At 72.4% G+C, this 57,246-nt stretch carries 45 protein-coding genes (1 of these 45 only partly in view); 17 read left to right on the forward strand and 28 right to left on the reverse strand.

What is annotated here, in order from left to right; all coding sequences use genetic code 11:
• Nucleotides 1–131 precede the first annotated feature (131 nt).
• The 5 genes from sucD to ACZ6Y1_RS23490 form a co-directional block, all read right to left on the reverse strand.
• On the reverse strand, nt 132–1,022 hold the full coding sequence (sucD, locus tag ACZ6Y1_RS23470) for a succinate--CoA ligase subunit alpha (RefSeq protein WP_469632990.1): 891 nt from the start codon (nt 1,020–1,022) through the stop codon (nt 132–134).
• 23 nt (nt 1,023–1,045) lie between these two features.
• Complete coding sequence (gene sucC, locus ACZ6Y1_RS23475) at nt 1,046–2,227, reverse strand: ADP-forming succinate--CoA ligase subunit beta (RefSeq protein WP_469632993.1); 1,182 nt, start codon at nt 2,225–2,227, stop codon at nt 1,046–1,048.
• A gap of 279 nt (nt 2,228–2,506) precedes the next feature.
• The gene (locus ACZ6Y1_RS23480) at nt 2,507–3,610 is read right to left on the reverse strand and encodes a VWA domain-containing protein (protein WP_469633140.1); all 1,104 of its coding nucleotides are present in this window, start codon (nt 3,608–3,610) and stop codon (nt 2,507–2,509) included.
• A gap of 282 nt (nt 3,611–3,892) precedes the next feature.
• Nucleotides 3,893–6,160 carry a DUF5682 family protein gene (locus tag ACZ6Y1_RS23485; RefSeq protein ID WP_469632996.1) on the reverse strand — a complete coding sequence of 756 codons (2,268 nt, stop codon included), beginning with the start codon at nt 6,158–6,160 and terminating at the stop codon, nt 3,893–3,895.
• Nucleotides 6,157–7,263 carry an ATP-binding protein gene (locus ACZ6Y1_RS23490; protein ID WP_469633000.1) on the reverse strand — a complete coding sequence of 369 codons (1,107 nt, stop codon included), beginning with the start codon at nt 7,261–7,263 and terminating at the stop codon, nt 6,157–6,159. Before ACZ6Y1_RS23490 ends, ACZ6Y1_RS23485 begins: the two co-directional genes overlap by 4 nt.
• A gap of 134 nt (nt 7,264–7,397) precedes the next feature.
• Between ACZ6Y1_RS23490 and ACZ6Y1_RS23495 the strand changes: the two genes are divergently transcribed.
• Both ACZ6Y1_RS23495 and ACZ6Y1_RS23500 read left to right on the forward strand, forming a co-directional pair.
• A complete protein-coding gene (locus ACZ6Y1_RS23495) occupies nt 7,398–8,741 on the forward strand; it encodes an SWIM zinc finger family protein (RefSeq protein ID WP_469633003.1) in 1,344 nt (447 codons plus the stop codon).
• A 271-nt stretch (nt 8,742–9,012) separates the two neighbouring features.
• Nucleotides 9,013–10,596, forward strand: a complete 1,584-nt coding sequence (locus tag ACZ6Y1_RS23500; RefSeq protein ID WP_469633005.1) for a DUF5691 domain-containing protein — start codon at nt 9,013–9,015, stop codon at nt 10,594–10,596.
• 237 nt (nt 10,597–10,833) lie between these two features.
• Here ACZ6Y1_RS23500 and ACZ6Y1_RS23505 read toward each other — a convergent pair whose 3' ends face one another.
• Nucleotides 10,834–11,235, reverse strand: a complete 402-nt coding sequence (locus tag ACZ6Y1_RS23505) for a cobalamin B12-binding domain-containing protein (protein ID WP_469633008.1) — start codon at nt 11,233–11,235, stop codon at nt 10,834–10,836.
• A 182-nt stretch (nt 11,236–11,417) separates the two neighbouring features.
• Between ACZ6Y1_RS23505 and ACZ6Y1_RS23510 the strand changes: the two genes are divergently transcribed.
• Together ACZ6Y1_RS23510 and ACZ6Y1_RS23515 are read left to right on the forward strand one after the other, a co-directional pair.
• Entirely contained in the window at nt 11,418–12,200 is a 783-nt protein-coding gene (locus ACZ6Y1_RS23510; protein ID WP_469633012.1) for an esterase/lipase family protein, read from the forward strand.
• A 221-nt stretch (nt 12,201–12,421) separates the two neighbouring features.
• The gene (locus ACZ6Y1_RS23515; RefSeq protein WP_469633014.1) at nt 12,422–13,975 is read left to right on the forward strand and encodes a M23 family metallopeptidase; all 1,554 of its coding nucleotides are present in this window, start codon (nt 12,422–12,424) and stop codon (nt 13,973–13,975) included.
• A 67-nt stretch (nt 13,976–14,042) separates the two neighbouring features.
• Here ACZ6Y1_RS23515 and pcrA read toward each other — a convergent pair whose 3' ends face one another.
• Nucleotides 14,043–16,541: a DNA helicase PcrA gene (gene pcrA / locus ACZ6Y1_RS23520; RefSeq protein WP_469633017.1), complete on the reverse strand. Its 2,499-nt coding sequence runs from the start codon at nt 16,539–16,541 to the stop codon at nt 14,043–14,045.
• On the reverse strand, nt 16,525–16,866 hold the full coding sequence (locus ACZ6Y1_RS23525) for an ArsR/SmtB family transcription factor (protein WP_469633020.1): 342 nt from the start codon (nt 16,864–16,866) through the stop codon (nt 16,525–16,527). The genes pcrA and ACZ6Y1_RS23525 overlap by 17 nt, the downstream gene beginning before the upstream one ends.
• Nucleotides 16,867–16,977: 111 nt before the next feature.
• On the opposite strand from ACZ6Y1_RS23525, the gene ACZ6Y1_RS23530 reads away from it, so the two are divergent.
• The 3 genes from ACZ6Y1_RS23530 (at nt 16,978) to ACZ6Y1_RS23540 (ending at nt 19,535) form a co-directional block, all read left to right on the forward strand.
• Nucleotides 16,978–17,931, forward strand: coding sequence for an alpha/beta fold hydrolase (locus ACZ6Y1_RS23530; protein ID WP_469633024.1), 954 nt, complete (start codon nt 16,978–16,980; stop codon nt 17,929–17,931).
• A 78-nt stretch (nt 17,932–18,009) separates the two neighbouring features.
• Nucleotides 18,010–18,363 (forward strand): hypothetical protein, encoded by a 354-nt coding sequence (locus tag ACZ6Y1_RS23535; RefSeq protein WP_469633027.1) that lies wholly within the window; start codon nt 18,010–18,012, stop codon nt 18,361–18,363.
• A 116-nt stretch (nt 18,364–18,479) separates the two neighbouring features.
• Complete coding sequence (locus ACZ6Y1_RS23540; RefSeq protein WP_469633029.1) at nt 18,480–19,535, forward strand: C40 family peptidase; 1,056 nt, start codon at nt 18,480–18,482, stop codon at nt 19,533–19,535.
• A gap of 5 nt (nt 19,536–19,540) precedes the next feature.
• Here ACZ6Y1_RS23540 and ACZ6Y1_RS23545 read toward each other — a convergent pair whose 3' ends face one another.
• The 3 genes from ACZ6Y1_RS23545 to ACZ6Y1_RS23555 form a co-directional block, all read right to left on the reverse strand.
• Nucleotides 19,541–20,653, reverse strand: coding sequence for an alpha/beta hydrolase (locus ACZ6Y1_RS23545; RefSeq protein WP_469633032.1), 1,113 nt, complete (start codon nt 20,651–20,653; stop codon nt 19,541–19,543).
• Between the two features lie 118 nt (nt 20,654–20,771).
• On the reverse strand, nt 20,772–21,461 hold the full coding sequence (locus ACZ6Y1_RS23550) for a LuxR C-terminal-related transcriptional regulator (RefSeq protein WP_469633035.1): 690 nt from the start codon (nt 21,459–21,461) through the stop codon (nt 20,772–20,774).
• Nucleotides 21,458–22,747 carry an ATP-binding protein gene (locus tag ACZ6Y1_RS23555; RefSeq protein WP_469633038.1) on the reverse strand — a complete coding sequence of 430 codons (1,290 nt, stop codon included), beginning with the start codon at nt 22,745–22,747 and terminating at the stop codon, nt 21,458–21,460. The genes ACZ6Y1_RS23550 and ACZ6Y1_RS23555 overlap by 4 nt, the downstream gene beginning before the upstream one ends.
• Before the next feature lie 131 nt (nt 22,748–22,878).
• Here ACZ6Y1_RS23555 and ACZ6Y1_RS23560 point away from each other — a divergent pair, with 131 nt between their 5' ends.
• Both ACZ6Y1_RS23560 and ACZ6Y1_RS23565 read left to right on the forward strand, forming a co-directional pair.
• The gene (locus ACZ6Y1_RS23560; protein WP_469633041.1) at nt 22,879–24,183 is read left to right on the forward strand and encodes a PspC domain-containing protein; all 1,305 of its coding nucleotides are present in this window, start codon (nt 22,879–22,881) and stop codon (nt 24,181–24,183) included.
• Entirely contained in the window at nt 24,170–24,394 is a 225-nt protein-coding gene (locus ACZ6Y1_RS23565; protein ID WP_469633044.1) for a hypothetical protein, read from the forward strand. The genes ACZ6Y1_RS23560 and ACZ6Y1_RS23565 overlap by 14 nt, the downstream gene beginning before the upstream one ends.
• On the opposite strand, the gene ACZ6Y1_RS23570 is transcribed toward ACZ6Y1_RS23565, so the two are convergent.
• The 4 genes from ACZ6Y1_RS23570 to guaA form a co-directional block, all read right to left on the reverse strand.
• A complete protein-coding gene (locus ACZ6Y1_RS23570; RefSeq protein WP_469633047.1) occupies nt 24,340–24,852 on the reverse strand; it encodes a DoxX family protein in 513 nt (170 codons plus the stop codon). The two genes, ACZ6Y1_RS23565 and ACZ6Y1_RS23570, sit on opposite strands and share 55 nt — an antisense overlap.
• An 18-nt stretch (nt 24,853–24,870) precedes the next feature.
• On the reverse strand, nt 24,871–26,124 hold the full coding sequence (locus tag ACZ6Y1_RS23575; protein ID WP_469633050.1) for a hypothetical protein: 1,254 nt from the start codon (nt 26,122–26,124) through the stop codon (nt 24,871–24,873).
• Nucleotides 26,125–26,241: 117 nt separating this feature from the next.
• Nucleotides 26,242–27,003 carry a class II aldolase/adducin family protein gene (locus ACZ6Y1_RS23580; protein ID WP_469633053.1) on the reverse strand — a complete coding sequence of 254 codons (762 nt, stop codon included), beginning with the start codon at nt 27,001–27,003 and terminating at the stop codon, nt 26,242–26,244.
• 157 nt (nt 27,004–27,160) lie between these two features.
• Complete coding sequence (gene guaA / locus ACZ6Y1_RS23585) at nt 27,161–28,747, reverse strand: glutamine-hydrolyzing GMP synthase (RefSeq protein WP_469633057.1); 1,587 nt, start codon at nt 28,745–28,747, stop codon at nt 27,161–27,163.
• A 294-nt stretch (nt 28,748–29,041) separates the two neighbouring features.
• Between guaA and ACZ6Y1_RS23590 the strand changes: the two genes are divergently transcribed.
• Nucleotides 29,042–29,305: a chorismate mutase gene (locus tag ACZ6Y1_RS23590; protein WP_384584659.1), complete on the forward strand. Its 264-nt coding sequence runs from the start codon at nt 29,042–29,044 to the stop codon at nt 29,303–29,305.
• Nucleotides 29,306–29,805: 500 nt separating this feature from the next.
• Nucleotides 29,806–31,365 (forward strand): hypothetical protein, encoded by a 1,560-nt coding sequence (locus ACZ6Y1_RS23595; protein WP_469633060.1) that lies wholly within the window; start codon nt 29,806–29,808, stop codon nt 31,363–31,365.
• Nucleotides 31,366–31,379: 14 nt separating this feature from the next.
• On the opposite strand, the gene ACZ6Y1_RS23600 is transcribed toward ACZ6Y1_RS23595, so the two are convergent.
• The 6 genes from ACZ6Y1_RS23600 to ACZ6Y1_RS23625 form a co-directional block, all read right to left on the reverse strand.
• Nucleotides 31,380–33,164: a GMC oxidoreductase gene (locus ACZ6Y1_RS23600; RefSeq protein ID WP_469633063.1), complete on the reverse strand. Its 1,785-nt coding sequence runs from the start codon at nt 33,162–33,164 to the stop codon at nt 31,380–31,382.
• A 26-nt stretch (nt 33,165–33,190) separates the two neighbouring features.
• A complete protein-coding gene (locus ACZ6Y1_RS23605) occupies nt 33,191–34,822 on the reverse strand; it encodes a succinic semialdehyde dehydrogenase (protein WP_469633066.1) in 1,632 nt (543 codons plus the stop codon).
• Between the two features lie 112 nt (nt 34,823–34,934).
• Nucleotides 34,935–36,581, reverse strand: coding sequence for a serine/threonine-protein kinase (locus ACZ6Y1_RS23610; protein ID WP_469633069.1), 1,647 nt, complete (start codon nt 36,579–36,581; stop codon nt 34,935–34,937).
• A gap of 128 nt (nt 36,582–36,709) precedes the next feature.
• Nucleotides 36,710–40,045, reverse strand: a complete 3,336-nt coding sequence (locus ACZ6Y1_RS23615; protein WP_469633071.1) for a protein kinase — start codon at nt 40,043–40,045, stop codon at nt 36,710–36,712.
• A 78-nt stretch (nt 40,046–40,123) separates the two neighbouring features.
• On the reverse strand, nt 40,124–42,571 hold the full coding sequence (locus tag ACZ6Y1_RS23620; protein WP_469633074.1) for a serine/threonine-protein kinase: 2,448 nt from the start codon (nt 42,569–42,571) through the stop codon (nt 40,124–40,126).
• Between the two features lie 149 nt (nt 42,572–42,720).
• A complete protein-coding gene (locus ACZ6Y1_RS23625) occupies nt 42,721–44,427 on the reverse strand; it encodes a glycerol-3-phosphate dehydrogenase/oxidase (RefSeq protein ID WP_469633077.1) in 1,707 nt (568 codons plus the stop codon).
• Between the two features lie 275 nt (nt 44,428–44,702).
• Here ACZ6Y1_RS23625 and ACZ6Y1_RS23630 point away from each other — a divergent pair, with 275 nt between their 5' ends.
• Nucleotides 44,703–45,932, forward strand: coding sequence for a nucleotide sugar dehydrogenase (locus tag ACZ6Y1_RS23630; RefSeq protein ID WP_469633079.1), 1,230 nt, complete (start codon nt 44,703–44,705; stop codon nt 45,930–45,932).
• Nucleotides 45,933–46,055: 123 nt separating this feature from the next.
• On the forward strand, nt 46,056–46,529 hold the full coding sequence (locus ACZ6Y1_RS23635) for a hypothetical protein (RefSeq protein ID WP_469633081.1): 474 nt from the start codon (nt 46,056–46,058) through the stop codon (nt 46,527–46,529).
• 77 nt (nt 46,530–46,606) lie between these two features.
• On the opposite strand, the gene ACZ6Y1_RS23640 is transcribed toward ACZ6Y1_RS23635, so the two are convergent.
• The 4 genes from ACZ6Y1_RS23640 to ACZ6Y1_RS23655 form a co-directional block, all read right to left on the reverse strand.
• Entirely contained in the window at nt 46,607–47,731 is a 1,125-nt protein-coding gene (locus ACZ6Y1_RS23640; protein WP_469633083.1) for a GuaB3 family IMP dehydrogenase-related protein, read from the reverse strand.
• A gap of 143 nt (nt 47,732–47,874) precedes the next feature.
• The gene (gene guaB, locus ACZ6Y1_RS23645; RefSeq protein WP_469633085.1) at nt 47,875–49,374 is read right to left on the reverse strand and encodes an IMP dehydrogenase; all 1,500 of its coding nucleotides are present in this window, start codon (nt 49,372–49,374) and stop codon (nt 47,875–47,877) included.
• A gap of 123 nt (nt 49,375–49,497) precedes the next feature.
• A complete protein-coding gene (locus ACZ6Y1_RS23650) occupies nt 49,498–50,127 on the reverse strand; it encodes a sigma-70 family RNA polymerase sigma factor (RefSeq protein ID WP_469633088.1) in 630 nt (209 codons plus the stop codon).
• A 273-nt stretch (nt 50,128–50,400) separates the two neighbouring features.
• A complete protein-coding gene (locus tag ACZ6Y1_RS23655) occupies nt 50,401–51,012 on the reverse strand; it encodes a response regulator transcription factor (RefSeq protein ID WP_003948568.1) in 612 nt (203 codons plus the stop codon).
• 389 nt (nt 51,013–51,401) lie between these two features.
• On the opposite strand from ACZ6Y1_RS23655, the gene ACZ6Y1_RS23660 reads away from it, so the two are divergent.
• Nucleotides 51,402–51,728 carry a WhiB family transcriptional regulator gene (locus tag ACZ6Y1_RS23660; RefSeq protein ID WP_376661599.1) on the forward strand — a complete coding sequence of 109 codons (327 nt, stop codon included), beginning with the start codon at nt 51,402–51,404 and terminating at the stop codon, nt 51,726–51,728.
• Between the two features lie 128 nt (nt 51,729–51,856).
• Here the strand turns inward: ACZ6Y1_RS23660 and ACZ6Y1_RS23665 are convergent, their stop codons facing one another.
• On the reverse strand, nt 51,857–52,756 hold the full coding sequence (locus tag ACZ6Y1_RS23665; protein WP_469633092.1) for a LysR family transcriptional regulator: 900 nt from the start codon (nt 52,754–52,756) through the stop codon (nt 51,857–51,859).
• A gap of 89 nt (nt 52,757–52,845) precedes the next feature.
• On the opposite strand from ACZ6Y1_RS23665, the gene ACZ6Y1_RS23670 reads away from it, so the two are divergent.
• The 3 genes from ACZ6Y1_RS23670 (at nt 52,846) to ACZ6Y1_RS23680 (ending at nt 55,099) form a co-directional block, all read left to right on the forward strand.
• The gene (locus tag ACZ6Y1_RS23670; RefSeq protein WP_469633144.1) at nt 52,846–53,532 is read left to right on the forward strand and encodes an MOSC domain-containing protein; all 687 of its coding nucleotides are present in this window, start codon (nt 52,846–52,848) and stop codon (nt 53,530–53,532) included.
• Between the two features lie 31 nt (nt 53,533–53,563).
• The gene (locus ACZ6Y1_RS23675) at nt 53,564–54,337 is read left to right on the forward strand and encodes an SDR family NAD(P)-dependent oxidoreductase (protein ID WP_469633097.1); all 774 of its coding nucleotides are present in this window, start codon (nt 53,564–53,566) and stop codon (nt 54,335–54,337) included.
• Between the two features lie 66 nt (nt 54,338–54,403).
• Nucleotides 54,404–55,099, forward strand: a complete 696-nt coding sequence (locus tag ACZ6Y1_RS23680; RefSeq protein WP_469633100.1) for an ester cyclase — start codon at nt 54,404–54,406, stop codon at nt 55,097–55,099.
• A 112-nt stretch (nt 55,100–55,211) separates the two neighbouring features.
• Here the strand turns inward: ACZ6Y1_RS23680 and groL are convergent, their stop codons facing one another.
• Nucleotides 55,212–56,840 (reverse strand): chaperonin GroEL, encoded by a 1,629-nt coding sequence (gene groL, locus ACZ6Y1_RS23685; protein ID WP_376661595.1) that lies wholly within the window; start codon nt 56,838–56,840, stop codon nt 55,212–55,214.
• A gap of 112 nt (nt 56,841–56,952) precedes the next feature.
• A protein-coding gene (groES, locus tag ACZ6Y1_RS23690) for a co-chaperone GroES (protein ID WP_007265952.1) crosses the window boundary here: on the reverse strand, nt 56,953–57,246 show its 3' portion. 15 nt of this gene lie beyond the right edge of the window; the window shows 294 of its 309 coding nt (coding positions 16–309); its start codon lies off the right edge, out of view; its stop codon occupies nt 56,953–56,955.

A 57,246-nucleotide genomic window follows, 5' to 3' on the forward strand; every position in this document is an offset into this window, starting at 1 on the left:
ACGCCCCCCCCCCCCCCCCCCCCCCCCCCCCCCCCCCCCCCCCCCCCCCCCCCCCCCCCCCCCCCCCCCCCCCCCCCCCCCCCCCCCCTCCCCCCCCCCCCCCCACGCCCGTGCGTCCGTACGGCGACTGCTTACTTGGCGCCGTTCAGGATCTCGCGCGCCAGCTTGGCCGTCTCGGTCGGCGTCTTGCCGACCTTCACGCCCGCGGCCTCCAGGGCCTCCTTCTTGGCCTGTGCGGTGCCAGAAGAACCGGAGACGATGGCGCCGGCGTGACCCATGGTCTTGCCCTCGGGGGCGGTGAAGCCCGCGACGTAGCCGACGACCGGCTTGGTGACGTTCTTCGCGATGAAGTCCGCCGCACGCTCCTCGGCGTCGCCGCCGATCTCGCCGATCATGACGATGAGCTCGGTCTCCGGGTCGGCCTCGAAGGCCTCCAGGGCGTCGATGTGCGTGGTGCCGATGACCGGGTCGCCACCGATGCCGACGGCGGAGGTGAAGCCGATGTCGCGCAGCTCGTACATCATCTGGTAGGTCAGCGTGCCGGACTTGGACACGAGACCGATCTTGCCGGGCTTGGTGATGTCGCCCGGGATGATGCCGGCGTTGGACTGGCCGGGGGTGATCAGGCCCGGGCAGTTCGGGCCGATGATGCGGGTCTTGTTGCCCTTGGCGGTCGCGTACGCCCAGAAGGCGGCGGAGTCGTGCACCGCGATGCCCTCGGTGATGACGACGGCCAGCGGGATTTCGGCGTCGATCGCCTCGACGACGGCGGCCTTCGCGAAGGCCGGCGGCACGAAGAGGACGGAGACGTTGGCGCCCGTCGCCTTCATCGCCTCTTCGACGGTGCCGAAGACCGGGACCTCGGTGCCGTCGAAGTCGACGGTGGTGCCGGCCTTGCGCGGGTTCACGCCGCCGACGATGTTGGTGCCGTCAGCCAGCATCAGCTTGGTGTGCTTCATGCCCGTGGCACCGGTCATGCCCTGGACGATGACCTTGCTGTCCTTATTGAGGAAGATAGCCATGGTGAGTCTGTGACCTCGTCCCTTTACTTCGCAGCCGCAGCGAGCTCGGCGGCCTTGTCGGCCGCGCCGTCCATGGTGTCCACGCGCTGCACCAGCGGGTGGTTGGCGTCCGAGAGGATCTTGCGACCCAGCTCGGCGTTGTTGCCGTCGAGGCGGACGACGAGCGGCTTGGTGACCTCTTCGCCCTTGTCCTTGAGCAGCTGAAGGGCCTGGACGATGCCGTTCGCGACCTCGTCGCACGCGGTGATGCCACCGAAGACGTTGACGAAGACCGACTTGACGTCCGGGTCGCCGAGGATGATCTCGAGACCGTTGGCCATGACGGCGGCGGAGGCGCCACCGCCGATGTCCAGGAAGTTGGCGGGCTTGACGCCGCCGTGGTTCTCACCGGCGTAGGCGACGACGTCGAGGGTGCTCATGACGAGACCCGCGCCGTTGCCGATGATGCCGACCTCACCGTCGAGCTTGACGTAGTTGAGGTTCTTCGCCTTGGCGGCGGCCTCCAGCGGGTTCGCGGCCGCGTGGTCCACGAACTCCTCGTGGCCCGGCTGGCGGAACTCGGCGTTCTCGTCGAGCGAGACCTTGCCGTCGAGGGCGATGACGTCCCCGGAGGCGACCTTCGCGAGCGGGTTGACCTCGACGAGGAGCGCGTCCTCGGCGATGAAGGTCTTCCACAGGGTCACGAGGACCTCGGCGACCTTCTCGGCGACCTCGGCCGGGAACTGCGCCAGGGCGACGATCTCGCGGGCCTTCTCGATGGTCACGCCCTCGTTGGCGTTCACCGGGACCTTGGCGAGCTTCTCCGGGGTCTCCTCGGCGACCTGCTCGATGTCCATGCCGCCCGCGACCGAGGCCATGGCCAGGAAGGTGCGGTTGGTGCGGTCCAGCAGGTACGAGACGTAGTACTCCTCGAGGATCTCGGGAGCGGTCTCGGCGATCATCACCTTGTGGACCGTGTGGCCCTTGATGTCCATGCCCAGGATGTCCGTCGCGCGGGCGACGGCCTCGTCCGGGGTGGCGGCGAGCTTCACGCCACCGGCCTTGCCACGGCCGCCGACCTTCACCTGCGCCTTGACGACCGACTTGCCGCCCAGCCGCTCGGTGGCCTCGCGAGCCGCCTCAGGCGTGTCGATGACTTCACCGGCCAGCACCGGTACACCGTGCTTGGCGAAGAGGTCCCTCGCCTGGTACTCGAACAGGTCCACGCGCGTCCGTCCCTTGTCTTCAAAGATTCGCAGTGATTCGCGGTTTGTCTGCTATCTGCGTGGGCGTGCCGCGGAGGGCAACGTGACGGCGCTGTCACTAGGAAGGCGCACACGGTGACCGTGGACGCGGCATGTCCGTCCCGCAGGTTATCCCCGTGGGACACAGGTCCCTAAATCGCAGATCACACCTGAGCGGTGATTCCTCTCACAGATCGCCTCACGGTTGAACTGGAAGTTCGTGCGATCTACCGATTCACAGGGTGGCGCGGTCCGGGCCCGTCACGGCACGGGGAGGGGCCTCTTCTCCAGCGCCGCGGCCATGACATCGGGGAACAGGTCGGGGGTGCAGGCGAAGGCGGGGGCACCGAGCGCGCCGAGGGCGGCGGCGTGCTCGTGGTCGTAGGCCGGGGCGCCCTCGTCGGAGAGCGCGAGGAGAGTGACGAACTCGACCCCGGCCGCCTTCATCGCGGCGACCCGCTTCAGCATTTCGTTGCGTATGCCGCCTTCGTAGAGATCACTGATCAGGACGACGACGGTGTCGGCGGGCCGGGTGATCTTCGACTGGCAGTAGGCCAGGGCCCGGTTGATGTCGGTGCCGCCGCCGAGCTGGGTCCCGAAGAGGACGTCCACGGGGTCGTCGAGCTGGTCGGTCAGGTCCACCACAGCGGTGTCGAAGACGACCAACCGGGTCGCGATCGACCGCATGGAGGCCAGCACCGCCCCGAAGACGGAGGCGTAGACGACGGACGCCGCCATCGAACCCGACTGGTCGATGCAGAGGATCACCTCCTTCTTCACCGATTGCGCCGCCCGGCCGTAGCCGATGAGCCGTTCGGGGACCACGGTCCGGTACTCGGGCAGGTAGTTCTTCAGATTCGCCCGGATGGTCCGGTTCCAGTCGATGTCGTGGTGACGGGGCCGGCTGATGCGGGCTGACCGGTCGAGGGCCCCGGTGAGCGTGGCCCGCGTGCGCGCCGCGAGCTTCTTCTCCAGCTGTTCGACCACCTTGCGGACCACGGCCCGCGCCGTCTCCTTCGTGGTCTCGGGCATCGCCTTGTTCAGCGAGAGCAGGGTGCCGACCAGGTGGACGTCCGGCTCAACGGCCTCCAGCATCTCCGGCTCCAGCAGCAGGGCGGAGAGGCCGAGCCGTTCGATCGCGTCGCGCTGCATGACCTGGACGACCGAGCTCGGGAAGTACGTACGGATGTCCCCGAGCCAGCGGGCCACGTTCGGCGCGGACCCCCCGAGCCCGGCCGACCGCTCCCCGGCCCCCTTCCGGCCCCCGCCGCCCCCGTACAGCGCACCGAGCGCGGCGTCCATCGCCGCGTCGCGCCCGCCGAGCACGCACCCGGTCCCGTCGCCCTCACCCCCACCGAGCACCATCCGCCACCGCCGCAGCCTCTCGCCCCCGGCGGGACCGGCCCCCTTCACGGCGGCGCCATCGGCCTGCGCGACCGGCGCCCCCACCCGGTTTCCCGTCCTGCTCATCCGTCCGTCCCCCTTGCACTCGTCGTATCGCGGCCGCACGTGACCCGCGGCCCTTCTCCGGGCTTCCCCCACGCCCGCCGCGCTGTCCAGCCCCGCCGGGCAAATCCAGGCCCCGCCGGCGTTTGAGGCGCGGGGGTCCCGGGGGCGGCGCCCCCGGCAACGGCACCGCCCCCGGCCTCACGCCACCGCACCGGCCAGCAGCATCCGCACCACCTCCACCACCGCATCCGCCCGGACGGGGTCCAGCTCGGGCGCGAAGCCCTCGGGAGCCGCGCCCGGCACAGGCGCCGCGGCCCCGCCGGGCCCCCGCCGCACCAGCTCGCCCAGCGTCCTCTTCACCCCCGGCTCGTACGCCCCGAACGTCCGCCGCAGCAGCGGCAGTACGTCGGTGAACGCCCGCTCCGGGACCCCGGCCAGCCAGCTGTCGATCAGGCCCAGCAGTCGTTCGTCGTGGACGAGCAGCGTGCCGCCGCCCGAACTGCCGCCCGCGAAGCCCTCGATCCAGCCCGCCGCGTCGGCCGGGTCGGCCGCCGGCGACAGGGCGAGCCCCATCAGCCGGGCCGTCTCCTGGGCCGGCAGCCGCCCCTCGTCGAGCAGCAGCCGGGCCGCCCGGCCGCGGATCACGCCGGGCACCGCCTCCCGCGCGGCCAGCTTCCGCAGCACCTCGGACCAGCGCTCGCGCAGCCCCTCTTCCGCGTCCGCCAGCAGCCCCACCGCGCCGTGCACCCCGTCCACGTGGCCCCGCAGCTCAGCCGCCGCGTCCGCGTCCAGTCCGGCCGCGCACGCCGACGGGAGGGCCACGCATATCCGTTCCGCGAGGCCGGTCGCCACCGTGGCGAGGGCCGCCGCGTCGGTGCCCCGGACGTCCCCGTACCTCAGTGAGCGGGCCAGCGCCGGCAGGGCCTTGGCGAGCCGGGCCACATCGGTGTCCAGTGCGGCCCGGTCCGCCAGGGCCCGCAGCACCGCGGGCAGCGCCTCGGACAGCCCGGCCAGCAGGCACTGCTCGGCGAGCGCCGTGACCTCCCCGAGCTCCTCCGCCGCGGCCGCCTCCGCCTCGGCCTTGGCCGTAGCCGCGGCCAGGACGGTGGTGCCCCATATGCCGGCCTCCGCGACCCGCACCGACAGCTCCGGCTCCCAGCGCAGCCGCCAGGTCTCGCGGAAGGTCCCGGTGCTGCTCCGGGAGGCGACCGGTCTGCCCCAGGCGATCCCGAGCAGCCGCAGCCGGTGCAGCAGCAGCGACTTCGCGCCGTCGGTCTCCTTGCGGAGGTCCAGTTCCAGCTCGCGTTCGCCCGCCTCGGCCTTGAGCCGCAGCGAGCGCTGCTGCCGGGTCAGGTCGCGCTGCAGCGGTACGACGGGAGCCCCGTCGGGGACCTCACCGAGCACGTCGCCGACGACCAGGCGGTCCTCGACGAGCGCGAGCGGCACGTCGGAGCCGTCGCACATCACCGCCCGGACGGCCTCCAGCGTCTCCGTCAGGCCGGGCAGCGGTCTCCCCCGCAGTGCGGCCAGCGTCTCCGCCAGCCGGACCGCCTCGATCACGTGCGCCGACGAGACCTGCCTGTCCTCCTCCCTCAGCAGACCGGCGACCTTGGTCAGCCACCGCTCCACGGGCCGGTCCCGGGCCGCAAAGAGGTGTGCGTACCAGCCGGGCGAGGTGATGCCCGCTCCGTACCCGCCGGCCCGGGCGAGCCTGCGGTGCGTCCACGGCACCCAGGTGGTCTCCACCTTGGCCTTGGGCAGTCCCGCGAGCAGCGCCCGGTCCGCGGCGACGGTGGTCTTCGCCCGCAGCGCCGGGACGTGCCAGGCCCCGCACACCACGGCGTACTCGTCACCGAACTCGCGGCGGGCGGCCCGCATCCGCTGGCGCATCCAGGCCTCGCGCCGCAGGTCCCCGCCGTGGCCCTCGTCGCCGTAGGCCTCGCGCAGGGCTCCCATGGCCTCGCCGAGCGCCTCGAACGCGCCCAGGGCGTCGGACTCCTCGGCACCCCGGTGTTCGACGACGTCCTCCCACCAGCGCTCGGGGTCGTCGTACCCGGCGGTTTCGGCCAGCACGGCCAAGGGGTCCACCCGCACGGACGGCTCCGGCTCCTCCCCTTCCCCTTCCGCCTCCGGGCGCGCCAGCGAGTGCGCGGCCGGCAGGTCCATGAACCGCACCGGTACACCGGCCTCCTGCGCCCAGCGGATGGCGACCCACTCCGGGGAGAACTCGGCCAGCGGCCAGAACGCGGCCCGGCCGGGGTCGTCCGCGGCGTGCGCGAGCAGTGCCACGGGCGGCCTCATGCCCGGGTCGGCGGCGAGGCCCAGCAGTGCGTCCCCCTCGGGCGGGCCCTCGATCAGGACGGCCGCCGGCCGGGCCGCCTCCAGGGCGGCCCGCACCGCGCGGGCCGATCCCGGCCCGTGGTGCCGCACCCCCAGCAGCAGGGGGCCCTTCGGGCTCGGGCTCATACCGTCACCTCCCGGCAGGCCCGGTAGAAGTCCTTCCAGCCGTCGCGCTCACGGACCACCGCCTCCAGGTACTCCTGCCAGACGACCTTGTCGGCGGCCGGGTCGCGGACGACGGCACCGAGGATCCCCGCGGCCACGTCGGAGGGGCGCAGCACGCCGTCCCCGAAGTGGGCGGCGAGGGCCAGGCCGCCGGTGACGACGGAGATGGCCTCGGCGGTGGACAGGGTGCCGCTGGGGGACTTCACCTTGGTGCGGCCGTCGCCGGTGACGCCGTCGCGCAGCTCGCGGAAGACGGTGACGACGCGGCGGATCTCCTCGAGGCCCTCGGGAGCGGCCGACAGGTCGAGGGCGCGGCCCATCTGGTCGACGCGGCGGGCGACGATGTCGACCTCGGCGTCGGCCGTGGCGGGCAGCGGCAGGACCACGGTGTTGAAGCGGCGGCGCAGCGCGCTGGAGAGCTCGTTGACCCCGCGGTCGCGGTCGTTGGCGGTGGCGATGAGGTTGAACCCGCGCACGGCCTGCACCTCCTCGCCGAGCTCCGGTATCGGGAGGGTCTTCTCGGACAGGACGGTGATGAGGGTGTCCTGGACGTCGGCGGGGATGCGGGTGAGCTCCTCGACGCGGGCGGTCATGCCCTCGGCCATGGCGCGCATGACGGGGCTGGGGACGAGCGCTTCGCGGCTGGGGCCGTGGGCCAGGAGGCGGGCGTAGTTCCAGCCGTACCGGATGGCCTCCTCGGGGGTGCCGGCGGTGCCCTGGACGAGGAGGGTGGAGTCCCCGCTGACGGCGGCGGCGAGGTGCTCCGACACCCAGGTCTTCGCGGTGCCGGGCACGCCGAGCAGGAGCAGGGCGCGGTCGGTCGCGAGGGTGGTGACGGCGACTTCGACGATCCGGCGGGGCCCCACGTACTTGGGCGTGATGACCGTGCCGTCGTCGAGCGTGCCGCCCTGCAGGTAGGTGGCGACGGCCCACGGGGAGAGCTTCCAGCGGGCCGGGCGGGGCCGGTCGTCGACGGCTGCCAGGGCTTTCAGTTCGTGTGCGAAGGCGTCTTCTGCGTGCGGTCGCAGCGCCTCGGCCCCGCGGGTGTCCTCGTGCTCGGTCATGGTCCCCCTCCAATGCTCGGCAGCCGCTCCCGACTGCTGGATCCACGGTGCACCACACCACTGACAACGGGCTTTGCCCGAAGCGTCGTTGCAGGTCAGAGCGATTGTCAGTGGCGGTCTCTACGGTTGTTCCCATGACTGAGCAGGGGGTCCGCTGGACGGCGGAACAGGTACTGGCTCTGGCTCCTGACGATGCCTCACGCAAGGCGGGAAGCAGACTCGGCGGGGCGGGGCCGTGGTCGCAGATCGGAGGTTCCGCTTCCGGTTCTGTGTGGGGGTTGTGCAAGGGCAGCGGGAGCAAGCCGTACCGGACGGTCGTGGACCTGACGGGACCCGCGTACAAGTGCTCGTGTCCCAGCCGGAAGTTCCCGTGCAAGCACGCGCTGGGGCTGCTGCTGCTCTGGTCGGCCGAGGGGGTGGGCGAGCCCGGGGAGGCGCCGGAGTGGGCCGCCCAGTGGCTGGCCGACCGGGCGGCGAAGGCCGCGCGCCCCGCCACCGGGGCGGGTGGTCCGGTGGACGCGGAGGGGGCGCGGAAGCGGGCGGAGCGGCGGGCCGCCCGGATCGGCGCGGGAGTCGCCGAGCTGGAGCAGCGGCTGGCGGACCTGCTGCGCGGGGGCCTCGCGGGCCAGGAGCAGGCCGGTTACGGGGCGTGGGAGGAGACGGCGGCCCGGATGGTGGACGCCCAGGCTCCCGGACTGGCGGGGCGGGTCCGGGAGTTGGGGACGATACCCAGTTGCGGGCCCGGCTGGCCCGCCCGGATGCTGGAGGAGGCGGCGCTGCTGCACCTGCTGGACCGCGCCTGGCTCGGGGTGGCCGGGCTGCCGGATCAGTTGGCCGCGACGGTGCGCAGCCGGGTGGGACTGCCGGCCTCCGGGGAGGGGGAGGCCGTACGGGACCGCTGGCTGGTGCTGGCGCAGTACGACTCGGTGTCGCCGGACGGCCGGCTCACCACCCGCCGGATATGGCTGCGCGGGACGGGGAGCGGGCGGCCCGCCATGGTGCTGGACTTCGGACCGCCCGGGCGGCCACCGGGGCTGGCCCTGCCGGTGGGGCTGGTGCTGGAGGCGGAGATCCGCTTCCGGCCCGGGTCGGCGGGGCTGCGGGGGGACCTCGGGGAGAGGTTCGCGGCGGCCGTGCCGTGCCCGGAGGTTCCGGCCGGCATGAGTACGGGGGCGGCACTGGAGGCGTACGGGGCGGCGCTGCGGGACGACCCGTGGCTGGAGTCCTGGCCGGTGGTGCTGGGTCCGGTGGTCCCGATACCGGGAGAGCTGGGCTGGCAACTGGCGGATGCGGAGGGCACCTGCGCGCTGCCGGTGCCCCTCACGGGGGCGGGCAGCCGCTCGCGCGGGGGCCTGTGGCAGCTGGCCGCACTGTCGGGCGGGGGCCCGGTGACGGTGTTCGGCGAATGCGGCCACCGGGGCTTCACCCCGCTGACGGCCTGGCAGCCGGGCTCACCCGAGCCCGTCGCCCTGGCCTGAGCGGGCCGGACAAATAGACGGATCACTGGGGGCCTGGGGGGTTCTGTGTCCTCTTTCAAGGGCTACGGGAAGGACGCGGCGGCGCGGGGGCGCCGGCGCGAGGTGACGAGGAGCCGGGGGGCTTGCATGAACGACAACCACGCCAGCTGAGCACGGCCGGCCGAACGGCCGGATCCGACGGGGGCACGAGCCGCTCCGGTCCCGCGGAGGGGGCGGGACCGGAGCGCAGGACACGCGGCGGGAAGCCGAAGAGGGAAGAGGGAGGGGCGCGATGGACAGGGCCGACGAGGGGTACGGGGAGTGGGAGGAGCTGGTCGGGGCCGCCCTGCTGGGCACCGACCGGCGCCGGGGCGGGGGCCCGGCCGGTTCACCGCAAGCGCTGCTGGACGCGGCGGCCGTGCATGCCGTACGCCGCCGGGCCGGGCTGCGGCCGGCCGAGGCGGGACCGCGCCCGGGGGCCGCGCCGCACGACCCGCGTCCGGCACCTCCCGAGGCGGCCCGGCGGCGGCTCGCGCAGCTGCTGGCCGGCCGCTCGGGCGCGGCGGGCGGCGGGGGGCGGCGGGGGGCCGCCCCGGATCTGACGGAGCTGCTCCCCCAGTGGCTGGCCGCCGCCCGGCGGCACGGCTACCGCTCACCGGCCGCGCTGCTGCCCGCGCTGCTGGACGCGGCCCGGGCCCGCACGGACCTGCGGCCCCACGCCCTGGCCCTGGCCGGGGTGCGGGGGCTGTGGCTGGCCCGGCTGAATCCCGACTGGCGGTTCGCCCTGCGGGGCGGGACCGGCGGGGCCGGCGAACTGCCGGATCCGTCGGACCGGGCGGGGGTGGAACGGCTGTGGCAGGAGGGGCTGTTCGCGGAGCGCGTGGCACTGCTGGGCGCGGTACGGGAGGCCGACGCGGCGGCGGCACGCCGGCTGCTGTCGTCGACCTGGAGCACCGAACGGGCCGAGGACCGGCTGATGTTCCTCGACTCGCTGCGGGTGGGACTGTCCGACGAGGACGAGCCGTTCCTGGAGGCGGCGCTCGGCGACCGCAGCCGCAATGTCCGCGCAACGGCCGCCGAACTGCTCTCGGCGCTCCCGCACTCGGCACTGGCGGGGCGGATGGCGGAGCGCGCGCTGGCCTGCGTGGGTCCCGAGGGGGTGACCCCGCCGGCCGAGTGCGATGCGGGGATGCTGCGCGACGGGGTGGTCAAGCGGCCGCCCGCCGGGCGCGGAGAGCGGGCGTGGTGGCTCGGCCAGCTGGTGGAGGCGGCGCCGCTGTCCTGCTGGCGGGAACGGTTCGGGGGCCTCGGTCCGGCGGAGACGGTGGCGATGCCGGTCGCCGAGGGCGAGGGCTGGACGGAGGAGCTGCACGCGGCGTGGTGCCGGGCGGCGGTGCGCCAGCGTGACCCGGAGTGGTCGCGGGCCCTGCTCGGCGCGCCGTCCGCGCCGCCCGCCGCCGGCCCCGGTACGGCCTCGCTGGCGGAGCGCGCGAAGCTGCTGTCGGTCCTGCCGGACGGGGAACGGGCGGACTGGGTCGCGGAGTTCATACGCGCCCACGGGCTCTCGGAAGCTTTCCAGCTGCTCGGGGTGTGCGTGGTGCCGTGGGCGGGCGCGCTGGGGCGGGCGGTCGTGGACGCGCTGGACACAGCCAGGGAAGCGGGCAGCTATCCGTGGAGCTTCAGCGGGGTGATGGGGCTCGCCGAGCGCTGCCTCGATCCCGCGGAGGCCCTGCGGCTGGAGACGCTGACCGCGGCCGTGGCGGAGCCGGAGGATGCGGTGCCGGGGGCTGCGGCGTACTGGGCCGAGGCGTTCCAGCGGCTGGTGGCCACGCTGCGGCTGCGTGCCGCCATGCTGGCCGAGCTGGCCCCGGCCTGATCCCTCCCGGGTGGTTCCCGGGGGCGGACCGGTGCCGGCTCAAAGACCCGGGGCTCCGCCCCGGACCCCGCTCCTCAAACGCCGGAGGGGCTGGAATTTCCCCCGCCCGTCCGCCAGGCGCGGACTGGATTGCCCGCAGGGCGGTCCAGCCCCGTCGGCGATCGAGGCGCGGAGGTTCGGGGGCAGCGCGCCCGGCCACGGCGCTGCACGGACGCCCCGACGGCGGCCGGCCCGAGGCTACTGGCGGACGTGGGCGCGGACCCAGTCGACGATGGCCGTCGTCGTCGCGCCAGGGGTGAAGATTTCGGCCACGCCCTTGTCCTTCAGCGGAGCGATGTCCGCTTCCGGGATGATGCCGCCGCCGAAGACCTTGATGTCCTCCGCGTCGCGCTCCTTGAGGAGTTCGAGGACGCGCGCGAACAGCGTGTTGTGGGCGCCGGAGAGGATCGACAGGCCGATCGCGTCGGCGTCCTCCTGGATCGCGGTGTCCACGATCTGCTCGGGCGTCTGGTGCAGGCCCGTGTAGATGACCTCCATGCCGGCGTCCCGCAGCGCCCGCGCGATCACCTTGGCCCCGCGGTCGTGGCCGTCGAGACCCGGCTTGGCCACCACCACACGGATCGGACCGGTCACACCCATCGCACTGCCTCCCGAGTGAACGAACGTTAAGTACAGCATCGCGCACGCCACCGTTTCACGGTCAACCACGAGGGGGAAATCACACGTGGGACGGCATTGCGCCACCGTGCCGCCAGCCGCACGGCACGGTGGCGCTCCCGGCCGCGGTCCCAGAGGCTCAGGGGAGGCCAGGGGAGGCCGCGATGGGGCTGTCCATACCCGTGTCGATACCCACGTCCGGTGCCGCGCTGCGGGCCGGCGCGCTGGAGGTGGTCGTGCTCGGCGGGCGCCTCCTCCTCTATCCCGCCGGAGTGCGCCAGGAGAAGACCGTCCCCGAACCGGCTTCGGCGCGGCCGCCCGTGCTCCTCCTCCACGGCTTCACCGACAACCGCTCCGTCTTCCTCCTGCTGCGCCGCGCCCTCGGGTCGGGCGGCCTGCGGCACGTGGAGGCGTACAACTACTCACCCTTCACCCGCGACCTCCGCGTCACGGCCCGCCACCTCGCCCGGCGCGTGGAGGAACTGTGCGCGCGCACCGGGCAGGACCGGGTGGAGATCGTGGGGCACAGCCTGGGCGGGCTGGTCGGCCGGTACTACGTCCAGCGCCTCGGCGGCGACGTCCGCGTCCGCACGCTCGTCACGCTCGGCACCCCGCACGCCGGCACCGCGGTCGCCCCCTTCATGGACGCGCACCCGCTGGTGCGGCAGATGCGGCCCGACTCCGAGGTGCTGGCCGAACTGGCCCTGCCCGCGCCCGGCTGCGCCACTCGGTGCGTCGCGTTCTGGAGCGAGTTCGACGCACTGATGGCTCCCGTCGGGGCGGCCCGGATCGAGCATCCCGATCTTCTCGTGGAGAACGTGGAGGTCACCGGCATCGGGCACCTCGCGCTGCCCGCGCACCCCACCGTGATCGCCGCGGTCCGGCGGGCCCTCGACGGCCCCGGCCCGACGGCCGTCGCGGGTTCCGGAGCCGCTTCGGTCGCGTAGCCGTCGGACGGCCTCAAGTCGAACGGATTTCGAACTCAAGGCCAAGGGTGCGTCTTTCGGCGACCGAAAGGCGGCCGAATGCCCGGTTCCGGTGAAGCGGAAACCCTCCGAAGATTGTCGATGCCAGTAACCGCCGGGTACAGTCACGCCACTGCTCTCCTCCGGTGGATCTCGTTCCACCGGCCACCCAGGCCCCCACTGCCGAGGCGAAAGAGAAGTTGGTGAACGACCGCCCCTCGTCGGGCCAGTACCCGGATCTCGGGTATGACGGCCTCGGCACCACCACTTTCGCTGGTGACTCGACCTACGTCTCCTATGAAACGCAGGGACAAGGGGTCAACTACGCGGCATACGGCTCCTATGAGACCGGCGCGTACGACACCACGGCGTGGACCTCCCAGGACGCTTATCTGTCCACCATTCCCTCGCAGACCGCGCCCGCGGACACGGGGCAGTGGGACACGACCGCCTGGAACGCGGCGAGCACGGACTTCTCCGGTTACCAGGCGGCGCCTTCGTTCGGCTACGACACCTCCGCCGAGCAGACCGGCCACTGGGCGATGCCGGGCTACGGCACCGAGACCGGCGCCTACGACGCCACCGCCTGGAACACCGCCGGCACCGACGCCCCGGGGGCCACGGGCGCCGCGGACTACTCCTCCTACGCCGGACACCAGCAGCCCGCGCAGCAGGAGTACGCGTACGAGGCGACCACCGTCGGCTATGCCTACGAGGCCTCCTCCGTCCCGGTCGCCACCGAGCCCGACCCCTACGCCGAGACCTCCGTCTTCGAGCCCGTCCCCGCCGCCGCGGTGGCCGACGACGTGGTGCTCGACGAAGCGTCCGGGGCACCGGAGACGCTCGACGCGCTGGGCGACCTCGAGGCGTACGAGGCGTACGAGGAATACGAGATTCCCGACGTGCACCAGGTGCACGACCTGCCCACCCAGGCCATGCCGGCGACCCCCGGCACGCGTGCCGCGCGCCGCAACGCCCCCAAGGGCAAGGGCGGCGCCAACACCAAGGCGGGCAGCGGCCGTCGCCGGACCCCGGCGAAGCGTTCCGCCCTGCTGACCGTGGCCGTGCCCTCCGCCTGCGTGATGGGCGTCGCGGGCATCGCGGCCGCCTCCGTCGGCGGCCTCACCGGTGCCGACAAGCCCTCCGACGACACCACGACGATGGCCGCGCCGGACCCGGCCTCCGTGAAGCCGGTCGCGGCGAACACCAAACTCGACACCCAGCTGACGGCGCTCAGCGCCGACGCGGGTGACTTCGCGGACCGCGCGAGCCGCACGCAGGAGCGCATCGACCTGCGCCTGCGTCAGGAAGAGGAAAAGAAGAAGAAGGCCGAGGAGGAGGCGGCCAAGGAGGCGGCCCGCCCCAAGTTCGCCATCCCCGTCGCGCAGCACGGCCTCAGCGCCAGCTTCGGGCAGGCCGGCGGCATGTGGATGTCCGTGCACACGGGCATCGACTTCCCGGTCTCCTACGGGACACCGGTCATGGCCGCCACCGACGGCACCGTGCGCACCCAGTGGAACAGCGCCTACGGCAACATGGCGATAGTGACCTCGCCCGACGGCACCGAGACCTGGTACTGCCACCTCAGCAGCACCAAGATCCGGTCCGGCAAGGTCAAGGCGGGCGACGTCATCGCGTACTCCGGCAATTCCGGCAACTCCACCGGCCCGCACCTCCACTTCGAGGTACGGCCCGGCGGCGGCAGCGCGATCGACCCCCTGCCGTGGCTCCGCAGCCACGGCCTGGACCCCCGCTGAGGAAGAGCCTCCCAGGCCCCCGGGCCCGCAGCCGCAGCAGCAGCAGCCGCAGCCGCAGCCGCAGCCGCTACAGCTTCTGCACCGGCGCGTAGCGCAGGAGCAGCCGCTTCGGCTTGTCGTCCCCGAAGTCGATGGTGGCCTGCGCGTCCGAACCCGCGCCCTTGACCTCCATGACGGTGCCGAGCCCGAACTGGTCGTGCGTGACCCGGTCCCCGACCGCCAGCGCGATGACCGGCTTGTCCGCGGCCCGGCGCGTCGCGAACCCCGACGGGCCCGACTTCGTACGCGACGAGGACAGGAACGACTCCGGCGAAGTGCCGAACGAGGCCTTGCCGCCGCTCGCGCCGCGCATCGGGCCGGCCGGCTTCTGCGCGGCGCCCGTGCGCTTCCACTGCAGGTACTGCGCCGGGATCTCCTCCAGGAACCGCGACGGAGGGTTGTACGAGGGCGTGCCCCAGGCGCTGCGCATGCTCGACCTCGTGAGGTACAGCCGCTCGCGGGCGCGCGTGATGCCGACGTAGGCGAGCCGGCGCTCCTCCTCCAGCTCCTTGGTCTGGCCGAGCGCGCGCATGTGCGGGAAGACCCCGTCCTCCATGCCGGTCAGGAAGACCACCGGGAACTCCAGGCCCTTGGCCGTGTGCAGGGTCATCAGCGTGATGACGCCCGTGCCGTCGGTGTCCTCGTCCGGGATCTGGTCGGAGTCGGCGACGAGCGCGACCTGCTCCAGGAACTCGGCGAGGGTGCCCGGGCCGGGGGCCGGGGCTCCGGTCTCGGCCGCCTCGGTGGCCGCGGCCTCCCGGGCCTGCTCGAACTCGAGCGCCACGGCCGCCAGTTCCTGCAGGTTCTCGATGCGCGTCTCGTCCTGCGGGTCGGTCGAGGCCTGGAGCTCGGCGAGGTAACCGGTGCGCTCCAGCACCGCCTCCAGGACGACGGCGGGCCCTGCGCCGGAGTCGACGACGGTGCGGAGCTCCTCCATCAGGACGTTGAACCGCTTGACCGCGTTCGTCGAGCGCGCGGCCATGCCGAAGGCCTCGTCCACGCGCCGCAGCGCCTGCGGGAAGGTGATCTTCTCGCGCATCGCGAGGGCGTCGATCATCGCCTCGGCGCGCTCGCCGATGCCGCGCTTGGGCACGTTCAGGATGCGGCGCAGCGGGACGTTGTCCTCGGGATTCGCGAGGACGCGCAGGTAGGCGAGGACGTCGCGGACCTCCTTGCGCTCGTAGAACCGGACGCCGCCGACGACCTTGTAGGGCAGTCCGACGCGGATGAAGATCTCCTCGAACACGCGCGACTGGGCGTTGGTCCGGTAGAAGATCGCGACGTCGCCCGCCTTGGCGTCCCCGGCGTCCGTCAGCCGGTCGATCTCGTCGGCGACGAACTGGGCCTCGTCGTGCTCGGTGTCCGCGACGTAGCCGGTGATGACCGCGCCGGTGCCGGCCTGGGTCCACAGGTTCTTCGCGCGGCGGTTCTCGTTGCGCTCGATGACGGCGTTGGCGGCGGAGAGGATCGTCTGCGTGGAGCGGTAGTTCTGCTCCAGCAGGATCGTCGTCGCGTCCTTGTAGTCCTCTTCGAACTGGAGGATGTTGCGGATGGTCGCGCCGCGGAAGGCGTAGATCGACTGGTCGGCGTCACCCACCACGCAGAGCTCGGCCGGCGGCAGGTCCGGGTAGCCGGTGCCGACCAGCTCGCGCACGAGCGTGTACTGGGCGTGGTTGGTGTCCTGGTACTCGTCGACCAGGACGTGGCGGAAGCGGCGCCGGTAGTGCTCGGCCACGTCCGGGAAGGCCTGGAGCAGGTGGACCGTGGTCATGATGATGTCGTCGAAGTCGAGGGCGTTGGCCTCGCGCAGCCGGCCCTGGTACATCGCGTAGGCCTGGGCCAGGGTCTTCTCGAAACCGTCCGCTGCCTGGTCGGCGAAGGCCTCTTCGTCGATCAGCTCGTTCTTCAGGTTGGAGATCTTGGCGTTGAAGGCCTTGGGCGGGAACTTCTTCGGGTCCAGGTCCAGGTCGCGGCAGACGAGCGCCATCAGGCGCTTCGAGTCAGCGGCGTCGTAGATCGAGAACGACGAGGTGAAGCCGAGCCGCTTGGACTCGCGGCGCAGGATGCGCACGCACGCGCTGTGGAAGGTGGAGACCCACATGGCGTTCGCGCGCGGGCCGACCAGGCCCTCGACGCGCTCCTTCATCTCGCCGGCGGCCTTGTTGGTGAAGGTGATCGCCAGGATCTGGCCGGGGTGGACGCCCCGCGCGGACAGCAGGTGCCCGATGCGGTGCGTGAGCACACGGGTCTTCCCGGAACCGGCGCCGGCCACGATGAGCAGCGGGGAGCCCGCGTGCACGACGGCGGCGGCCTGCTGCTCGTTCAGCCCGTCCAGGAGCGTCGCCGGGTCGATGACGGGCCTGGGGGCGCCGTCCCGGTAGTACGCCTCCCCCGTCATGGGCACGTCGAACCTGCCCCCGAAGAGGTCGTCCGCGCCCGGCTCGGGGGCGTGGTCCTCGGGCGGCGGCGGGACCTCGTCGGAGGGAGTGAGGTCGGCCAGGAAGCTGTCGTCAAAGAGGCTGCTCATCGCATTCCGAGTCTAGGGGTCGGGACCGACAGCCGAGCACGAGTTCCAGGAGACCGGGGAAGCACCGGTCCAGGTCGTCGCGGCGCAGGGCCAGGTAGAGCCTGCGCCCGCGCGGCCGCTGGCAGATCACTCCGCTCTCGCGCAGCGTCTTGAGGTGGTGCGTGACGCTCGACCGGGGCAGGTCCGGGACGACCTCGCCGCAGAACGCCTCCTCACCGGAGGCCAGCTTGCGGACGATCTCCAGCCGGACGGGGTGCCCGAGTGCCGCCAGGACCCCGGTCAGGTCGATGCGGTCGGCGGCGGGGTGGCTCGGCTCAGCGGGCATGCCCCCACTGTACGCAGATCTCGTACGGACATTGCCAGACCGTTCGAAGATCTCGTACTGTCATGACCGTACGAAATCTTCGTACGGCCATGTCGACGTGAGGACACCCCCATGCCCACCACCGAGCCCACCACCACCGCCGCCCTCGAAGGCACCCTCAAAGGCAACCTCGAAGACGCCACCGACGACGCCCTCGGCGACGCCTCGCTCGCCGCCTCCCTCGACGGCGCCTTCACCAGCCGCCACGCCGAGGTCAACGGCACCCGCCTGCACTACGTGGAAGGCGGCTCCGGCGAGCCGCTCGTCCTCCTCGGCGGCTGGCCGCAGACCTGGTGGCAGTGGAACAAGGTGATGCCCGCGCTCGCCCGCCGCTACCGGGTGATCGCCGTCGACCTGCGCGGCATGGGCGGCTCCGCCAAGCCGGAGGAGGGGTACGACAAGAAGACGCTGGCCGCCGACGTCCGCGCCCTCCTCGACCACCTCTCCATCGGATCCGCGCACCTCGCCGGCCACGACATCGGCGCGATGGTGGCCTACGCCTTCGCCGCGAACCATCCCGGAGCCACCCGCCGCATCGCCCTGCTCGACGTCTCGCACCCGGAGGAGGGGTGGGCGCGGATGCCGCTGCTCCCCCGGTCCGGCCTGCGCCACCTGTGGTGGTTCGCCTTCAACCAGGTCGAGGGTCTGCCCGAGCAGCTCCTGGCGGGCCGCTTCCACCTCCTGCTGGACCGGCTGCTGTCGGACATGGCCGTCGACCGGACCTCGATCGACGTCCGTTCCCGCGCCGTGTACGCCCGGGCGTACGACTCCCCGGACGCGATCCGCGCGGGCAACGCCTGGTACCGCACCTTCCACCAGGACATCGCCGACCTCGCCGGCTACGCCCCCGTGACCGCGCCGCTGCTCGCCCTCGGCGGCGAACACAGCAACTACGAACAGCTGCTCGCCGCGGTCCCGGCGCTCGGCACCGACACCCGGGTCGTCCGCGTCGACGGCAGCGGCCACTATCTGGCGGAGGAGCGGCCGGAGTTCGTGACCGCCGAACTGACCCGGTTCTTCGGCTGACGGCACGCCCGCCGCGGCGGCGTCGCATTCGCCCGCCTGAGCGAATTGCGGGAAGGGCCACCCCGTACGCTCGACGCCATGGACGTACTCATCAACGCCTTCGTCGGCCTGCACATCATCGGAATAGCCTCGCTCCTCGGAGGCTTCCTCACCCAGATGAAGGCGATGGGCGCGGGCACCGCGCGCTTCGTGCCGGCCATGCTGCACGGCGCGCTCACCATGCTCGTCACCGGCGTACTGCTGGTCGGCTTCCGCGAGATGGACGGCGGCCCGCTCAACCACGTCAAGATCGGCGTGAAGCTGGCGGTCCTCTTCGTGATCCTCGCCCTCGTCTACGTGAAGCGCGACGAGGAGCGCGTGGAGAAGGCGCTGTTCGGTGCGGTCGGCGGACTGACCGTGATCAACATCTTTATCGCCGTTCTCTGGCACTGACCAGAAGCGATCCACCACATCCGGTCACTTCGGGTCATCCCGTCATCGGCCCGTAACTTCCAGGTTTAGCGTCCTCCCCCAGGACCCAGCCGACAGGGGAAGGACGTGAGGCCCTCGTGGCCAGTCATCGAAAGCCCAGGCAGCGCCCGCTCTCCGGCGGAACGGTACGGACGACCGCCGCCACCCTGGCCCTCGCGGGCGCTGCCACCGCCACCGCCTTCGAAGGCACCTCCCAGGCCGCCCCCCAGCCGACCCCCTCCCAGGTCAAGGCCGAGGTGGACCGGCTCTACGAGGAGGCCGAGGCGGCGACCGAGCGGTACAACGGGGCGAAGGAGAGGGCCGACGAGGCCGAGCGGGCGCTGAACGGCCTGCGCGACGAGACCGCCCGCAAGACGGACCAGCTGAACGCCGCGCGCAACGCGCTGGGTTCGCTCGCGGCAGGCCAGTACCGCAGCGGCTCCCTCGGCACCGCCGTGCAGCTCGCACTGGCCGCCGACCCGCAGGAGTACCTGTCACAGACGGCGTTCATCACCCGCGCCCAGGAGCGCAGCGCCACCGGGATCAGCACGGTGCGCCGCCGCCTCGACGAGGTGGGCAAGCTCCGCGAGCAGGCCGCCGGCCGCCTCGCCGACCTCCGGGAGCGGCGGGACGAACTCGCCGAACGCAAGGCCGAGGTCGAGGGCAAGCTCGCCACGGCCAGGCAGCTGCTGGCCCGGCTCACCGCCGAGGAGCGCGCCGCGTACGAGGCCCAGTCGGCCGGCGCCGCCCCCGCCGGGCCGCACACCGCGACCACGACCCCGACCCCGCCCCGGCCCTCCGACGGTTCGCGCGCGGCCCGGGCCGTGGCCTTCGCGTACGGGGCCATCGGGAAGCCGTACGTGTGGGGCGCGACGGGCCCGGGCTCCTTCGACTGCTCGGGGCTGACCCAGGCGGCCTGGCGCTCGGCCGGGGTCTCCCTCCCCCGCACCACCTACACCCAGATCAACGCCGGACAGCGGGTCCCGCGCGACCAGCTGGCCCCCGGCGACCTGGTGTTCTTCTACTCCGGGGTGACCCATGTCGGGCTCTACATCGGCAACGGCCAGATGATCCACGCCCCGCGCCCCGGGTCCACGGTCCGCATCGCCCCGGTCGACTCGATGCCGTGGGCGGGTGCCTCCCGCCCCGCGTAGGGCCGCTACGGCGCCTTGACCACTCCGCTCAGCCAGCCGAACGTCTGCGGCAGCTGCTTGGACCACGCTTCGAGGTTGTGGCCGCCGACCACCTTCTCCGCGTGCACCACGGTGGGCGCCTTCGCCAGTCCCTTGAGGTCCAGGCCGGACAGGTAGCCGTCCTGTTCGGCCCCCGACATCCACAGGGAGACCGCCGGCGGTGTGTGCGCGGCCTGGAGCACGGCCTTCAGGTTGTGCGTACGGCGCAGCTCCGGGTCCTGGGCGACCAGCGAGGAGGGCTCCTGGCCCGGGTCGTTGTAGCCGGACAGCGAGACGGCCGCGCTGTAGCGGTCGGGGTGGGCGATCGCGAGCTTGGCGGCGCAGTAGGCGCCCGCCGAGTACCCGGCCACGCCCCAGTGCCTGGGGTCCGGCGAGGTCCGGAAGTTGTCGGTGACCATCTTGCGGACGTCGACGCTGAACCAGCTGTCGGCGTTGACCTTGCCGGGGATGTTGGCGCAGCCGGTGTCGCCGTTGCCGACGAGCATGGCGCGGGGCGAGACGAGGATGAACGGCTGCACCTTGCCGCTCTTCATGAGCGGTTCGAGCACCTCGTGCGCGTGGAGCCCCTGGAACCAGGACTTGCCGGTGCCGGGGATGCCCGGGATCAGCTCGACCACCGGGAACTTCTTGTCCTTGTAGGCGGGTTCGTCGTACTGCGGCGGCAGCCACACCATGACGTCGCCCTTGACCCCGGATATCTTCCCGTCGAGTTCGGTCTTCCTGACCCGCCCGCCGAGGCCCTCGACCGGCTGGAAGTCCTGGTGCACCTTCGGGGCCTGCTTGACCTCCTCGGCCTTCTTCCCGCCGAGTCCGTCGGGGCCGAGGTCGGGGGCGGCCTGGACGTACTTGCCGGTGCCGAGCAGGTCGCCCCAGGAGGCGTAGAAGTTCTCGGCCCGGTTCACGGCGACGAACACCACGGCGACGGCGGTGACCTGGGCGAACACCACCATCAGCGCACGGGTCGCCACCCGCACGGCGGCGGGGCCGCGGACCTTGCTCCACAGGGCCAGCGGCAGGATGACGGCGATCGCGGTGAGCACGATCGCCGTCACGAAGAAGGGTGTCCCCGTCAGGCTCATCACGCCACCCAAGAGGGCGGCGCGAGGCCGTCCGGTTGCCCTCCCCGGCTGCGTCGTGGATCACACCGTCAGGCCCGGCCCCCGGGGTGGCACCGGCGGTTCACCCGCAGGTCAGGCCTCAGACGAGGCGCCGCGCGGTGGCCCAGCGGGTCAGTTCGTGGCGGTTGGAGAGCTGGAGCTTCCTGAGCACCGCCGAGACGTGCGATTCGACCGTCTTCACCGAGATGAAGAGCTGCTTGGCGATCTCCTTGTACGCGTACCCGCGCGCGATCAGCCGCAGCACCTCGCGCTCGCGCTGGGTCAGCCGGTCCAGGTCCTCGTCGACCGGCGGGGCGTCCGTCGAGGCGAAGGCGTCGAGCACGAAACCCGCCAGCCGCGGCGAGAACACCGCGTCGCCGTCCTGCACCCGGAAGACCGAGTTCACCAGCTCGGTGCCGGTGATGGTCTTGGTGACGTATCCGCGGGCACCGCCCCGGATGACCCCGATGACGTCCTCGGCCGCGTCGGACACCGACAAGGCCAGGAACCGCACCGGGTTCTCGGCCGCCGCCATCAGCGGGGCGCAGCGCCGCAGCACCTCGACGCCGCCGCCGCCGGGCAGGTGCACGTCCAGGAGGACCACCTCGGGGCGGGTGGCGGTGATCACGGTGACGGCCTGGTCGACGTCGGCCGCCTCGCCGACGACCTCCACCCCGGTCCGCTCGGTCTCGCCGATCTCCGCCTGTACGCCCGCGCGGAACATCCGGTGGTCGTCGACGAGCACCACCCGGACCCTGCGGGTCTCCTTCTCAGCGCTGTCCTCGGTCATGCCGCCTTCGCCGCCCTCTCCATCTCCAGCTCGACTTCCGTGCCGCCGTCGGGCGCGGACCGCAGCCGTGCGGTCCCGCCGTTGCGCTGCATCCGGCCGATGATCGATTCTCGTACGCCCATGCGGTCGTCCGGTACCGCGTCCATGTCGAAGCCCGGCCCCCGGTCCCGCACGGACACGAACACGGTCTGCCCCTCCACTTCGGCGTACACCTGTACCGGGCCGCCCTCGCCACCGTACTTGGCGGCGTTGACCATCGCCTCGCGCGCGGCCTGCATCTGCGCGCCGAGCTTCTCGTCGAGCGGGCAGTCGCCGACGACGACGACCTCGATGGGCACCCCGTGGTGGTCCTCCACCTCGGCGGCCGTCTTCTTCACGGCCTCGGCGAGGGTGGCCGGCTCCTCGGCCTCGTCCTTGCCGGTGCCCTCGGGCTTGTAGAGCCAGTTCCGCAGTTCCCGCTCCTGGGCCCGGGCGAGGCGGCGGACCTCGCCGACGTCCTCCGCGTTGCGCTGGATCAGGGTGAGGGTGTGCAGGACGGAGTCGTGGACGTGGGCGGCGACCTCGGCGCGTTCCTGGGCACGGATGCGCATGAGGCGTTCCTCGGAGAGGTCCTGGGTCATGCGGATCAGCCAGGGCCCGGCGAGCAGGGCGACGCCGATGAGGACGGCGAGGGTGGCGGTGAGCACGTTGCCGAGCTGCGCGGCGGAGCCCCGTACGACGATGAAGACGGTCAGGCCCACGCCGACGAGGGCGACTCCCGCGAGGGCCCGGGCGGCCTGGAACAGCCGGCCGCGGCGCGCGACCGCGTCCCCCCAGTGATCGCGCCGCGCGTTGTCGGCCTGCCGCCATACCAGGACCACGCCCGCGCCGACGAGCAGCGTCGGCCACACGTAACGGCCGGAGGACCCGCCGGCCTGGAGCTTCGCGATGAAGATCCACACGCCGACGAAGAGGGCTATCAGTGCGAGGACCTGGCCCTTGTCGGGCCGGCGCAGGTGGCGGCCGCCGTCGGTGAGGGTCTCGAAGAAGGAGCGGTTCGCGGAGCGGCCGCCGACGCCGAGCGGTACGAAGACCCAGAACGCGCCGTACAGCAGCACGCCGAGCCCGTCCCCGAACATGAACAGGCCGAGGAAGGCGAGGCGGACCCAGATCACGGGCAGGCCGAGGTGCCCGGCGAGACCGCGTGCGACTCCGCCGAGCATCCGGCCGTCGGCGCTGCGGTACAGCTTGCGCGGCGGCGCCTCGTCGGTGTCGGGCACGTGAGGGGGAGCGGCGGCTACGGGCATGTCACCAAGGGTCACACGCGCGCGGGCGGCCGGGCATCAGGGCATCCCCCCATTACGGCCGGGGGGATATCAGGGTTGCGCCAGGGTCGGACCGGATGTCCGGGGCGGTCCGGGCCCGTCACCATGGACGCATGACCGAAGTGCACGACGCCCCTCCGGCGGACGCCGGGGCCCCCCAGCCTCCCCCCGATCCCCGGCCGCCCCTGCGCCGCAGCAGGCGCGACAAGGTCCTCGCGGGCGTGTGCGGGGGCCTGGGCCGGTACTTCGACCTGGATCCGGTGGTCTTCCGGATCGTCCTGGGCGTCCTCACCGTCACCGGGGGCGTCGGCCTGATCTTCTACGGCTTCGCGTGGCTGATGCTCCCGCAGGAGGGCGAGGAGGAGAGCGAGGCGCGCAAGCTGCTGACCGGCCGGGTCGAGGGCGGCACGCTGACGGCGGTGTTCGCGGCGCTGGCGGGCTGCGCGCTGTTCCTGTCGATGCTGGACAACGGCGGCCTCGCGGTCTTCTCGATCCTGGTGATCCTGGCGCTGGGCGGTGCCTCGTACTGGTCGCAGCGGCGCCGGGCGCAGGCTCCGGAGGCCGAGACCCCCGCCGCGCACTCCCCCGCCCCGCCGGAGACGCAGGCCCCGCCCGTCCCCGGCAGCCCGTCGTGGTGGCGCGATCCGCTGGTCAAGGACGGCACCACCGGCCCGGTCGGCTCCACCGGGTACCTGTGGGGGCCCGCGGACGCCGAGGAGGAGGCGCCGCCCGCCGGCAGGGCGCCGCGGACGCCCGAGCGGCCCGCCCCGGCACCGGCCCGCCCCCGCGGCGGGATCGGCGGCCGGATCTTCGTCCTGGCCCTGCTGGCGGGGATCGCCGGGGCCGCCTCCGTATGGAAGGGCAGCACCCTCGGCCACGCCCTGGAGATCGGGCTCGCCGCGGCCCTGGCCGTCTTCGGCCTGGGCCTCGCGGTCAGCTCGGTCAGGGGCCGCACCGGCTTCGGCACCGTCCTGCTGGGTCTGGTGACGGCCGGGCTGCTGGCGGGTGCGTCGGCGCTGCCGCCCGAGATCGGCACCGACTTCCGGCGGGTGGAGTGGCGGCCCGCTTCGATCGCCGACGTACGTCCGGTCTACGAGGCGGGCACCGGGCTCGCCACCCTGGACCTGAGCCGGCTGGACGTGCCGAAGGGAGCCACCGTCTCGGTCCGCGCGTCCATCGACGCGGGGCGGCTGAAGGTGATCGTGCCCCGGGAGGTCACGGCGCAGGCCGAGGTGTCGGTCGAGCTCGGCGACATCCACATGCCCGGGGAGACCAGCCAGGACGTACGCGTCAAGAGCGGCGGCGAGACCGAGACCCGGACGCTGCCGCCCACCGCCGGCACCCAGGCCGGCGGGACGGTCGATCTGCACCTGCACGCGGGTGTCGGACAGGTGGAGGTGGCCCGTGCCGCGTCATGAGTTCCAGCCCGGACGGCTCCTCGCGGGGATCGTGCTGCTGACCGCCGGAGTGATGTACCTGCTCGACGCGGCGGGCGAGACCGACGTGCCGTGGTTCCTGGTCGTCCCCATGGCAGTGGGCGGGCTCTGCCTCGCCGCCCTGGTGGGGATGGTGACCTACGCGGTGCGCAGGGACCGGCGCGACCGGATCACGGAGTCCAGCGACAGGTAGGGCGCCCCGGCGAGGACCAGCGGGGTCCACGCCATCAGGTAGACCAGGTCGTTGCCGTAGTAGTACGGGGTCACCGCCCACGACACCGTCAGCCACAGGCTGAGCGAGATCAGCGCTCCGCCGGCGGCGGCGATCCGGGTCAGCAGGCCGGCCAGTACGCCGAGGCCGACGAGCAGTTCCCCGACGGCGATGGCCACCGCGAAGCCGACGGGGGCTTTCAGCGCCAGGTCCACCAGGGCGGGGATCGCGGCGGTGTCGCGCACGCCGCGCATCAGCTCGCCGATGGATCCGGTGCCCGTGGCGGACAGGAAGGCGGAGTCGGTCAGCTTGTCGAGCCCCGCGTAGACGAAGGTCACGCCGAGGAAGATCCGCAGGGGCAGCAGGGCGTAGTGGGAGGCGAGGGGGGCGAGGCGCAGCCCCTCCGCTCTGGACGGGGCGTCAGTCGCGGTTGTGGTCATCTGTCATGTCTACCCCGATCATTCGGCGACGTCGATGACGCAGCGGTTGGATTCCACTCCTGCGGCCGTGATGACCTGGATGTCGATCCGCCCCGGCTCCACTTCCGCGGGCACCGGCACGGTCAGCACCGCGTCGGAGGGGTTGGTGAAGCCGCCCGCCACCGGAACCAGCGGCACGTGCACGTGGATCGTGCCGATCCGCACCACGAGCCGGGCCAGCATCTCCGGCGTCCCCGCCCCGGGCGGTACGAATCCCACGCCCCGGATCTCGATGTCGTCCCCGGGGCGGACCGGGGCGTCGAGGTCACCGGGCTCGCGTCTGCGGACCACCGACAGGACGAGGGGACGGCTGCCCTCCGCGTACTTGCCGGCCAGGTACACCGCCGCCGACAGCGCGATCAGCAGCGCCAGCGCCCACGGCAGCTGCGGGAGCCGTTCGGGGAAGCGGGCCAGCGACACCGCCGCGTAGGCCAGCACCACCGTGGAGACCAGCACGTACTGGGCGTCCGGGAAGCTGCCGTGCCCCGCGTCGTCCGTCAGCAGGTCCACCCCGCGCGGCCGGTCGGCGGGCAGCTTCTGCAGCCGCTGGCCCATGATCCGTACGGAGACCACCCGGCGCACCAGCACCGCCACCGCCGAGGTCAGCGACACCACCGCCAGCAGCGGCAGCGCCCGGTCCAGCGCGAGCCCCGCGTAGAGGGCCTGGCGCTCCGGGCCCGGCGGGGAGGCCGCCAGCCGGAGGGCGGGCAGCAGCGTCGCGAAGGCCGTCAGCACGACCCAGGCGCTCGCCGCCGCCTTCGAGGTGGACAGCCGGTTGTCCTCGCCGACCAGGGGGGCCAGCAGCCCACCGTGCACGGACTGGGCACGTGCGGCGACCGTGAGCAGCCCGGCGAGCACCAGGGCGGCCAGCAGTCCCGCGGTGCGGGCGGTGGACCAGCCGGTGCCGAGCGCCGTGCCGACCTGGACCAGCAGGAGGACCCCGGCGGCGATCCACACGGCGAGGACGGCCCGCCGGGAGAACAGGTACAGCCAGGAGTTCCCGGCCTCCCGTCCCCGGTCCGCCGCGGCGCGGGCCGACAGGGTCAGCTCGTCGGAGACCCACTGGCGGGAGGCGCCGAGGGAGTGCGCCACGGCGGCCGGCACCCCGTGGCCGGAGGCGAACTCGTCGCGCTTCTCCAGGAACGCGGCGACCGCCCGGCGGTGGCCCTCACGTGCGCACTCGTCGCAGGCGCAGGCGGCTGTGTGGGTACCCCCACGGGACATCTCAGACATCTCTTGGACAGCCACGTGCGTGCCGCCTCTCTGAACTACGGTGCGATGCCAGCGAATTGTGCACCACTGGGGCAGTACTCCGGATTGCGCACGATGTCAGAGCAGGTGATTAACGGTTCATGATGTTGACGCCACCTCTTCCCTGAGGGGTTGGTAGCTCACCCAGGCGGCCAGGTCGGACCCGAACCGCCGGCGCGTCGCGACCGCCGCGCGGTGGTCGACGGGCACCGGTTTCCCGGCGGCCCGCGCGGTCAGCTGCACCTGCGCCGCCCGCTCCGCCTCGATGAACCACCAGACCGCCGCGTCCACCGAGTCCCCGACCGTCAGCAGCCCCCGGTTGCGCAGGATCAACGCCTTGTACGGGCCCAGGGCCTGCGCGATCCGGCCCGGCTCCGCCACCCCGGTGAACTCGTCCAGCAGCGCGTGGTCCTCGTAGAAGGCACAGGCCTCCTCGGTGATCGGCGCGAGCAGTTCGCCCAGCGCCGCGAGGGCACGGCCGTACGGGGCCTGCGCGCGCACCACGGCCACCGCGCCGGGGCGCGCCCGGTGGACGGCGGCGTGCACGGCGAAAGCCAGCTCGTTGACCCGGCGCCCGCCCCTCAGCACCCGCCCGTCGCCGTCGACCAGGAGCAGGTCGTCGGCGGTGAGGCCGGCGAAGGCCCGCCCGAAGGGGTTCACCCAGTAGCAGTCCTCGAACTCGGGGTCCCGCGCGGTGATCTGCCCGTCGACCCCGCCCCCGTACCCGAGCCGCGCCAGCAGCCGCAGCGCCTCCGCGAGCCGCTCCTTGCGGTGGGCCCGGGCCTCCTCGGCGGTGCCGTGCACGGGAGGCATCTCGAAGCCGAGCCGCTCCACGGGCACGGGTACGGGCTGGTCCGGCATGGGCGCTCCTTCGACGGCTCGGCTCGCGGCGCAAGGTACCCGCGGGAGGCCGAGGAGACCAGAGCCGTGTCACCGGCCGGAACGACGGCGCCGCCGCTCAGCCAGGCTGAGCGGCGGCGCCGTCGTCGTGCGGGGTGGGGGGCCAGGGCGGGGGCCCCTACTCCCACTCGATGGTGCCCGGGGGCTTGCTCGTGCAGTCGAGGACCACGCGGTTGACCTCCGGCACCTCGTTGGTGATGCGGGTGGAGATCCGGGCGAGCACCTCGTACGGCATGCGCGTCCAGTCCGCGGTCATCGCGTCCTCGGAGGAGACGGGGCGCAGGACGATCGGGTGGCCGTAGGTGCGGCCGTCGCCCTGCACGCCCACGCTGCGGACGTCGGCCAGCAGCACGACCGGGCACTGCCAGATCTCGCGGTCCAGGCCGGCCGCGGTGAGCTCGTGGCGGGCGATGGCGTCGGCCTCGCGCAGCAGGTCCAGGCGCTCCTTGGTGACCTCGCCGACGATGCGGATGCCCAGGCCCGGGCCGGGGAACGGCTGGCGCTGGACGATCTCCTCGGGCAGGCCGAGCTCCTGGCCGACCATCCGGACCTCGTCCTTGAACAGCTGGCGCAGCGGCTCGACGAGCTCGAACTCGATGTCGTCGGGCAGGCCGCCCACGTTGTGGTGGGACTTGATGTTGGCGGTGCCGGTGCCGCCGCCGGACTCGACGACGTCCGGATACAGGGTGCCCTGGACGAGGAAGGCGACCGCGGGGCCCTCCTCCTGGAGGATCTCCAGCTGGGCCTGCTCGAAGACGCGGATGAACTCGCGGCCGATGATCTTGCGCTTGGTCTCCGGGTCGGAGACGCCGGCGAGCGCGTTCAGGAAGCGCTCCTGCGCGTCGACGACCTTCAGCTGCACGCCCGTGGCGGCGACGAAGTCCTTCTCGACCTGCTCGGTCTCGCCCTTGCGCATCAGGCCGTGGTCGACGTAGACGCAGGTGAGCTGCGAGCCGATGGCCTTCTGCACGAGGGCCGCGGCGACCGCGGAGTCCACGCCGCCGGAGAGGCCGCAGATGGCGCGCTTGTCGCCGACCTGCGCCTTGATGGCCGCGATCTGCTCCTCGACGATGTTGCCGGTGGTCCAGCTGGGCTCCAGGCCCGCGCCGCGGTAGAGGAAGTGCTCCAGGACCTGCTGGCCGTGCGTGGAGTGCATCACCTCGGGGTGGTACTGCACGCCGTACAGCTTCTTCTCGTCGTTCTCGAAGGCCGCGACCGGGACGACGTTCGTCGACGCGGTGACGGTGAAGCCCTCGGGCGCGGCGGAGCAGGCGTCGCCGTGGGACATCCACACCGACTGGTTCTCCGGGGTGCCCTCGAAGAGGGTGGAGCCGGCCTTGGAGACGGCCAGCGGGGTGCGGCCGTACTCGCGGGCGCCCGTGTTGTCGACCGTCCCGCCCAGGGTGGTCGCCATCAGCTGGAAGCCGTAGCACATGCCGAAGACGGGGACCCCGGCCTCGAACAGGGCGCGGTCGATCTGCGGGGCGCCCTCCTCGTACACGGAGGACGGGCCGCCGGAGAGGATGATCGCCTTGGGGTTCTTGGCCAGCATCTCGTCGACGGGCATCGAGCTCGGCACGATCTCGCTGTAGACCCGTGCCTCGCGGACGCGGCGGGCGATGAGCTGGGCGTACTGGGCGCCGAAGTCGACGACGAGAACCGTGTCCGGGGCGCTGTCGTGGGCGGCGGAGGGTGCTTCTGGCACGGGGCGGCCTTCCGGCGGAAGAGGTGGTTGTATTTGTCGATTCTAACGGGGGACGCGGTGCTCTCTTCGTCTCACCATCCGAACCCGCTTGGCCCGGAGTGGGCCGGAAGGTCATAATCGCCACGTGCGCAAGCAGCTGAGCTTCCTCTTTACCTATGGCACCGGCCGGTCCGGTCGCCATGGGTCATCGTGATGCTCGCCTGAGCCACAGACTTCCCAGAGCGCCCCGGTCCGACAGGACCGGGGCGCTCCGCGTTTCCGCTCCTGCCGGCTCAGACCACAGGAGACAAGACCATGACCACGATCACCACCACGCCCGAGCAGCTGATCGCCGACTCCCGTGTCCGCATCGACGCCATCGACGACCGGATCATCGGTCTGATCCAGGAGCGGATGGCCGTCTCGACGGTGATCCAGGACGCCCGGATCGCCTCCGGCGGGCGGCGCGTGCATCTGTCGCGCGAGATGGAGGTGCTCTCCCATTGGAGCGACGCCCTCGGCAAGCCCGGCACCGCGCTCGCCATGACGCTGCTGGAGCTGTGCCGCGGCCGGGTGTGACGGCTGACGCCTGTTCGTCACCCGTCCGGACCGTGACGGCCCCCGGCGGCCCTCGTTGGTGAGGTTGTCCGCGCCAGCCAGGTGCGGGACCGCGACACCACGCGTGGCTCCGCCGGAGCGATGAGACGGGCGCCCCGTGGAGCGCCCGCCGTGGGATCTCGCTCCTTCGCGTGACCGGACGGCAGGGGACAGCAGCCCGGTCACCCACACAGGACGGCCGGCCCGAGGGACGCCCCGGGCCGGCCGTTCTTGCGTTCCCCGCCCCAGCCCTTCCCGGCCGGTCCGCGGCCGCGACTTTCACCACGTGACGGACGCCACAGTCCGGCGGGGCGGATTCCGGTACAACCATCCGCGCTGACCACCTGTCACTCATGTACCGCGGTGGTTACCGCGCTCGGAGGGGGAGCGCGGTACCCGCCCGGCCATCCGCTTGTCACCTGTGTCGGCCGTCACACGGCGGCGGGTGCAACTGTGCGGGGAGCCGGGCGGTCTGGCCCGCCATGAAGAAGAAGTTGACCTTGCTGGCCGCGGCCGGCCTGATCCCGCTCGGTCTGGCCGCTCCGGCCGGCGCGGCGGACCCCGTGTACCCCCTCGGGAGCAACCCCGCGTCCGTGTCCCTGTACCCGGTGACGGACTCGGGGTACCAGCATCCGAGCCTGCTCACCGTGGGCTACTTCAGCAGCACCTACTGGCAGGGCAAGCCCGTCACCTACACGATCGACACGAGCAAGGTCGCCGGCTTCGCCGAGGTGGAAGGGCAGAAGTGCACCACCACGGCGACCACCATGACCTGTGTCGCTCCGGCGCCCAGCCTCGAACTGAGCATCAAGCCCCGCAAGGGCAGCAAGGTGGGCGACCTGGGCGAGCTGGCGGTCACCGCGAAGACGGAGGGCGCCACCTTCACCCCGTACGACGTCCCCGTCCAGGTCGGCGGGCCCAAGTTCGGCGTGGACCCCAGGATCTCGCTGCCCGTCAAGGCGATCGGTGACCAGACCCCGGTCCCGCTCTCGTTCAAGAACACCGGCATGGTCGCGACCGAGGGCGCGGTCGTCCGGATGTACACCTCTCGGGGCACCGACCTCCTGGAGAAGTACGACAACTGCACCTACGGGCCGGCCGACACCGAGAAGCTCGGCAAGGGCGTCACCCTCACCACCTGCACCTTCGAGGGCTCCTTCGAAGGCGGCAAGGCCTACGAGCCGGTCGAGCCCCTCACCGTGAAGGCCAACGCGCGGGCCATGAACGAGCGCCTGGACGTGCACGTCCACCGGGCGAACGAAGCGCCGAAGACGCCCGAGGGGCACACCCGGCCGAACACCGGCAAGAAGCTGACCCTCAAGCCGCGCACCGCGCCCGGGGGCTCCTTCGAGCACGACGCCTTCGACGCCCAGTGGTCGGTCGCGAACACGGCCGACTTCGCCGCCATCGGCGCCACCGCCACGGCGAAGGCCGGTGAGACGGTCAAGCTCGACCTCGGCTTCCACAACCGCGGCCCGGCGGCGGTCACCAAGGACCTCCGCGACGACGCCGCCGTGACCGACGTGAGGATGCCGCCCGGCACGACCGTCACCAAGGCCCCCGCCGGCTGCACGCCGAAGCCCCGTAAGAGCGAGGAGTTCTTCTGCCGCGGCGGGCTCTCGGTGCTGGAGGACGAGAAGGTCCTGGGCGCCTTCGAGCTCAGGATCGACGAGGTCGTCCCGGACGCCAAGGGCTCCGTCAGGGTCGGTTCGTCCAGCGGCGAGGCCAGGCCCGAGAGGTGGGACCCGGACCACTCGAACAACACGGCCGCCATCGTCCTGAACGCCGGGAGCACCAGCCCGTCCCCGACGCCCACCGCGACGGCGTCGGCCACGCCGACCGGCACGGCGGGCCCGAGCGGCACGGCCAGCCCGACGGCCACCGCCTCCGCCACCGCCTCCGCCTCGGCCACCGCCGCCTCCGGCGGTCTGGCCTCCACCGGAAGCTCCGCGCTGGCGACCGCCGCCGGCGCGGCCGCCGTCCTCGCCGCGGGCACCGTGCTGTTCGTCGTGTTCCGCCGCCGTCGCGGCGACCACGCGTAACGGCACCGGCCGGCTCAGAGGTCCCGCTTCGGCGGGACCTCCGGGACCGCCAGGAACGGCAGCCGCAGCGCGCCGAAGGCCTCCTTCGGAACCGTCGGGCGCACCGGCTCGACCGCGGCGAGGCGTACGTAGGCCGCGCCCTGCTCGGGGCGCTGGTCCGGCTCGCCGTTGTTCGGCCAGTACGACATCGCCCGTTCCGCCTGCGCGGTGATCGTGAGCGACGGGTTGACCCCGAGGTTCGCGGAGACGGCCGCGCCGTCCACCACGGAGATGCCCGGATGTCCGTAGAGCCGGTGGTACGGGTCCACCACGCCCTCCTCGGCGGAGGCTCCGATCGGGCAGCCGCCGAGGAAGTGCGCGGTCAGCGGGGTCCCCATCAGCTCACCGATGTTGCTGCCGGGGAAGCCGTTGATCTCCTCGGCGAGCAGGGTCGCGGCCTGCGTGGCCTCCGCGATCTGCACCGGGTTGGGGGCGCCGTGGCCCTGGCGTGCGGTGAGCAGTCCCTTCCCGATGCCGCGGGGCTTGCGGTAGGTGGTCAGGGAGTTGTCCAGCGACTGCATGACCAGTCCGATGATGGTCCGCTCCGACCAGCGCCGGTTGGACAGGGAACGCGCCAGCTGCACGGGGTGGCGGGCGGTGCGGGCGAACCAGGCGCGGACCCGGTGCGGGCTGTAGGGGACCTGGAGGACGGTCAGGAAGCCCATCGCGTTGGAGCCCTTGCCGTAGCGGACGGGCTCGATGTGCGTATCGGCGTTGGGGTGCACGGACGAGGTGATCGCCACGCCGCGGGTGAAGTCGGCCCGGCGTTCCTTCCCGTGGCGCCTGCGGTAGCGGCGGTCGTCGGTCTGCGCGCCGACCAGGCCCTCGGAGTTGGTGCGGGTCAGGTCGCCGAGCCGGTCCGAGACGTGCGGCAGTTCGCCGCGGTCCTTCATCGTGTGCAGCAGGGTCTGGGTGCCGTAGGTACCGGCCGCGACGACCACGTACCGGGCGCGCAGCACGCTCGCCCGCCCCTTGCGCCGGCCGTCGGTGGGGACGGTGCGGACGCGGTAGCCGCCGTCCGGGTGGTCGGAGAGCGCGGTGACCGTCGTCATGGGGTGGATGACGGCGCCGGCGCGTTCGGCGAGGTGCAGGTAGTTCTCGTTCAGGGTGTTCTTCGCGCCGTGCCGGCAGCCGGTCATGCACTCGCCGCATTCGGTGCAGGCCTTGCGGGAGGGGCCCGCGCCGCCGAAGTAGGGGTCGGCGACCTCGTCCCCGGGGCGGACCTTCGGCTGTCCTCCGGCGTCTTTGCCGTCCCCGAAGAAGACGCCGACGGGCGCCATGTGGAAGGAGTCCGCGACGCCCATCTTCTCGGCGGCCGCCTTGAGGTGGACGTCGGAGGGGGTCATCGTCGGGTTCAGCCGGACCCCGAGCATCCGCCTGGCCTGGTCGTAGTACGGGGCGAGTTCCTCGCGCCAGTCGGTGATGGACGCCCACTGGCGGTCCTCGAAGAAGGCCGCGGGCGGCACGTAGAGGGTGTTGGCGTAGTTGAGCGAGCCGCCTCCCACGCCGGCGCCCGCGAGGACCATCACGTTGCCGAGCAGGTGGATGCGCTGGATCCCGTACAGCCCGAGGGCCGGGGCCCACAGGTAGTTGCGCAGGTCCCAGCTGTTCCTGGGCAGGCTCTCGCGGGTGAAGCGGCGTCCTGCCTCCAGGACGCCGACGCGGTAGCCCTTCTCGGTGAGGCGCAGTGCCGAGACCGACCCCCCGAAGCCCGATCCGATGACGATGACGTCGTAGTCGTACGACTCAGATTCAGACACGGTGCTGCTCCTTGGCCGAGTCGGGTTCAGCGGAATCGGAGGGCCTTCATGGCCTTGAGGCTGCGGGTCATGAACGCCGCGTACTTCTCGTCGTCCATGCCCAGGGAGGGCGCCATCGGGAGCAGTCGCTGGTGGGCGACGGTCTGGGCCTCGGTGTACTTGAGGATGCCCTCGGAGCCGTGGCGGCGGCCGAGGCCGGAGTCCTTCATGCCGCCCATGGGCGCCTGGGCGCTGCCGTAGGCGGGGGCGTAGCCCTCGTTGATGTTGACGGTGCCGGTGCGCAGGCGGGCGGCGACGGCGTGGCCGCGGCGGGCGTCCTTGGTCCAGACGCTGGAGTTGAGGCCGTACGCGGTGGCGTTGGCCTCGGCGACGGCCTGGTCCTCGTCGGTGAACCGGTAGATGGAGACGACGGGGCCGAAGGTCTCCTCGCCGCAGACCGCCATGGGCGCCTCGACGCCGTCGAGGATGGTGGGCTCGTAGAAGAGCGGGCCGATGTCGGGGCGGGCGGTGCCTCCGGCGACGAGCGTGGCGCCCTTGGCGACGGCCTCGTCGACGTGCCGCGTCACGGTCTCCAGCTGGCGCTCGCCGACCAGGGAGCCCATGTCGGCGCCGTACGCGAGGGAGGCGCCGAGCCGCATGGCCTTGGTGCGGGCGGCGAACCGCTCGACGAAGGCGTCGGCGATGGAGGCGTGGACGTAGAGCCGCTCGATGGAGATGCAGAGCTGGCCGGCGGAGGAGAAGCAGGCGCGGACGGCGCCGGCGGCGGCCTTCTCTATGTCGGCGTCGTGCAGGACCAGCATGGCGTTCTTGCCGCCCAGTTCGAGGGAGACCCCGACGAGGCGGTCGGCGGCGCCCCGGGCGACCTCGCGGCCGGTACGGGTGGAGCCGGTGAAGGAGACGTAGTCCGCGTGCCGGACCACCTCGGGGCCGACCACGGGGCCCTCGCCCAGCACGATCTGGAAGACCTCGGCGGGCAGCCCGGCCTCGATCAGCAGGTCACGGGCCCACAGGGCGGTCAGCGCGGTCTCGGTGTCGGGCTTCATGACCAGCGCGTTTCCCGCGACGAAGGCGGGCAGGGCGTCGCCGACCGACAGCTCCAGGGGGTAGTTCCATGGGGCGATCTGGCCGACGACCCCGCGCGGCTGGCGCAGCTCGGTGACCTTGGTCAGGGTGGGCATGGCACCCGTGTGGCTCTTGGGGCGCAGGTAGGAGGGGGCCTTGCGGCCGTAGTGGCGGGCCGCGACGGCGACCGCCTGGACCTCCTCGTGGGCGTGGAGGCGGGCCTTGCCGGTCTCCAGCTGGATGAGGTCGAGGACCTCGGCCTGGCGGGCCAGCACCAGGTCGTGGAAGCGCAGGAGGACCGCGGCCCGCTTGCGCGCGGGGACGGCCGCCCAGGCCGGCTGGGCGGCGCGGGCCCGCTCGAAGGCCTCGGCCACGTCCTCGGGGGTGGCCTCGGGCAGCTCCGCGAGCCGGTCCCCGGTGAAGGGGGTGTGGTTGGCGGTGCGGCCGGAACCGATCACTCCGCGGGTCAGCCGGGCTACCAGGTCGGCGGTGACCACGTCGGCGGCGGTCCGGGCACCGGCCGGGGCCGGGGCCACCGGGTTGGTGGGCTGCGGTGCGGTGCGGAGGGGGGCGGCGGGGGCCTGCGAATCCGTCATGGCGGTGAGCGTATTGCGCCCGTGGGCCTTTGGGTACCCGTGGGTAACCGGATTTTGCCATTTCCGCCAGTGATTGCTGGCGGGATGACCCGATCGAGGCGTTCCGCCGCCGCTACTGCGCCTTCTCCGGCGGCTTCCAGCCGCTGAGCACCGTGTCGAACTGCTGCTGCGTGGTCTTCCAGTCCGCGGCCGGACCCGACATGTAGATCGCGTACTCGGTCTCGTTCGGGGCGATGTACATCTGCTCCCGGGCGCGGCGCGGCCCGGCCTGCGTCCCCTTCTCCGTCCACGTGAAGTCCCAGATCGCGGCCCGGGTGGTGTCGCGGAAGGTGTTCTGGTTGAGCTTCACCCGCTTGTAGTCCGTCCGCTTCTGCACCTGCTTCTCCAGGTCGAGCAGGTGCGCGTACGGAGTGTCGTAGTCCGGGGTGGGGTCGATGGCGATCCGGATGAAGTGCTTGCCGTTGTCGGGCGTGTAGTCGATCTGGTTCCCGTCCATCTGGCGCGTCCAGCCGTTCGGGACGAAGAGCCGGAAGCCCTCCGGGTCGACGACCTCGGTCCAGCCGGCGGGCACGCCCGCCGTGTCCCCGTCCGCCTCGTCCCCGTTCTTCCCGTCACCGGACTTCGCGTCGAGGGAGCTCGTGTTCCGGTCGGAGCCGCCGTCACCGTCGTCCGAGGTCAACTTGAGCACACCGAACACCCCGCCACCGCCGAGCAGCGCCGCCACCAGGGCGATCACCGCGGCCCGCCTGAGCCGACCGCCCGCCGGCGCGCCGGAAGAAGGCACGGGTGCGGAAACCGGCTGCTCCGGCAGCGCGGCCGTCCGGGCCGGTTCCACCGGCGTGGGCGGCTCCTCCGTCCGCTCCTGCGCCGGGGCGAGCTCCTCCGAGGTCACCGCGCGGGTCGGCACGTACGCCTGCGCCGCCTTCGGTTCGCGGCCCTCCATCGCCTCCAGCAGCATCCGCTCGGCCTCCTCGGCCGACGGCCGGTCCGCCGGGTCCTTGCGCAGCAGGGCGGTGATGACGGGTGCCAGGGCGCCGGACTGGCGCAGCGCCGGCGGCTCGTCGTTGACCACGGCCTGGAGGCTGGAGATGGGCGACGTACGGCGGAACGGCGAGCGGGCCTCGACCGCCGTGTAGAGGGTGGCGCCCAGCGACCACAGGTCGGAGGCCGTACCGGGGGTCCCGCCGGTGACCCGCTCTGGAGCCAGGTAGTCGATGGAGCCGACGATCTCGCCGGTGCGCGTGATGGAGGAGTCGCCCTCGATCGCCGCGATCCCGAAGTCCGTGAGCAGCACCCGGCCGTCCTTGGCCAGCAGCACGTTGCCCGGCTTCACGTCCCGGTGCAGTACGCCGACCGCGTGCGCGGCGCGCAGCGCGCCCAGCACGTGCAGGCCGATCCTGGCCGCCTCACGGGGCTCGATCCGCCCCGCCGCCTTGGCCGCGTCCGCGAGGGAGGGGCCGTCGATGTACTCCATGACGATCCAGGGCCGGTCGTCGTGTTCCAGTACGTCGTGCACGGTCACGACCGCCGGGTGCTGGATCCGGGCCGCGGCCCGGGCCTCCTTCTGCGTACGGGCGTGCATGACGTCCCGGTCGGCCTGGGCGACGTACAGACCCGCCGTCAGTTCCTTGACGGCGACGGTCCGGTGCAGCAGCTCGTCATGCGCGCGCCACACCTTGCCCATGCCGCCGCGGCCGATGGGCTCGACGAGCCGGTACCGGCCCGCGAGCACGGTGCCCCCACCTGTCTGCTGTTCCACGAAATCCCGCCGCTCTCCACACTTCAGGCCGCCAGATTACGGAGCCCACGGGTGCTGCCGGAACCGCACGGGGCCGTAAAGGCAGCACTGTGACGCAATCGCCGTACTGATCAGTCGTCAGTACGTTCTCAGCCACCGGACTTGTAACTCGCCGTGGCCTTCTCGAAGACCTCGGTGACCTTGCCCTGCTCGTCCTCCGGCCCCGTGACCATGACGACGTGGTAGCTGCCGGCCAGCGCGACGACGAAGTTGCGGGCGAAGACGTTCCGGCCGGTTCCGTCGATCCAGGTGTACCGGCCGGTGGCGCGGAGCTGCTGGCCGACCTTCGTGGTCTTCACGTCGCCGACGGAGGACCAGGTGGAGGTGCGGTACGGGGTGAGCTCCTGCTCCTTGTCCTTCTGGTACGCCGCCGGGTCGGGATTGCCCTCGACCTTGTCCCGGCCGGGGACGACGGTCAGCACGAACTGCCCGCTGACGTACCGCACCTGACCGGCCTCGTTGACGCTGCGGCGCTCCCAGCCCTCGGGCACGGCGATCTCGAAGTGCTCGGGGTCCTGCTGGATGGTGTAGCCGGGCGGGGCCGACGCCTCCGGGGCGGGTGCGGTCGCGGTCGACTGGGGCGCCGGCTTGGACTCGGGGGTCCCGGTGGGCACCTGCGAGGGGCGCTGGCTCTGCTTCGGGGGTGTCGGCGCGGCGTCCTGCCTTCCCTCGCCGTCCGCCGCCCGGGGCATGAACAGCATCGCGTACGCCACGCCTCCGGCGAGCAGCACGAGGATCGCGAGGAGCAGGGTCCGGCCGAGCGAGCGGGGCTTGCGGGTCCGCGGGGCGGCCGGGTTGCGGTGCCGGCCGTGCAGTTCACCGCGCCGGCGTACGACGGGCAGGCGCGCGGGATCCGGCTCCGCCATCGGGAGCATGGCGAGGCCGGCCCCCGACTCGGGCTCCGGGGCCGACCGTACGAGTGAACGCAGCCAGCCCCGCAGCTCCTCGAAGTCGGGCCGCTCGGTGGGGTCCTGACGCAGCAGCGACTCCACGACGGGCCGCAGCGCGCCGCACTCCTCGGCGAAGGCGGGCGGCTCGGAGCAGACCAGCTCGACGAGCTCGGCCGCGCTGTCCTCCGGGTAGGGGGCGTGCCCCTGCACGGCGCGGAACAGCAGCGCGCCGAGCGCCCAGAGGTCGGTGGCGGGGCCGACGGGGGCGGCCAGCTGCCACGGCCCGGAGACGCTGCGGGCCTGCTCGGGAGCCCAGCGCTCGGTGACGGCCCCGACGACGGCCATCCGCGTCTGCCGGGCCCGTTCGGCGTCCAGCCGACTCGCCTGCGGCGCCGCGTATCCGCCCCGGATCGCGGGGGCCTGCGCGGCGCCGGGACCGGGCTGCTGCGCGGGCGCCCAGTAGCCGGCGGGCTGCGCCGGCCCGTGGTCGCCCTGCCGGGCGGGCCCGGATCCCTGCGGCCCGGCCGGCCGGCCTCCGGCGGGCTGCACGGGCACCCGGCCGGAGCCGGGCCGGGGGTGACCGTGGCCAGGGTCACCCGGCCCGCCGTACGGCGCGATGCCGCCCTCGGGAGCGGAGGTCTCCGCCTGCCGGTACCCCTGCGGCAGAGCAAGCTGCGCGGGCAACCCGGCCCGCCCCGCGCCCCCCTGCGACTGCCGCCCGGACTCCCCGGGGCCGGGCTCCGGCCGCGCCCCGGGCTGCACGGGACCCCCCTGCGCCTCCGGCAGCGGCCCGAACAGCGCGGGATCACCCTGCGGCCAGGCCCGCCCCTGCGACAGCGGCCCCGGCTGGACGGGATCGGGCTCCGGCCGCGCCCCGGGCTGCGCGGGACCGCTCTGCTGCCAAGCCTGCCCCTGCGGCAGCGGCCCCGGCTGTCCGGCGTCGGCCTGCCGCCAGGCCTCCTCCTGCGACCGTAACCCGGACTGCGCGGGATCACCCTGCTGCCAAGCCTGCCCCTGCGGCTGCCGCCCCGGCTGCGCGAGATCGGGCTCCGGCCGCGCCCCGGGCTGCGCGGGACCGCTCTGCTGCCAAGCCTGCCCCTGCGGCAGCGGCCCCGGCTGCGCGGGATCACCCTGCTGCAGCAGCCCCGGCTGGGTGGGATCGCTCTGCGGGGATGGCGGCTGGCCGGCCTTCGTCTCGAAGTCGGCGGGCTGTGTGGGCGGCTGCGGCCGGGTCGCGTCGGCGCCCGGCGTCGTCCCAGCCGGGGGGAGGGCCTGGCGGCGGGGGCTCGCGCCGTGCCAGGAGGTGGTGGCACCGGCCTGCGGGCCGCCGTACGGGTACGAGTACCCCTCCGGGAGGTTCGACCCCTCGGGCCTCTGCTGCGCCTCCGGCGCGGGGGTACCCGCCGCTGCCGCCTCCGCCTCTGCCTCCGCCTTGCGCTGCTCGATGACGCGCGCGGCGGCCGCCCGCGAGCCGGCCCGGTACGCGGCGATGGCCCCGGCCCGCGCCGCGGCCTGCAGGTCCGGCCGCTCCTCGGTGCGCCCCGGGGTGATGTGGTCGGTGTACCGCGGCCCGGTGTCGTACCCGGGCGCCACCAACGGCGCGTACCGCACCTCCGCGGACGCGTACGGCCCGGACCCGTTCCCAGTCCCGGACTCACCGCCGACGACACCGGGCCCGAGGCCCATGTCACCGCCATCCACCGCCCCGCCGGAGGCAACCGGCCCAAGCCCTGGGACACCGGCACCGACACCGCCACCGCCGCCGGAGGCCCCGCCCCACAGATCACCGCCGGAGGCAACCGGCCCAAGCCCCGGGACACCGGCACCGACACCGCCGCCGGAGGCCCCGCCCCACGGCTCACCGCCGGAAGCAACCGGTCCGGGGCCCGATGCCCCGCCGCCGCTCTCGCCGCCGCCAGAGGCGCTCCCGTCCCACCCCGAACCGCCGGAGCCACCCGCACTCCCGCCCGGCACCGGGTCGTACCCGCACAGCGCGTCCTCCGCCGCCCCCGCGGCCAGCCCCGTCAGGACGACGCGGCCGTCCTCGCACACCAGTACCGTCCGCACCGTGATGTTCCGGTGCGTCCACCCGTGCGCGTGCAGCACCCGCAGCGCGGTCAGTACGTCCGACGCCACCTCCGCCGCCCGGTACGGGCTCAGCGGTTCGTCCGCGATCAGCGAGGCCAGCGGCCGGGCCGGGACCAGTTCGCTGACGATCCACAGCGAACCGTCCTCCGCGAACACGTCGAAGACCTGGTCCAGCCGGGGGTGGTCCGGGATCGCGGCCGCCGCCTGCGCCGCCTCGATCGCGCGCCGCACGGCCGGCAGTTCACCCGCCGGGAGGGTCTGCGGCCGCGGCCCGTCCATCAGCTCGGCGTCCACGACCTCCGGCAACGGCACCTGCCGTACGAGGACTTCCTGCCCGCTGCGCGTGTCGAAGGCGCGGGTCTCGACGAGCTCGTAGTCGGCGCAGTCGTCCGGCGGCAGCGGCAGGCGGTACCGGTGGGCCAGGATCCGGCCCGCGTACTCCTCCACATCGCCTCCCCCGAGTGCGCCGGGTCCCCCGTGGCCCCGCTGACACGATACGTCGCCGGGGCCGCCCGCGTCCCGGGGTCAGCCGAGCGGCTGGAAGGTCTCGAACGCCACGTTGCGCATCTGCGTGCACTCCGCGCCGTCCCACTGGTCGGACGCGCAGCTGATCATGATGGCGTAGCCGTGCGTGGCGTCCATCTTGAAGCCGCGGTTGAGCACGCGGACCTTGATGCCGTCCTGCACCCGCTCGAACTCCCAGTCCGCGACGGTCGGGTAGTTCCGGTAGTTCACCGGGTTGATCCCGATCAGGCGGTAGCCCGAGCTGCTGCCCGCCACGGCCCGCTCCAGCTCCATCCAGGCCTTGCGCGCGTCGCTGCCGGGGCTGTCGTTGTAGTCGACCTGGATCCGCGGGAAGCCGCCGTCACGGCTGTATATGCCGCCCGAGTTCTTGCCGGCTATGCCCGTCTGGTGGAAGCCCTGCGGCATGGCCATGGAGAAGTGGAATCCCGGGTCCGTCACCGTGGCGAACCCCGACGGGAGCCCCGCGCCCCCGCCGCCGCCCGGCGCAGCGCCCTGTCCCTGGCTCGTACTGGTGGTGCCCGTGTCGCCGCCGCCCGCGTTCGCGGAGGAGGACGGCGTGCCCTGGGGCGTGTTGGGCGTGGCGTTCTGCGGGGTGTTCTTCCCGCTCCCGCCCTGGCCCTGACCCGGCGTCGGGTTCCCGGAGGCGGCCGGGGTGGGCTTGCCGCCGTTCTTGCCCTGCTGCTTGCCGCCCTCGTCGTCACCGCCGACCACGTAGGCGATCAGCGAACCGACCGCCGCGAGCACCACCAGTACGGCGGCCACCGCCATCGCGATCGTGCGGCGCGGCAGGACGTCGGTGACCGGGGCGGCGACCGGCGCGGGCTTGCCGGAGCCCGGCGCCTCGGCCGCCGAGGCGGTCGGCACGGCGGCGGCGGCCGAGGCGGCCGCCGCAGCGGCCGCGGCTTCCTTGCGGGCCGACTTCAGTGCGGCGCGGGCGCGTTCGCGCTGCTCGCGCTCCCGCCGCTCCCGCTCCTTCTTCGCCGCCTTCTCGGCCGCCTTCTCCGCCTTCTCGGCGGCGGCCTTGTCCGCGGCCTCCTTGGCGTCGGCCAGCGATATCTGCCGGGTCTCCTCCGCGTTCGGGGCGACGACCGGCAGCGCGACGGGCTCGGGCGCGTTCACCACCGCGGTGAGCATGGCCCGCGCGCCCTCCTCGTCGAGACGCCGCGCGGGGTCCTTGACGAGCAGTCCGTAGATGACGTCGGCCAGCGGGCCCGCGTTCTTGGGCGGCTCGACCGGCTCGGTCATCACGGCGGTGAGGGTGGCGAGCGCGGAGCCCTTGTCGTACGGGGGCACGCCCTCGACGGAGGCGTACAGCAGGCCGCCGAGCGACCACATGTCGGCGGGCGGGCCGGGCTTCTGGCCGCGGGCACGCTCGGGGGAGATGTAGGAGGGGGCACCGACGAGCATGCCGGTGGAGGTGACGGAGGGGTCGCCCTCGACCTGCGCGATGCCGAAGTCGGTCAGGACGACGCGGCCGTTGGCGGCGATGAGCACGTTGGACGGCTTGACGTCCCGGTGCAGGATGCCCTGGCCGTGGGCGGCGCGCAGTACGTCGAGCACCGCGAGGCCGACCTCGGCGGCGCGGCGCGGGGTCAGCGTGCCGTTCTCCCGTACGAACTCGGCGAGCGAGGGCCCCTCGATGAGTTCCATGACGATCCACGGCCGGCCGTCCTCGTCGACGACGTCGTAGACGGTGACGGCACCGCCGCTCCGGATCCGGGCGATGGCCTTGGCCTCGCGCAGGGTACGGGTGATGAGGCGGCGCTTCTCGTCCTCGTCGACGCCGGTGCTGAAGCGGAGTTCCTTGACGGCGACGGTACGGCCCAGAGTCTCGTCCTGGGCCCGCCACACGGTGCCCATGCCGCCCTTGCCGAGCACGGCTCCGAGCCGGTAGCGACCGGCCAGCAGCCGCCCTTCGTCCTCGCCCTCCGCGGCGGCCTTGGCGGCCGCGGCCTTGACGGCCGCCGCCATGGCATCGGCCTTCTCGACGACGGGATTGACCGTTGCGGCACCTGCGGCCGCGGCCCTGGCCGTCTTCGGCTTGCCGTCCGCGGCGGGCTTCCCGCCCTCGGGCTCCGCCACGGGGGCAGCCTTGCTCAAGCTCGTCTTGGCAGCCACAGCCGGCTTCGCGTCCTCGGCGGCCTTCGCACCGTCAGCAGCCGCAGCCGCAACCGGCTTCGCGTCCTCGGGCTCCGCAGCCGCAACCGGCTTCGCGTCCTCGGGCTCCGCAGCCGCAGCCGCAACCGGCTTCGCGTCCTCGGGCTCCGCCGCAGGCGCGACGGCGTGCGAGCCCGAACCGTCCGGCTCCGCCTCAGGCGAACCCGCCGACCCGGGCGTGTTCTTCGCCAACCCCAGCTTCGCGGGCGCGGCTCCAGCCGACGCGGCCGGAGCCGCAGCCCCCTCATCGTCGGGCTTCGCCGCAGGCGTCCCGTGCTCCGGCTTCGACATGCGTCCCCTCTGCGTTCCTGCAGCCTGCCCCGGCTGCCCCGGCAGCCGCCTGGGCCCGCTGTAACCCACCCCGGCGGAAACCTCATTGTTCCTCACTCCGCAACTGACGGGCGCCCCGGGTCCGCGGTTCCCCCTTCCGCATCGCGGAGTTACAACGGAACGATGTCGGGCGCCCCGAGTCTCGCCGCGTCCGCCGTCTGGTCGTCCGGCTGGAGCTGGGACTCCCGCTCCGCCTCCACCCGCTTCTGGTAGTGCTCCACTTCCTTCTCGATCTGCTGCTTGTCCCAGCCCAGCACCGGCGCCATCAACTCCGCGCACTCCCGCGCCGATCCCGTGCCCCGGTCGAAGGTCTCGATCGAGATCCGGGTCCGCCGCGTCAGTACGTCGTCCAGGTGCCGCGCCCCCTCGTGCGAGGCGGCGTAGACGATCTCCGCCCGCAGGTAGTCGTCCGCGCCGGTGACCGGCTGCGCCAGTCCGGGGTCGGCGGCGATCAGGTCGAGCAGTTCCTCCGTCAGCGATCCGTACCGGTTCAACAGGTGCTCGACCCGCACCACATGGAGCCCGGCCCGCCCCGCGATCCGCGCCCGCGCGTTCCACAGGGCGTGGTATCCCTCGGCCCCCACCAGCGGCACGTCCTCCGTCACGCATTCCGCGACCCGCTGGTCGAGCCCGTGCACCGCCTCGTCGACGGCGTCCTTCGCCATGACCCGGTACGTCGTGTACTTGCCGCCCGCGACCACGACCAGCCCCGGCACCGGGTGGGCCACCGTGTGCTCGCGCGAGAGCTTGCTCGTCGCGTCCGACTCCCCCGCCAGCAGCGGCCGCAGGCCCGCGTACACGCCCTGGACGTCGTCCCGCGTGAGCGGCACCGCCAGCACCGAGTTGACGTGTTCCAGCAGGTAGTCGATGTCCGCGCTCGACGCCGCCGGGTGTGCCTTGTCCAGGTCCCAGTCGGTGTCGGTGGTCCCGATGATCCAGTGCCGGCCCCACGGGATGACGAACAGGACCGACTTCTCGGTGCGCAGGATCAGACCGGTGCTGGAGTGGATGCGGTCCTTGGGCACCACCAGATGGATGCCCTTGGACGCCCGTACGTGGAACTGCCCGCGCTCCCCGATCAGCGCCTGGGTGTCGTCCGTCCACACCCCCGTCGCGTTGACCACCTGCTTCGCGCGGATCTCGTACTCACCCCCGCCCTCGACGTCGCGCACCGTCGCCCCGACCACCCGTTCGCCCTCGCGCAGGAAGCCGACCACCCTCGCCCGGTTGGCGCAGTGCGCCCCGTATGCCGTGGCCGTGCGGACCAGCGTGGCGACGTACCGCGCGTCGTCCATCTGGGCGTCGTAGTACTGCAGGGCTCCCACCAGGGCGTCCTTGCGCAGCGCCGGTGCCACCCGCAGGGCCCGCTTGCGCGAGAGGTGCCGGTGCACGGGCAGGCCTCGCCCGTGGCCGCTGGAGACGGACATGGCGTCGTAGAGCGCGACGCCCGAGCCCGCGTAGAAGCGTTCCCAGCCCTTGTGCTGCAGCGGGTACAGGAACGGCACCGGCTTCACCAGGTGCGGGGCGAGGCGCCCCAGGAGCAGGCCGCGCTCCTTCAGGGCCTCCCGCACGAGGGCGAAGTCGAGCATCTCCAGGTATCTGAGGCCGCCGTGGATCAGCTTGCTGGACCGGCTGGAGGTCCCGGAGGCCCAGTCGCGCGCCTCCACCAGGCCGGTCGACAGGCCCCGGGTCACGGCGTCGAGCGCGGTGCCGGCGCCGACCACGCCGGCGCCCACCACCAGGACGTCCAGTTCCCGTTCGGCCATCCGGGCGAGGGCCTCGGCGCGCTGCGCCGGCCCCAGTGTCGCTGTCCTCACGGCTGCCTCCCGTTGGTGCGGGTGTTCCCGCGTCGTGCGGACGTGCCCGCGTGGTGCGGGTGGTCCCGTTCACATCCCCGTTTTCACGATTCTGACCGGCCGCACCCACATCAGCCACCGGCTGTGGACAACACAACGGTGACCTTCACCCTGGAATGCGACATATCTGTCATATATACGCCTAGTCTGACATTGCGCCAGCTCCCTGCGTGGCCTTCCCGTCCACAGGGCTTGCGCGCGCATCCCCCTCGTGTCAGGGAAGGGACGGCACCCCCATGCCCGCAGACCTCGCCGTCATCGGACTCGGCCACCTCGGCCTCCCCCTCGCCCAGGCGGCCGTGGCCGCCGGAATCGAAACGGTCGGCTACGACAGCGGTCCGGTCACGGACTCCACCCTCACAGCCGCCGAGATCCGCCGCATGTCGGCGGCGGGGTTCCGGGTCACCACCAACCCCGCCGAGCTCGGCCGGGTCCGCACCGCCGTCATCTGCGCCCCCACCCACCTCGGCGCCGACCGCGCCCTCGACCTCTCGGCCGTCGGCGAGGCGGGCCGCGCGCTCGCCGCCCGCCTGCGCCCGCACACCACGGTCATCCTCGAATCCGCCGTCCACCCGGGCGTCACCGAGGAATACCTCCGGCCCGTCCTCGAAGAGGGCTCCGGACTCCGGGCCGGCCGGGACTTCCACCTCGCCTACTCCCCCAGCCGGCTCGACCCCGGCAACCGCACCCACGGCATCTCCAACACGCCGAAGGTGATCGGCGGCCTCACCCCCGCCTGCACCGAGTCCGCACACGCCTTCTACGCCCGCCTCGCCGAGAAGGTGGTCCGCGCCCGCGGCCTGCGCGAGGCGGAGACCGTACAACTGCTCGAAACGAACTACCGGCACGTCAACATCGCCCTCATGAACGAGATGGCGGTGCTCTGCCACGACCTCGGCGTCGACCTGTGGGACGTCATCCGCTGCGCCGAGACCAAGCCGTACGGGTTCCAGGCCTTCCGCCCCGGCCCCGGCGTCGGCGGCCACGGCGTCCCCCTCGACCCCAACTACCTCCCCCACACCACCCGCACCCCGGGCCACCCGCTGCGCATGGTCGGCCTCGCGCAGGAGATCAACAACCGGATGCCGCAGTACGTCATCCAGCGCTCCGCCACCCTGCTGAACGAGCACGGCAAGTCCGCGCGCGGCGCCCGCGTGCTGCTCCTGGGGGTCACTTACAAACCCGACCTGGCCGACCAGGAGGGCTCCCCGGCCCGCGAGATCGCCAGCCGCCTCCTCGACCTGGGCGCGCTGGTCAGCTACCACGACCCGTACATCACGGGCTGGCGGGTGCGCGACCAGCCGGTGCCGCGTGCCGAATCGTTGTACGAGGCCGCCGCCAACGCCGACCTGACGATCCTGCTCCAGCACCACCGCACCTACGACCTGCAAGGCCTCGCGGTGAAGGCACAGTTGCTGCTGGACACCCGCGGCGCCAGTCCGGCGGGCGCCGCGCACCGGCTGTGAGGGCCCGGAAAATCCCCCTCACGGATGTCGTGAGCGACTGCTAGCCTGCGGCGTCACTTCTTTATCTCGCACATACGTCCCCCAGGACACGTGTGCCCGCGATTCCCTGGGGGGGATCTCCGCATGAGCCAGAACTTCCAGCCGCCCGCGCCCGACTCCTACACCGAGGCTCCCGCCGCCCCGGCCCCGGCCCGCACCGGCAACATCGGCCTCGGCATCGCCGCCGCGGTCGTCGCGGCCCTGATCGCTGCCGGCATCTACGGCGCGATCATCGGCGGCACCAAGCACGAGATCGGCTACGCCGCCGTCGGCGTGGGCGCCGTGATCGGCCTCGCCGCCGGCAAGCTCGGTGGCAGCAACCCGGTCCTGCCGGTGGTCAGCGCGGTCCTCGCCATCGGCGCGGTCATCGCGGGCCAGCTGCTCGGTACCGCCATCATCGGCGCCGACGTGCTGAACTCCGGCGTGATGGAGCTCCTCACGGACCACTTCGACCTGATCCAGGAGTCCTGGAAGGAGGACCTCGACCCGATGTCCTTCCTGTTCTTCGGTCTCGGTGCGGTCCTGGCCTTCCAGACCGCCCGCAAGACGGCCGCCTGATCCGGCCCGGCCCCGGAACGCCGTCAGGCCCGGCCCCGCGGATGCGGGACCGGGCCTGACGTGTGTCCGGATGCGGATCAGCGGCTGTGCTGCGAGTCCGCGACCGTGACCTCGACCCGCTGGAACTCCTTGAGCTCGCTGTAGCCGGTGGTGGCCATCGAGCGGCGCAGCGCGCCGAAGATGTTCATCGAGCCGTCCGGGGTGTGCGACGGGCCGGTGAGGATCTCCTCGGTGGTGCCGACCGTGCCGAGGTCGACCTTCTTGCCGCGCGGCACGTCCTCGTGGACGGCCTCCATGCCCCAGTGGTTGCCCTTGCCGGGCGCGTCGGTGGCGCGGGCCAGCGGGGAGCCCATCATCACGGCGTCGGCGCCGCAGGCGACGGCCTTCGGGATGTCGCCGGACCAGCCCACGCCGCCGTCGGCGATGACGTGCACGTAGCGGCCGCCGGACTCGTCCATGTAGTCGCGGCGGGCCGCGGCCACGTCCGCGACGGCGGTCGCCATCGGGACCTGGATGCCGAGCACGTTGCGCGTGGTGTGCGCGGCGCCGCCGCCGAAGCCGACCAGCACGCCCGCGGCGCCGGTGCGCATCAGGTGCAGGGCCGCCGTGTAGGTGGCGCAGCCGCCCACGATGACCGGGACGTCGAGCTCGTAGATGAACTGCTTCAGGTTCAGCGGCTCGGCGGCTCCGGAGACGTGCTCGGCGGAGACGGTGGTGCCGCGGATGACGAAGATGTCCACGCCCGCGTCGACGACGGCCTTGGAGAACTCGGCGGTGCGCTGCGGCGAGAGCGCCGCGGCGGTGACGACGCCCGAGTCACGGACCTCCTTGATCCGCGCGCGGATCAGGTCGGCCTGGATCGGGGCGGCGTAGATCTCCTGGAGGCGGCGGTTGGCCGTCGCCTCGTCCAGCTCCGCGATCTCGTCGAGCAGCGGCTGCGGGTCCTCGTACCGGGTCCACAGGCCTTCGAGGTTCAGCACACCGAGGCCGCCGAGCTCGCCGATGCGGATCGCGGTCTGCGGGGAGACGACCGAGTCCATGGGGGCGGCCAGGAACGGGAGCTCGAAGCGGTACGCGTCGATCTGCCAGGCGATCGAGACCTCCTTCGGGTCCCGGGTACGCCGGCTCGGGACGATGGCGATGTCGTCGAACGCGTACGCCCTGCGGCCGCGCTTGCCGCGCCCGATCTCGATCTCAGTCACGTGTGGTGGCCTTTCCTCTGGGTCTGCCCGTCCAGTATCCCCGAACCCCGGCGCAGCGCGTCCCGGTGCCCGCTGGACGGACGCAACCGCCGCACACCGGAGGGGCGGGCCCGGACGGGCCCGCCCCTCCGGCGGTGTTCCGATCAGCCCTTGCGGCTGTAGTTGGGGGCCTCGACCGTCATCTGGATGTCGTGCGGGTGGCTCTCCTTGAGGCCCGCCGAGGTGATCCGGACGAACCGGCCCCGCTCCTGCAGCTCGGGGACCGTGCGGCCGCCGACGTAGAACATCGACTGGCGCAGGCCGCCGACGAGCTGGTGGACCACCGCGGACAGCGGGCCGCGGTAGGGGACCTGGCCCTCGATGCCCTCGGGGATCAGCTTGTCGTCGCCGCCGACGCCCTCCTGGAAGTAGCGGTCCTTGGAGAAGGACTTGCGGTCGCCGCGGGACTGCATCGCGCCCAGCGAGCCCATGCCGCGGTACGACTTGAACTGCTTGCCGTTGATGAACAGCAGCTCGCCCGGGGACTCCTCGCAGCCCGCGAGCAGCGAGCCGAGCATCACCGTGTCGGCGCCCGCGACCAGGGCCTTCGCGATGTCACCGGAGTACTGCAGGCCGCCGTCGCCGATGACCGGGACGCCCGCCTCCTTGGCGGCCAGCGAGGCCTCGTAGATCGCGGTGACCTGCGGGACGCCGATGCCGGCGACGACGCGGGTGGTGCAGATCGAGCCGGGGCCGACGCCGACCTTGATGCCGTCGCAGCCGGCGTCGATGAGCGCCTGCGCACCGTCGCGGGTGGCGACGTTGCCGCCGATGACGTCGACGGAGGAGTTCGACTTGATCTTCGCGACCATGTCGCCGACCAGCCGGGAGTGGCCGTGGGCGGTGTCGACGACGATGAAGTCGGCGCCCGCCTCGATCAGGGCCTGCGCGCGCTCGTAGGCGTCGCCGGCGACGCCGACGGCGGCGCCGACGAGCAGCCGGCCGTCCTTGTCCTTGGCGGCGTTCGGGTACTTCTCGGCCTTGACGAAGTCCTTGACCGTGATGAGGCCCTTGAGGATGCCCGCGTCGTCGACCAGCGGCAGCTTCTCGATCTTGTGGCGGCGCAGCAGCTCCATGGCGTCGACGCCGGAGATGCCGACCTTGCCCGTGACCAGCGGCATCGGGGTCATGACCTCGCGCACCTGGCGGCTGCGGTCCGACTCGAAGGCCATGTCGCGGTTGGTGACGATGCCCAGCAGCTTGCCCGCGGGGTCGGTCACCGGGACACCGGAGATGCGGAACTTCGCGCAGAGCTCGTCCGCCTCGCGCAGGGTCGCGTCCGGGTGCACCGTGATGGGGTCGGTGACCATGCCGGACTCGGAGCGCTTGACCAGGTCGACCTGGTTGGCCTGGTCGGCGATGGAGAGGTTGCGGTGCAGGACGCCGACGCCGCCCTGGCGGGCCATCGCGATGGCCATCCGGGACTCGGTGACCTTGTCCATGGCCGCTGACAGCAGCGGAACGTTGACGCGCACGTTGCGCGAGATGAGGGAAGAGGTGTCGATCGCATCGGGCGACATGTCCGACGCGCCCGGCAGCAGCAGCACGTCGTCGTAGGTCAGTCCGAGCGTGGCGAATTTGTCGGGCACTCCGTCGGCGGTCATGACACCTTCCCAAATGGTCTTGCTCAGCGCGGATGTCCATGCTAACGGGATCCCGCCGCGTCTCATTCCACGATGAAGATCGACGGCTATTTTCGTAGCTTGCTACAAGTTTCGCGGCGGGATTTACTGCTCCGCGAGCGCGCGGAGCCGGCTGAGCGCGCGGTGCTGTGCCACGCGCACCGCACCGGGGGACATGCCGAGCATCTGCCCGGTCTCCTCCGCGGTCAGACCGACGGCCACGCGCAGTACGAGCAGCTCGCGCTGGTTCTCCGGCAGGTTGGCCAGCAGTTTCTTGGCCCAGGCGGCGTCGCTGCTGAGCAGCGCCCGCTCCTCCGGCCCCAGCGAGTCGTCGGGGCGCTCCGGCATCTCGTCGGACGGGACGGCCGTGCTGCCGGGGTGGCGCATGGCGGCCCGCTGCAGATCGGCCACCTTGTGCGCGGCGATGGCGAACACGAACGCCTCGAAGGGCCGCCCGGTGTCCCGGTAGCGCGGCAGGGCCATCAGGACGGCGACGCAGACCTCCTGCGCCAGGTCCTCGACGAAGTGGCGGGCGTCGCCCGGGAGCCGGGACAGCCGGGTGCGGCAGTAGCGGATGGCGAGCGGGTGCACGAAGGCGAGCAGGTCGTGCGTGGCCTGCTCGTCGCCGTCGACGGCCCGGCGTACGAGCGCGCTGACGGCCCCGGCGCTGCCGCCCTTGGCGGCGCCGGTGGGGCCTGTGACCGCGGGTGACCCCGGGGTCTCGTCTTCGCGCATCAATCCATGGTGCATCGGCGCCGACGGATCCGTGGCACCGCGGCCCGTTTCATGCGTCGAAGCGTTATGAGCGGGTGCGCCTGAACTCATGCTTGCGCCCTCCCCTCCCGCTCGGCCGAATGGTCCCCGAGGACGGGAACCCCACATTTCCAAGAATGCGGCACACCCTCAAGGATGCGGCATCGCGCACGAAGCGACACGTCCCCCGGATTGTGCCCCGCCAATCCCCGGGTGCGCACCGGGTACGGCGGGGCTCACCATGGCCGGGCGGGGTCAGCGCACGAGACCCCAGCGGAAGCCGAGCGCGACCGCGTGCGCACGGTCCGAGGCGCCGAGCTTCTTGAAGAGCCGGCGGGCGTGCGTCTTGACCGTGTCCTCGGAGAGGAAGAGCTCGCGCCCGATCTCCGCGTTGGAGCGGCCGTGGCTCATGCCCTCCAGTACCTGGATCTCGCGCGCGGTGAGCGTGGGCGCGGCGCCCATCTCGGCCGAGCGGAGCCGGCGCGGGGCCAGTCGCCAGGTGGGGTCGGCGAGCGCCTGGGTGACCGTGGCCCGCAGTTCGGCGCGCGAGGCGTCCTTGTGCAGGTAGCCGCGGGCACCGGCGGCCACCGCGAGGGCCACGCCGTCCAGGTCCTCCGCGACGGTCAGCATGATGATGCGGGCCCCGGGGTCGGCAGAGAGCAGGCGGCGGACCGTCTCCACACCGCCGAGCCCGGGCATCCGTACATCCATCAGAATCAGGTCGGAGCGGTCGGCACCCCAGCGGCGGAGGACTTCCTCGCCGTTGGCTGCCGTCGTCACACGCTCGACGCCGGGCACGGTGGCAACCGCGCGACGGAGCGCCTCTCGGGCAAGCGGGGAGTCGTCGCAGACGAGGACGGAAGTCATGACCGCCCTCCGCAGCTGCTGATGCGCGTCACCTTGAGCCTCCAGGCTGGTACGTATCGTCACCTGTGCGGTCGATGCTCTCGGACACCTGTCCGGGAACTCATTGGTTCAACCGCCTTCGCACTCTCAACGATGGTCACTCGAAAGAGTTACGGGTCGGACGGACACCTTCGGCACTCTACGTGAGGAACCGATCACGACACGGACGCCACACGTCACGCGTCCTCCATCTGGAGCTATGCCCTATTTGGCGGCTTTCCTTCCGTTTGGCACATGTCTGAGGCTAGATTCCCAATGAGTCATATTTACATCTACTCCGACAGTAGGTGTGGAGACCCTTGGAGACATGGACCGTATCCGCCTCAGTACCGGCACCAAGAGGACTACCAATGGCAGATTTCTCCCGCCTCCCCGGACCGAACGCCGACCTCTGGGACTGGCAGCTGCTCGCCGCCTGCCGCGGGGTCGACAGCTCCCTCTTCTTCCACCCGGAAGGTGAGCGGGGCGCGGCGAGGAGCGCGCGCGAGGCCTCGGCTAAAGAGGTCTGCATGAGATGCCCGGTGCGTTCGGAATGCGCCGCGCACGCACTCGCTGTCCGCGAGCCCTACGGGGTGTGGGGCGGCCTCACCGAAGACGAACGCGAGGAACTGATGGGGCGGGCCAGGCACCGCCTGATCCCCGCGTCGAGTGCGATCGCACCGATCACGCCGCACTGACGGCACACGAGACGAAACGCCAGAAGGAACGTTTCGCCGAATCGCCCGAGTCCCTACGATCCACCCGTCCGCCACGCGTTCGGCCGTACGCACGACACCGTGTGCCCACGGCCGGCGCGGGCGTACGGTCAGCGCGCCGCGGCCCGCTCCAGCTCGGCCAGGGTCGCGGCCACCGCCGGCACCCTCGCCAGGTCGGGCAGGGTCAGCGCCACGACCTCCCGCTCCACGGCAGGCTCCACGGCCAGGGTGCTCACCCCCTTGGCCCGTACGGACTCCACCGCGAGCTCCGGCAGCACCGCGACCCCCAGCCCGGCGCCCACCAGGCCGACCACCGCCGGATAGTCGTCGGTGGCGAAGTCGATGCGCGGGGTGAAGCCCGCGTCCTCGCACACCTCGACCAGATGGCGGCGGCAGCGCGGGCAGCCCGCGATCCAGGGCTCGTCGGCCAGCTCCGCCATGCCCACCCGCTCGGCCCCCGCCAGCCGGTGCCCCCCGGGAACCAGCCCCACGAGCCGGTCGGTCAGCAGCGGCCGCACCACCAGGTCCTCCCACTCGGCGGCCGATCGTTCCGGCCCGCCGTACCGGAACGCCAGCGCCAGGTCGCAGTCGCCCTCGCGCAGCATCTCCACCGAGCGCGGGGGCTCGGCCTCGACCAGGGAGATACGGGTGCCCGGGTGCTCGGCGCGCATCGCGGCGAGCGCGGTCGGCACCAGGGTCGAGCTGCCGCTGGGGAAGGAGACGAGGCGGACCCGCCCCGCGCGCAGCCCGGCGATGGCCGCGACCTCCTCCTCGGCCGCCGTCAGCCCGGCCAGGATCCCGGCGGCATGCCGGACCAGGGCCTCACCCGCCTGGGTCAGCCGCATCTCGCGGCCGGTGCGGACGAGCAGCGGGGTGCCGGCCGACTGCTCCAGCGCCTTCATCTGCTGGGACACGGCCGGCTGGGTGCAGCCCAGTTCGCGGGCGGCGGCGGAGAAGGAACCGGTCCCGGCGACAGCGCGCAGGATCCGGAGATGACGTGCCTCGATCACCCTTCGAGCATAAGCCCTACTTTGACCGCAGCGCGAATATCTCAGTGACGCTTTGGGCGGGGCGCCGCTAGGTTGTCCGCATGGGCCCGATGCATCTCGTCTCCGTGAACCTCGGCCGCGCCACGGCCGTCGACTACACCGACGCGGAGAGCGGGGTGACGGGCCACGGCAAGCGCCCGGTCCCCGGCCCGGTCCGCGTCTTCGCCCCCGGCCCGAAGGCCACCGGCCACGGGAGCGGCCTGGAGGGCGACGCCGTCTGCGACCGGCGCCACCACGGCGGCGACCACCAGGCCGTGTACGCGTACGCCCGCGAGGACCTGGACCTGTGGGAGGCCGAACTGGGCCGTGAGCTGCCCGACGGGATCTTCGGCGAGAACTTCACCACCTCCGGCATCGACCTGAACGGCGCGCTGCTCGGCGACCGCTGGCGGGTCGGCCCGGACCTGGTGCTCGAAGTGGCCTCGGCCCGCATCCCGTGCCGGACCTTCCAGGGGGCCCTCGGCGAGCGCGCCTGGGTCAGGCGCTTCACCCAGGGGGCGCGGCCGGGCGCGTACCTGCGGGTGATCGAGGAGGGCCACGTCTCCCCCGGCGACCCGGTCGAGATCATCCACCGCCCCGACCACGACGTGACGGTCTCGCTCTGGTTCCGCGCCTTCACCACCGAGCGGAAGCTGATGCCGCGCACCCTGGCGGCTGGCGACGCGATGGAGCCCGGGGCCCACCAGGAGGTACGCGAGTACATCGAGAAGTACGGCCCGTCGATCGGGGCGCGGTAGCACCGTCACCCGGGGCCGCTAGGTTGCGCCTATGACGACTGCGTTGATTACGGGATCCACGGCGGGCATCGGCGCCGCCTTCGCCAGGCGGCTCGCCGCCCAGGGGCACAACCTGGTGCTGGTCGCGCGCGACACCAAGCGGCTCGGCGAACAGGCCACCGAGCTCCACGACCGGCACGGCATCGAGGCCGAGGTGCTCACGGCCGACCTCTCCACGGAGGAGGGCATCAAGGCCGTCGAGGAGCGGCTGGCCGACCGCCTGCACCCGGTGGACCTCCTGGTCAACAACGCGGGCTTCGGCAACAAGGGCCGCTACCTCGAGGTCTCCATGGCCGACGAGCTGACGATGCTGAAGGTGCACATCGAGGCGGTGCTGCGGCTGACGTCGGCGGCCACCGAGTCGATGCGCTCGCGCGGCCGCGGCGGCGTGATCAACGTGGCGTCGGTCGCCGCGTTCGTGCCGCGCGGCACGTACGGGGCGAGCAAGGCGTGGGTCGTGCAGTTCACCCAGGGCGCGGCGAAGGACCTGGCGGGCTCCGGGGTGCGGCTGATGGCGCTGTGCCCGGGATTCGTCCGTACCGAGTTCCACCAGCGGGCCGGCATGGGCACCGACAACATCCCCGGCTGGATGTGGCTCGACGCCGACAAGCTGGTGGCTGCGGCCCTGGCCGACCTGGCGCGCGGCAAGACGGTCTCGATTCCGGACCCCCGCTACAAGGCGCTGATGGGCGTGGTGAAACTGACCCCGCGCGGGCTGCTCGGCGGGGTGTCCTCCCGTACGGGACGTAAGTACGGGCCCCAATGACAAAGCGGGCCGAACGGGTGAATCCTCCCTAAACTGAATGTGCCCCTTCCAGCCCGGGAGACCGCCATGACATTCGTACAGATAGTCGATTACGAGACCAAGCAGCCCGAGGCCCTGAACGCCCTCCTCGACAAGTACGTCGCGCAGAGCCAGGGGAAGCGCACGGTGACCCACAGCATCATGGGCAAGGACCGCGAGTCCGAGAACCACTACGTCGAGCTGGTCGAGTTCCCCTCGTACGAAGAGGCCATGAAGAACTCGGGCCTGCCGGAGACGGACCGGATGTTCCAGGAGATGGTGGCCCTCTGCGACGGCATGCCGACCTTCACCAACCTCGACGTCGTCCGCGACGAGCACCTCAACACCATGATGGTGAACCGGATGTTCGAGGACATCGCGGTGAAGGGCGACATGGGCGCGATCGACGAGATCTTCGCCGAGGACTACATGGACCACGACGTCATGAAGGGCATGGAGCCGAGCGTCGGCCGCGACGCGATCCGCGAGGACGTGACGGGGTGGCGGAACGCCTTCGACTTCACGTTCACCAAGAAGGCGCAGCTCGCCCAGGACGACTGCGTCACCACGGTGTGGACGTGGACGGGCACGCAGAAGGCCGACTTCATGGGCATCGCCAACACCGGCAAGACCTGTTCCATGGACGGCACCACCACCTTCCGCTGCGAGGACGGCATGATCAAGGAAGGCTGGTGGCACTACGACGCCATGTCCCTGATGCGGCAGCTGGGAGTCATGGAGTGACACGCGGGCCGACCGCGAACGGACGGGGCCCCTGCCGCACGCGCGTGCGGCAGGGGCCCCGTCCGTTCAGGCGGTCAGGCCTTCTTGCCTTCAGGCCCTGAGCCGTTCAGCCTCAGTGGCTGTGGCCGTGACCGTGGCCGTGACCGGCCTCGGCCTCTTCCTCCGCCGGCTTCTCGACGACCAGGGTCTCGGTCGTGAGCAGCAGGGAGGCGATGGAAGCGGCGTTCTCCAGCGCGGAGCGGGTGACCTTGACCGGGTCGATGACGCCGGCCTTGACCAGGTCGCCGTACTCGCCGGAAGCGGCGTTGAAGCCCTGGCCCTTGTCGAGCTCGGCGACCTTCGAGGTGATGACGTAACCCTCGAGACCGGCGTTCTCGGCGATCCAGCGCAGCGGCTCGACGGCGGCGCGGCGGACGACCGCGACACCCGTGCCCTCGTCGCCGGACAGGCCCAGGTTGTCCTCCAGCACCTTCACGGCGTGGACGAGCGCGGAGCCACCGCCGGAGACGATGCCCTCCTCGACCGCGGCGCGGGTCGCCGAGATGGCGTCCTCGAGGCGGTGCTTCTTCTCCTTGAGCTCCACCTCGGTGGCGGCGCCGACCTTGATGACGCAGACGCCGCCGGCGAGCTTCGCCAGGCGCTCCTGCAGCTTCTCGCGGTCCCAGTCCGAGTCGGTGGACTCGATCTCGGCCTTGATCTGGTTGACGCGGCCGAGGACCTCGTCGGAGGAGCCGGCACCGTCGACGATGGTGGTGTCGTCCTTGGAGATGGTCACGCGGCGGGCGGAGCCCAGCACGTCCAGACCGGCCTGGTCGAGCTTGAGGCCGACCTCCTCGGCGATGACGGTGGCACCGGTGAGGGTGGCCATGTCCTGGAGCATCGCCTTGCGGCGGTCACCGAAGCCGGGGGCCTTGACGGCCACGGCGTTGAAGGTGCCACGGATCTTGTTGACGACGAGGGTGGAGAGCGCCTCGCCCTCGACGTCCTCGGCGATGATCAGCAGCGGCTTGGAGCCACCCGCCTGGATGACCTTCTCCAGCAGCGGCAGCAGGTCCTGGATGGACGAGATCTTGCCCTGGTTGATCAGGATGTACGGGTCGTCGAGGACGGCCTCCATACGCTCCTGGTCGGAGACCATGTACGGCGAGAGGTAGCCCTTGTCGAAGGCCATGCCCTCGGTGAACTCCAGCTCCAGGCCGAAGGTGTTGGACTCCTCGACGGTGATGACACCGTCCTTGCCGACCTTGTCCATCGCCTCGGCGATGAGCTCGCCGACCTGCTGGTCCTGCGCGGAGAGCGCGGCCACGGCGGCGATGTCGGACTTGTCCTCGATCGGGCGGGCGGTCGCGAGGAGCTCCTCGGACACGGCCTTGACCGCGGCGTCGATGCCCTTCTTCAGGGCGGCCGGGGAAGCGCCGGCGGCGACGTTGCGCAGGCCCTCGCGGACCAGCGCCTGGGCCAGCACGGTGGCGGTGGTGGTGCCGTCACCCGCGATGTCGTTGGTCTTGGTCGCCACCTCCTTCACGAGCTGGGCGCCCAGGTTCTCGTACGGGTCGTCCAGCTCGACCTCACGAGCGATGGTGACACCGTCGTTGGTGATGGTGGGCGCGCCGAACTTCTTGTCGATGACGACGTTGCGGCCCTTGGGGCCGATCGTCACCTTGACCGTGTCGGCAAGCTTGTTGACGCCGCGCTCGAGGGCGCGACGGGCGTCCTCGTCGAACTTCAGGATCTTCGCCATGGGAGCGGTTCAGCCCTCTCGAAAACTCGGGTTTAACGAACTGCGCCCCTCGCCGCCCGGCAATCAGCGGGGTGACCAGGGGCGCAGCTCAAAGCAGTACTGGAGAAGCGAATTACTTCTCGACGATCGCGAGCACGTCGCGGGCCGAGAGGACGAGGTACTCCTCGCCGCTGTACTTCACTTCGGTGCCGCCGTACTTGCTGTACAGCACGATGTCGCCGACGTTGACGTCCAGCGGGAGACGCTGGCCGTCCTCGAAGCGACCCGGGCCCACGGCGAGGACAACGCCCTCCTGGGGCTTCTCCTTCGCGGTGTCCGGGATGACCAGGCCGGAGGCCGTGGTCTGCTCGGCGTCGAGCGGCTGGACCACGATGCGGTCCTCAAGCGGCTTGATGGCAACCTTGGA

The sequence above is a fragment of the Streptomyces sp. NPDC053432 genome, assembly GCF_055585365.1.

What these genes read in the sequence shown, in the direction of transcription:
- sucD (WP_469632990.1), bottom strand. Translation starts at nt 1,022, where the DNA reads ATGGCTATCTTCCTCAATAAGGACAGCAAGGTCATCGTCCAGGGCATG.
- ACZ6Y1_RS23480 (WP_469633140.1), bottom strand. Translation starts at nt 3,610, where the DNA reads ATGGTGCTCGGTGGGGGTGAGGGCGACGGGACCGGGTGCGTGCTCGGC.
- ACZ6Y1_RS23485 (WP_469632996.1), bottom strand. Translation starts at nt 6,160, where the DNA reads ATGAGCCCGAGCCCGAAGGGCCCCCTGCTGCTGGGGGTGCGGCACCAC.
- ACZ6Y1_RS23490 (WP_469633000.1), bottom strand. Translation starts at nt 7,263, where the DNA reads ATGACCGAGCACGAGGACACCCGCGGGGCCGAGGCGCTGCGACCGCAC.
- ACZ6Y1_RS23495 (WP_469633003.1), top strand. Translation starts at nt 7,398, where the DNA reads ATGACTGAGCAGGGGGTCCGCTGGACGGCGGAACAGGTACTGGCTCTG.
- ACZ6Y1_RS23500 (WP_469633005.1), top strand. Translation starts at nt 9,013, where the DNA reads ATGGACAGGGCCGACGAGGGGTACGGGGAGTGGGAGGAGCTGGTCGGG.
- ACZ6Y1_RS23505 (WP_469633008.1), bottom strand. Translation starts at nt 11,235, where the DNA reads ATGGGTGTGACCGGTCCGATCCGTGTGGTGGTGGCCAAGCCGGGTCTC.
- ACZ6Y1_RS23510 (WP_469633012.1), top strand. Translation starts at nt 11,418, where the DNA reads ATGGGGCTGTCCATACCCGTGTCGATACCCACGTCCGGTGCCGCGCTG.
- pcrA (WP_469633017.1), bottom strand. Translation starts at nt 16,541, where the DNA reads ATGAGCAGCCTCTTTGACGACAGCTTCCTGGCCGACCTCACTCCCTCC.
- ACZ6Y1_RS23525 (WP_469633020.1), bottom strand. Translation starts at nt 16,866, where the DNA reads ATGCCCGCTGAGCCGAGCCACCCCGCCGCCGACCGCATCGACCTGACC.
- ACZ6Y1_RS23530 (WP_469633024.1), top strand. Translation starts at nt 16,978, where the DNA reads ATGCCCACCACCGAGCCCACCACCACCGCCGCCCTCGAAGGCACCCTC.
- ACZ6Y1_RS23535 (WP_469633027.1), top strand. Translation starts at nt 18,010, where the DNA reads ATGGACGTACTCATCAACGCCTTCGTCGGCCTGCACATCATCGGAATA.
- ACZ6Y1_RS23545 (WP_469633032.1), bottom strand. Translation starts at nt 20,653, where the DNA reads ATGAGCCTGACGGGGACACCCTTCTTCGTGACGGCGATCGTGCTCACC.
- ACZ6Y1_RS23550 (WP_469633035.1), bottom strand. Translation starts at nt 21,461, where the DNA reads ATGACCGAGGACAGCGCTGAGAAGGAGACCCGCAGGGTCCGGGTGGTG.
- ACZ6Y1_RS23555 (WP_469633038.1), bottom strand. Translation starts at nt 22,747, where the DNA reads ATGCCCGTAGCCGCCGCTCCCCCTCACGTGCCCGACACCGACGAGGCG.
- ACZ6Y1_RS23560 (WP_469633041.1), top strand. Translation starts at nt 22,879, where the DNA reads ATGACCGAAGTGCACGACGCCCCTCCGGCGGACGCCGGGGCCCCCCAG.
- ACZ6Y1_RS23570 (WP_469633047.1), bottom strand. Translation starts at nt 24,852, where the DNA reads ATGACCACAACCGCGACTGACGCCCCGTCCAGAGCGGAGGGGCTGCGC.
- ACZ6Y1_RS23575 (WP_469633050.1), bottom strand. Translation starts at nt 26,124, where the DNA reads ATGTCTGAGATGTCCCGTGGGGGTACCCACACAGCCGCCTGCGCCTGC.
- ACZ6Y1_RS23580 (WP_469633053.1), bottom strand. Translation starts at nt 27,003, where the DNA reads ATGCCGGACCAGCCCGTACCCGTGCCCGTGGAGCGGCTCGGCTTCGAG.
- ACZ6Y1_RS23590 (WP_384584659.1), top strand. Translation starts at nt 29,042, where the DNA reads ATGACCACGATCACCACCACGCCCGAGCAGCTGATCGCCGACTCCCGT.
- ACZ6Y1_RS23595 (WP_469633060.1), top strand. Translation starts at nt 29,806, where the DNA reads ATGAAGAAGAAGTTGACCTTGCTGGCCGCGGCCGGCCTGATCCCGCTC.
- ACZ6Y1_RS23605 (WP_469633066.1), bottom strand. Translation starts at nt 34,822, where the DNA reads ATGACGGATTCGCAGGCCCCCGCCGCCCCCCTCCGCACCGCACCGCAG.
- ACZ6Y1_RS23620 (WP_469633074.1), bottom strand. Translation starts at nt 42,571, where the DNA reads ATGTCGAAGCCGGAGCACGGGACGCCTGCGGCGAAGCCCGACGATGAG.
- ACZ6Y1_RS23630 (WP_469633079.1), top strand. Translation starts at nt 44,703, where the DNA reads ATGCCCGCAGACCTCGCCGTCATCGGACTCGGCCACCTCGGCCTCCCC.
- ACZ6Y1_RS23635 (WP_469633081.1), top strand. Translation starts at nt 46,056, where the DNA reads ATGAGCCAGAACTTCCAGCCGCCCGCGCCCGACTCCTACACCGAGGCT.
- guaB (WP_469633085.1), bottom strand. Translation starts at nt 49,374, where the DNA reads ATGACCGCCGACGGAGTGCCCGACAAATTCGCCACGCTCGGACTGACC.
- ACZ6Y1_RS23650 (WP_469633088.1), bottom strand. Translation starts at nt 50,127, where the DNA reads ATGCGCGAAGACGAGACCCCGGGGTCACCCGCGGTCACAGGCCCCACC.
- ACZ6Y1_RS23655 (WP_003948568.1), bottom strand. Translation starts at nt 51,012, where the DNA reads ATGACTTCCGTCCTCGTCTGCGACGACTCCCCGCTTGCCCGAGAGGCG.
- ACZ6Y1_RS23660 (WP_376661599.1), top strand. Translation starts at nt 51,402, where the DNA reads ATGGCAGATTTCTCCCGCCTCCCCGGACCGAACGCCGACCTCTGGGAC.
- ACZ6Y1_RS23670 (WP_469633144.1), top strand. Translation starts at nt 52,846, where the DNA reads ATGCATCTCGTCTCCGTGAACCTCGGCCGCGCCACGGCCGTCGACTAC.
- ACZ6Y1_RS23675 (WP_469633097.1), top strand. Translation starts at nt 53,564, where the DNA reads ATGACGACTGCGTTGATTACGGGATCCACGGCGGGCATCGGCGCCGCC.
- ACZ6Y1_RS23680 (WP_469633100.1), top strand. Translation starts at nt 54,404, where the DNA reads ATGACATTCGTACAGATAGTCGATTACGAGACCAAGCAGCCCGAGGCC.
- groL (WP_376661595.1), bottom strand. Translation starts at nt 56,840, where the DNA reads ATGGCGAAGATCCTGAAGTTCGACGAGGACGCCCGTCGCGCCCTCGAG.